The 56,811-nt window shown below is 60.2% G+C and carries 58 protein-coding genes (1 of these 58 only partly in view); 6 read left to right on the top strand and 52 right to left on the bottom strand.

Features of this window, described 5'->3' with window-relative positions; all coding sequences use genetic code 11:
* The first annotated feature begins 194 nt into the window (after positions 1 to 194).
* Entirely contained in the window at positions 195 to 644 is a 450-nt protein-coding gene (locus tag AACY08_RS03800) for a hypothetical protein (RefSeq protein ID WP_339468156.1), read from the top strand.
* A 140-nt stretch (positions 645 to 784) separates the two neighbouring features.
* Here the strand turns inward: AACY08_RS03800 and AACY08_RS03795 are convergent, their stop codons facing one another.
* Complete coding sequence (locus AACY08_RS03795) at positions 785 to 955, bottom strand: hypothetical protein (protein WP_339468154.1); 171 nt, start codon at positions 953 to 955, stop codon at positions 785 to 787.
* Positions 956 to 997: 42 nt separating this feature from the next.
* Here AACY08_RS03795 and AACY08_RS03790 point away from each other — a divergent pair, with 42 nt between their 5' ends.
* A complete protein-coding gene (locus AACY08_RS03790) occupies positions 998 to 1,891 on the top strand; it encodes a sensor histidine kinase (protein ID WP_339468293.1) in 894 nt (297 codons plus the stop codon).
* Positions 1,888 to 2,547, top strand: coding sequence for a response regulator transcription factor (locus AACY08_RS03785; RefSeq protein WP_339416585.1), 660 nt, complete (start codon positions 1,888 to 1,890; stop codon positions 2,545 to 2,547). The genes AACY08_RS03790 and AACY08_RS03785 overlap by 4 nt, the downstream gene beginning before the upstream one ends.
* Here AACY08_RS03785 and yegS read toward each other — a convergent pair.
* From yegS to AACY08_RS03530, 51 genes are all read right to left on the bottom strand, one after another.
* Positions 2,506 to 3,426, bottom strand: coding sequence for a lipid kinase YegS (gene yegS, locus AACY08_RS03780; RefSeq protein ID WP_339468152.1), 921 nt, complete (start codon positions 3,424 to 3,426; stop codon positions 2,506 to 2,508). The two genes, AACY08_RS03785 and yegS, sit on opposite strands and share 42 nt — an antisense overlap.
* Positions 3,427 to 3,566: 140 nt before the next feature.
* Positions 3,567 to 3,959 (bottom strand): DUF2802 domain-containing protein, encoded by a 393-nt coding sequence (locus AACY08_RS03775; RefSeq protein ID WP_339468150.1) that lies wholly within the window; start codon positions 3,957 to 3,959, stop codon positions 3,567 to 3,569.
* Positions 3,960 to 4,442, bottom strand: coding sequence for a chemotaxis protein CheW (locus AACY08_RS03770; RefSeq protein ID WP_339416588.1), 483 nt, complete (start codon positions 4,440 to 4,442; stop codon positions 3,960 to 3,962).
* An 80-nt stretch (positions 4,443 to 4,522) separates the two neighbouring features.
* The gene (locus AACY08_RS03765) at positions 4,523 to 5,314 is read right to left on the bottom strand and encodes a CheW domain-containing protein (RefSeq protein ID WP_339436302.1); all 792 of its coding nucleotides are present in this window, start codon (positions 5,312 to 5,314) and stop codon (positions 4,523 to 4,525) included.
* Positions 5,314 to 6,102, bottom strand: a complete 789-nt coding sequence (locus tag AACY08_RS03760) for a ParA family protein (RefSeq protein WP_339468148.1) — start codon at positions 6,100 to 6,102, stop codon at positions 5,314 to 5,316. Before AACY08_RS03760 ends, AACY08_RS03765 begins: the two co-directional genes overlap by 1 nt.
* A 51-nt stretch (positions 6,103 to 6,153) precedes the next feature.
* Entirely contained in the window at positions 6,154 to 7,041 is an 888-nt protein-coding gene (gene motD, locus AACY08_RS03755; RefSeq protein WP_339416591.1) for a flagellar motor protein MotD, read from the bottom strand.
* Positions 7,042 to 7,056: 15 nt separating this feature from the next.
* The gene (locus AACY08_RS03750) at positions 7,057 to 7,797 is read right to left on the bottom strand and encodes a flagellar motor protein (RefSeq protein ID WP_033900785.1); all 741 of its coding nucleotides are present in this window, start codon (positions 7,795 to 7,797) and stop codon (positions 7,057 to 7,059) included.
* Positions 7,797 to 8,933: a protein-glutamate methylesterase/protein-glutamine glutaminase gene (locus AACY08_RS03745; protein ID WP_339468146.1), complete on the bottom strand. Its 1,137-nt coding sequence runs from the start codon at positions 8,931 to 8,933 to the stop codon at positions 7,797 to 7,799. Before AACY08_RS03745 ends, AACY08_RS03750 begins: the two co-directional genes overlap by 1 nt.
* 47 nt (positions 8,934 to 8,980) lie before the next feature.
* Positions 8,981 to 11,206 carry a chemotaxis protein CheA gene (locus tag AACY08_RS03740; protein WP_339468144.1) on the bottom strand — a complete coding sequence of 742 codons (2,226 nt, stop codon included), beginning with the start codon at positions 11,204 to 11,206 and terminating at the stop codon, positions 8,981 to 8,983.
* Between the two features lie 11 nt (positions 11,207 to 11,217).
* The gene (locus tag AACY08_RS03735) at positions 11,218 to 12,006 is read right to left on the bottom strand and encodes a protein phosphatase CheZ (RefSeq protein WP_090399987.1); all 789 of its coding nucleotides are present in this window, start codon (positions 12,004 to 12,006) and stop codon (positions 11,218 to 11,220) included.
* A gap of 18 nt (positions 12,007 to 12,024) precedes the next feature.
* Positions 12,025 to 12,399, bottom strand: a complete 375-nt coding sequence (locus AACY08_RS03730; RefSeq protein WP_015885173.1) for a chemotaxis response regulator CheY — start codon at positions 12,397 to 12,399, stop codon at positions 12,025 to 12,027.
* A 168-nt stretch (positions 12,400 to 12,567) separates the two neighbouring features.
* On the bottom strand, positions 12,568 to 13,308 hold the full coding sequence (fliA, locus tag AACY08_RS03725; protein ID WP_049712165.1) for an RNA polymerase sigma factor FliA: 741 nt from the start codon (positions 13,306 to 13,308) through the stop codon (positions 12,568 to 12,570).
* Positions 13,305 to 14,138, bottom strand: coding sequence for a flagellar synthesis regulator FleN (gene fleN, locus AACY08_RS03720; protein WP_339416596.1), 834 nt, complete (start codon positions 14,136 to 14,138; stop codon positions 13,305 to 13,307). Before fleN ends, fliA begins: the two co-directional genes overlap by 4 nt.
* Positions 14,139 to 14,244: 106 nt before the next feature.
* Entirely contained in the window at positions 14,245 to 15,561 is a 1,317-nt protein-coding gene (gene flhF, locus AACY08_RS03715) for a flagellar biosynthesis protein FlhF (RefSeq protein WP_049712164.1), read from the bottom strand.
* Between the two features lie 12 nt (positions 15,562 to 15,573).
* On the bottom strand, positions 15,574 to 17,688 hold the full coding sequence (gene flhA, locus AACY08_RS03710) for a flagellar biosynthesis protein FlhA (protein WP_445261413.1): 2,115 nt from the start codon (positions 17,686 to 17,688) through the stop codon (positions 15,574 to 15,576).
* A 258-nt stretch (positions 17,689 to 17,946) separates the two neighbouring features.
* Positions 17,947 to 18,030 carry a cold-shock protein gene (locus tag AACY08_RS03705; protein ID WP_339427463.1) on the bottom strand — a complete coding sequence of 28 codons (84 nt, stop codon included), beginning with the start codon at positions 18,028 to 18,030 and terminating at the stop codon, positions 17,947 to 17,949.
* A 361-nt stretch (positions 18,031 to 18,391) separates the two neighbouring features.
* Complete coding sequence (gene flhB / locus AACY08_RS03700) at positions 18,392 to 19,528, bottom strand: flagellar biosynthesis protein FlhB (protein WP_339455454.1); 1,137 nt, start codon at positions 19,526 to 19,528, stop codon at positions 18,392 to 18,394.
* A 3-nt stretch (positions 19,529 to 19,531) separates the two neighbouring features.
* Positions 19,532 to 20,317, bottom strand: coding sequence for a flagellar biosynthetic protein FliR (gene fliR / locus AACY08_RS03695; protein ID WP_339468139.1), 786 nt, complete (start codon positions 20,315 to 20,317; stop codon positions 19,532 to 19,534).
* A gap of 4 nt (positions 20,318 to 20,321) precedes the next feature.
* Positions 20,322 to 20,591: a flagellar biosynthesis protein FliQ gene (gene fliQ / locus AACY08_RS03690; protein ID WP_003192936.1), complete on the bottom strand. Its 270-nt coding sequence runs from the start codon at positions 20,589 to 20,591 to the stop codon at positions 20,322 to 20,324.
* Between the two features lie 4 nt (positions 20,592 to 20,595).
* Positions 20,596 to 21,339 carry a flagellar type III secretion system pore protein FliP gene (fliP, locus tag AACY08_RS03685; protein ID WP_339455451.1) on the bottom strand — a complete coding sequence of 248 codons (744 nt, stop codon included), beginning with the start codon at positions 21,337 to 21,339 and terminating at the stop codon, positions 20,596 to 20,598.
* Positions 21,339 to 21,770: a flagellar biosynthetic protein FliO gene (gene fliO, locus AACY08_RS03680; RefSeq protein ID WP_339468137.1), complete on the bottom strand. Its 432-nt coding sequence runs from the start codon at positions 21,768 to 21,770 to the stop codon at positions 21,339 to 21,341. Before fliO ends, fliP begins: the two co-directional genes overlap by 1 nt.
* 1 nt (position 21,771) lies before the next feature.
* Positions 21,772 to 22,239: a flagellar motor switch protein FliN gene (gene fliN / locus AACY08_RS03675; RefSeq protein WP_339416606.1), complete on the bottom strand. Its 468-nt coding sequence runs from the start codon at positions 22,237 to 22,239 to the stop codon at positions 21,772 to 21,774.
* A gap of 46 nt (positions 22,240 to 22,285) precedes the next feature.
* Complete coding sequence (fliM, locus tag AACY08_RS03670; RefSeq protein ID WP_339416607.1) at positions 22,286 to 23,254, bottom strand: flagellar motor switch protein FliM; 969 nt, start codon at positions 23,252 to 23,254, stop codon at positions 22,286 to 22,288.
* 9 nt (positions 23,255 to 23,263) lie between these two features.
* The gene (gene fliL, locus AACY08_RS03665) at positions 23,264 to 23,764 is read right to left on the bottom strand and encodes a flagellar basal body-associated protein FliL (RefSeq protein ID WP_339468135.1); all 501 of its coding nucleotides are present in this window, start codon (positions 23,762 to 23,764) and stop codon (positions 23,264 to 23,266) included.
* 222 nt (positions 23,765 to 23,986) lie between these two features.
* A complete protein-coding gene (locus tag AACY08_RS03660; RefSeq protein ID WP_339468133.1) occupies positions 23,987 to 25,321 on the bottom strand; it encodes a flagellar hook-length control protein FliK in 1,335 nt (444 codons plus the stop codon).
* Between the two features lie 858 nt (positions 25,322 to 26,179).
* Entirely contained in the window at positions 26,180 to 26,524 is a 345-nt protein-coding gene (locus tag AACY08_RS03655; protein WP_339416611.1) for an Hpt domain-containing protein, read from the bottom strand.
* 30 nt (positions 26,525 to 26,554) lie between these two features.
* A complete protein-coding gene (locus tag AACY08_RS03650; protein WP_339468131.1) occupies positions 26,555 to 28,273 on the bottom strand; it encodes an ATP-binding SpoIIE family protein phosphatase in 1,719 nt (572 codons plus the stop codon).
* Positions 28,270 to 28,575, bottom strand: coding sequence for an STAS domain-containing protein (locus tag AACY08_RS03645; RefSeq protein ID WP_339468128.1), 306 nt, complete (start codon positions 28,573 to 28,575; stop codon positions 28,270 to 28,272). Before AACY08_RS03645 ends, AACY08_RS03650 begins: the two co-directional genes overlap by 4 nt.
* Positions 28,576 to 28,716: 141 nt before the next feature.
* Positions 28,717 to 29,166 (bottom strand): flagellar export protein FliJ, encoded by a 450-nt coding sequence (gene fliJ, locus AACY08_RS03640; protein ID WP_339468126.1) that lies wholly within the window; start codon positions 29,164 to 29,166, stop codon positions 28,717 to 28,719.
* 3 nt (positions 29,167 to 29,169) lie between these two features.
* Positions 29,170 to 30,528, bottom strand: coding sequence for a flagellar protein export ATPase FliI (fliI, locus tag AACY08_RS03635; RefSeq protein WP_339468124.1), 1,359 nt, complete (start codon positions 30,526 to 30,528; stop codon positions 29,170 to 29,172).
* Positions 30,518 to 31,282 carry a flagellar assembly protein FliH gene (fliH, locus tag AACY08_RS03630; protein ID WP_339468122.1) on the bottom strand — a complete coding sequence of 255 codons (765 nt, stop codon included), beginning with the start codon at positions 31,280 to 31,282 and terminating at the stop codon, positions 30,518 to 30,520. The genes fliI and fliH overlap by 11 nt, the downstream gene beginning before the upstream one ends.
* Positions 31,283 to 31,292: 10 nt before the next feature.
* Entirely contained in the window at positions 31,293 to 32,309 is a 1,017-nt protein-coding gene (gene fliG, locus AACY08_RS03625) for a flagellar motor switch protein FliG (protein WP_032887877.1), read from the bottom strand.
* The gene (fliF, locus tag AACY08_RS03620; protein WP_339468120.1) at positions 32,302 to 34,083 is read right to left on the bottom strand and encodes a flagellar basal-body MS-ring/collar protein FliF; all 1,782 of its coding nucleotides are present in this window, start codon (positions 34,081 to 34,083) and stop codon (positions 32,302 to 32,304) included. Before fliF ends, fliG begins: the two co-directional genes overlap by 8 nt.
* A 16-nt stretch (positions 34,084 to 34,099) precedes the next feature.
* Positions 34,100 to 34,429: a flagellar hook-basal body complex protein FliE gene (fliE, locus tag AACY08_RS03615; protein WP_339468118.1), complete on the bottom strand. Its 330-nt coding sequence runs from the start codon at positions 34,427 to 34,429 to the stop codon at positions 34,100 to 34,102.
* Positions 34,430 to 34,560: 131 nt separating this feature from the next.
* Positions 34,561 to 35,937, bottom strand: a complete 1,377-nt coding sequence (locus AACY08_RS03610) for a sigma-54-dependent transcriptional regulator (RefSeq protein WP_339468116.1) — start codon at positions 35,935 to 35,937, stop codon at positions 34,561 to 34,563.
* Between the two features lie 7 nt (positions 35,938 to 35,944).
* Positions 35,945 to 37,156 (bottom strand): sensor histidine kinase, encoded by a 1,212-nt coding sequence (locus tag AACY08_RS03605; protein ID WP_339468291.1) that lies wholly within the window; start codon positions 37,154 to 37,156, stop codon positions 35,945 to 35,947.
* 269 nt (positions 37,157 to 37,425) lie between these two features.
* The gene (locus AACY08_RS03600; RefSeq protein WP_339416625.1) at positions 37,426 to 38,901 is read right to left on the bottom strand and encodes a sigma-54 dependent transcriptional regulator; all 1,476 of its coding nucleotides are present in this window, start codon (positions 38,899 to 38,901) and stop codon (positions 37,426 to 37,428) included.
* 168 nt (positions 38,902 to 39,069) lie between these two features.
* Complete coding sequence (locus AACY08_RS03595) at positions 39,070 to 39,366, bottom strand: flagellar assembly protein FliT (protein ID WP_015885198.1); 297 nt, start codon at positions 39,364 to 39,366, stop codon at positions 39,070 to 39,072.
* A gap of 25 nt (positions 39,367 to 39,391) precedes the next feature.
* Entirely contained in the window at positions 39,392 to 39,796 is a 405-nt protein-coding gene (gene fliS / locus AACY08_RS03590; protein ID WP_339416628.1) for a flagellar export chaperone FliS, read from the bottom strand.
* A gap of 136 nt (positions 39,797 to 39,932) precedes the next feature.
* Entirely contained in the window at positions 39,933 to 41,336 is a 1,404-nt protein-coding gene (fliD, locus tag AACY08_RS03585) for a flagellar filament capping protein FliD (RefSeq protein ID WP_339468113.1), read from the bottom strand.
* An 80-nt stretch (positions 41,337 to 41,416) separates the two neighbouring features.
* Positions 41,417 to 41,767 carry a flagellar protein FlaG gene (locus tag AACY08_RS03580; protein ID WP_339468111.1) on the bottom strand — a complete coding sequence of 117 codons (351 nt, stop codon included), beginning with the start codon at positions 41,765 to 41,767 and terminating at the stop codon, positions 41,417 to 41,419.
* A 73-nt stretch (positions 41,768 to 41,840) separates the two neighbouring features.
* A complete protein-coding gene (locus AACY08_RS03575) occupies positions 41,841 to 43,265 on the bottom strand; it encodes a flagellin N-terminal helical domain-containing protein (protein WP_339468109.1) in 1,425 nt (474 codons plus the stop codon).
* 265 nt (positions 43,266 to 43,530) lie between these two features.
* Entirely contained in the window at positions 43,531 to 44,460 is a 930-nt protein-coding gene (locus tag AACY08_RS03570) for a ketoacyl-ACP synthase III (protein ID WP_339468106.1), read from the bottom strand.
* A 276-nt stretch (positions 44,461 to 44,736) separates the two neighbouring features.
* Positions 44,737 to 46,365 (bottom strand): flagellar hook-associated protein 3, encoded by a 1,629-nt coding sequence (locus AACY08_RS03565; RefSeq protein ID WP_339468104.1) that lies wholly within the window; start codon positions 46,363 to 46,365, stop codon positions 44,737 to 44,739.
* A gap of 14 nt (positions 46,366 to 46,379) precedes the next feature.
* On the bottom strand, positions 46,380 to 48,428 hold the full coding sequence (flgK, locus tag AACY08_RS03560; protein ID WP_339468101.1) for a flagellar hook-associated protein FlgK: 2,049 nt from the start codon (positions 48,426 to 48,428) through the stop codon (positions 46,380 to 46,382).
* Between the two features lie 10 nt (positions 48,429 to 48,438).
* Positions 48,439 to 49,704 (bottom strand): flagellar assembly peptidoglycan hydrolase FlgJ, encoded by a 1,266-nt coding sequence (gene flgJ, locus AACY08_RS03555; RefSeq protein ID WP_339468099.1) that lies wholly within the window; start codon positions 49,702 to 49,704, stop codon positions 48,439 to 48,441.
* 10 nt (positions 49,705 to 49,714) lie between these two features.
* Positions 49,715 to 50,803, bottom strand: coding sequence for a flagellar basal body P-ring protein FlgI (locus AACY08_RS03550; RefSeq protein WP_339468289.1), 1,089 nt, complete (start codon positions 50,801 to 50,803; stop codon positions 49,715 to 49,717).
* Between the two features lie 27 nt (positions 50,804 to 50,830).
* The gene (flgH, locus tag AACY08_RS03545; protein ID WP_339468097.1) at positions 50,831 to 51,526 is read right to left on the bottom strand and encodes a flagellar basal body L-ring protein FlgH; all 696 of its coding nucleotides are present in this window, start codon (positions 51,524 to 51,526) and stop codon (positions 50,831 to 50,833) included.
* A 53-nt stretch (positions 51,527 to 51,579) separates the two neighbouring features.
* Positions 51,580 to 52,365, bottom strand: a complete 786-nt coding sequence (flgG, locus tag AACY08_RS03540) for a flagellar basal-body rod protein FlgG (protein ID WP_185703632.1) — start codon at positions 52,363 to 52,365, stop codon at positions 51,580 to 51,582.
* Between the two features lie 58 nt (positions 52,366 to 52,423).
* The gene (locus AACY08_RS03535) at positions 52,424 to 53,164 is read right to left on the bottom strand and encodes a flagellar basal body rod protein FlgF (protein ID WP_065873760.1); all 741 of its coding nucleotides are present in this window, start codon (positions 53,162 to 53,164) and stop codon (positions 52,424 to 52,426) included.
* Positions 53,165 to 53,434: 270 nt separating this feature from the next.
* Complete coding sequence (locus tag AACY08_RS03530; RefSeq protein ID WP_339468095.1) at positions 53,435 to 54,997, bottom strand: sigma-54-dependent transcriptional regulator; 1,563 nt, start codon at positions 54,995 to 54,997, stop codon at positions 53,435 to 53,437.
* Between the two features lie 258 nt (positions 54,998 to 55,255).
* Here AACY08_RS03530 and phhA point away from each other — a divergent pair, with 258 nt between their 5' ends.
* The 3 genes from phhA to AACY08_RS03515 all read left to right on the top strand — a co-directional run.
* On the top strand, positions 55,256 to 56,047 hold the full coding sequence (gene phhA, locus AACY08_RS03525) for a phenylalanine 4-monooxygenase (protein WP_339468093.1): 792 nt from the start codon (positions 55,256 to 55,258) through the stop codon (positions 56,045 to 56,047).
* Between the two features lie 97 nt (positions 56,048 to 56,144).
* The gene (locus tag AACY08_RS03520; protein WP_010208721.1) at positions 56,145 to 56,501 is read left to right on the top strand and encodes a 4a-hydroxytetrahydrobiopterin dehydratase; all 357 of its coding nucleotides are present in this window, start codon (positions 56,145 to 56,147) and stop codon (positions 56,499 to 56,501) included.
* Positions 56,501 to 56,811: the start of an amino acid aminotransferase gene (locus tag AACY08_RS03515; protein ID WP_339468091.1), read on the top strand. Its footprint extends 883 nt past the window's final position; only the first 311 of its 1,194 coding nucleotides appear in the window; it begins with the start codon at positions 56,501 to 56,503; the stop codon falls past the right edge of the window. Before AACY08_RS03520 ends, AACY08_RS03515 begins: the two co-directional genes overlap by 1 nt.

Below are 56,811 nucleotides of genomic sequence, written 5' to 3'. Positions count from 1 at the left end.
CAGATGTCGGCACTCGAAGGTGTGCAATTGACCCCGCTCATGAGGGCGGCGCACAGCCGTCGCTGTCACTCTAATAAACGCCCTACTAAAATCTCAGAAGCAACCTACAGATTTCAGTCATATTTCAGCGCTACTTTTAAGCCATTCACCCGGTGCGACATCTCATCACCCGACCTTATGTTGTGGAGACTTGCATGATGAACGACGGTAGAGAGTGGCAACGTGCACTTCCCGAATTCCTGCACGAGGCGGAAAAGCTGCTGGCCAAATCGGAGGAATGCCTTAGCCACCTGCATTTGATCCGAAACGACAGTGACGCCATCGACTGCATAAAGGTCAGCCTGATCAAGCTCGCCGAAAGCGCCGACCACCTTGCACTGCAGGCGATCAGCGAGTTCTCGCGGCATATCCAGTACCTGATCGCCAATGCCGAGAGCCCCTTGCAGTTGCATGATCAAGCCTTGGACGCCTTGGAAGAGTGCTTGACATTGCTCGCCTGGCAGCTGGAGCTGATTGATGTAAGAACCGGCCAACTGGCATTGGATGAAGCGGAGCAAACGACGCTGATTGCTACCGTAACTCTGCATATTCCACAAAAGGATTTCAGCTTTAAACCTCAGCAGCGAATGCACCACATGTCTTGAGCGGATATCAGGTCGTGTATGAAACTGAAGTTACCTAAAAACGCCGCCCACCCATCAAATGGAATTGAATCCCACCCACGCAATATCAATTAGCCAGTAACGGTAATAACGATACAAATTCACGGAAATAATATAACCCCTCACTTCATAAACTCCGGGAATACCGCCTGGAACATTTGCACGTTTAATAACCCAGCCAGGCGACCAACGGCAATAGTGGTGGTATTATGCCCCGCTCGAAGTGCGCCCACTTCATCATGCTTGAAAACGATTCGATAACGCATTCCAAACAGAGCCCTGTCAGCCGCCATGACCGGTCTTCCCGCAGCGAACCCTCATTGGCTCCATCCGCTATGTACGCCAGCCTCAAGACACTCATCGCAAGGTCCGCGTCACGCAGCAATGCACGCCATTTGATCCTCGCCCTGTGCCTTGGCTCGCTGTTGCTAAGCCTCTGGACCTATACCCGTTCTGCGCCCCTGCCGCTGCTGGTGATTGTGCTCAACCTGGCCATCCTGCTCGTGGTGGGCCTGCAACAGTGGCATTCGCGCAAATCCATCAAGTTCCAGCCCCAGGAACTGGCCGACCGCCTGCTGCAAGTCCAGGAAAACGAACGCCACCGCCTCAGCCGCGAGCTGCATGACGATATCGGCCAACTGCTCACCGCCGCCAAGCTGCAAAGCGAATGGCTCAAGCGCCGCCTGCCGGACAACCTGCAAAGCCAGTGCACGGTGCTGTGCAACACGCTGAATGAAACCCTGGCCAAGGTGCGCGACGTGTCTGCCATTCTCAACCCTCGCCAGCTGGCCAACCTGGGCCTGGAAGCCAGCCTGCGCGCGCACCTGCTCAAGACCCTGGAAAACACCCAGGTGTGCTGGAGCCTGGAATGCCAGCAACGGCTGACCGGTATCCCGGAAGAAATGGCGGTGGCGGCCTTTCGCATCACCCAGGAAGCGGTGACCAACATGCTACGCCACGCCCAGGCGGGTAACCTGCTGGTCCGCATGCAACGCCTGCCCGAGGGCCTCTCGCTGAGTATCTGCGATGACGGCCAGGGTTTTTCGCCGGCCATCAACCCTGCCTTGGAAGGCCAGCGGGGCATGGCCGGCATGTCCGAGCGGGTTGATCAGCTTGGCGGTTCATTGTCCGTCAGCAGCCAGCCAGGCAAAGGGACACGGATCAACGCGCTTTTCCCCTGGGCGCCACGCGCCCTCGATCGGGCCAGTTCCCCTAAGGTTATCGAGTGACCTGCAAATTACTCCTGGTGGATGACCACGCTTTGATCCGGGCCGGCGTACGCGCGCTGGTCCAGGACATTCCCGGCTACACCGTCATCGGCGAAGCCAGCGACGGTGCACAGCTACTTGAGCAGTTCAGCGCCTTGCTACCCGATATCGTATTATTGGACCTGTCGATGAAGCACACCGGCGGCCTGGATGCCCTGCAGCAACTCAGGCGGGCCTACCCCAAGAGCCGCGTGCTGATCCTGTCGATGCACACCGACCCGGAATTGATCATGTGCGCGCTGGAATCCGGCGCCCATGGCTACCTGCTCAAGGACACCACCGCCAACGAGCTGGAACACGCGCTGCTGGCCTTGCGCAACAACGAACGTTACCTGAGCCCGGCGATTGCCCACACGGTGATCAACCAAGCGCTGGTGCGTAGCCAGGGGCCCGCCACGCCCGCCGCGCACAGCCATAACCTCACGGCGCGGCAGCTGGAAATCCTGCGCTTGATCGTGCGCGGCAAGTCCACCCGGGAAATCGCCCACGGCTTGGGCTTGAGCATCAAGACCGTGGAAGCGCACCGCTCGCAAATCATGAAACGCCTGCAGATTTTCGACGTGGCCGGCCTGGTGTTATTTGCCGTGCGCGAGCAGATCATCAGCCTGGACGACTAACGGCGAATCCACCGGCAGGTGCACGCGCAAGGCCTTGGGCAAGGCCTCGAAGTGCAGGTCGTCGCCCTTGAGCGGTTCACCGTCAAGGTTGATGTACAGGCCTTCAGCCCGTCTGATTTCAACCCATGGCAGGCGTGCCCGAACAAACATAGTGTCCAAGCCCCAACCATTGTTCATCAGCTCGCGAAGCGTGCCGACCACTTCCTGCGGCGCGGGCAGGATACTGACGTCCAGCAGGCCATCATCCGCCATTGCACCGGGGCATAGCTCATGCCCACCACCCGCCTGGCGACCGTTGCCGATACCCAAAGCGAGCAACTCGCCCTTCCAGTGAAAATCGGGACCATCCAGCTCGGCGTAGGCGGCCTTCAACTCGCTGAAACGCGACAGGCCGGTGAACAGGTAAGCGGCACCGCCGAGCACCTTCTTCAAGTCTTCGGAAGTATTGGCAGTGACCTGGCTGCCAAAACCGCCGGTGGCCATATTGAGGAAAGTTTGCTCGCCCACCTGACCGAGGTCGATGGCCCGGGGCGGCACATCCAGCAGCGCCAGGGCCTGGGCGGGTTCCAGCGGCACACCGGCAGCCTTGGCGAAATCGTTGGCGGTGCCCAAGGGCATCAGCACCAGGCTGGCGTCGGTTTTGGCCTGGGCCATGGCTTCGGCCACATCACGCAAGGTACCGTCACCGCCGCCAGCGATGATACGGGTGTAGCCGTCTGTGAGGGCTTCCTTGACCAGGCGCTGGGCGTCACCGCCCTCCCACGTCACCCGCACCGCGAGCTCGCCGCCCTGCTCGCGCCGGGCCTTCACCGCGTCGCGCACATCCTCGTTGAGGGCTTGCTTGCCGTGGAGGATCAACAGTGCCTTGGGGGTGGTCATGGGTGAGTTACTCCTGGCTTCAAAGGTGCTTGAAGGATGTGGACCTTTGGCGGGGAGAAAAAAGCCATGGAATGGGAAAATAATTGGATGACTGAGTACATATCCGTTTTTTAGGTAACGGATATGTACTCAAAACCCAATCAGCTCTTATGCAGCTTACTCATCAACTGCGCCTCAGCCTGAGTCAACCCACACGACTGCGTCAGCTCATCCACCGTAGCCCCCATCCCCACCAACTTGGCGGCCTGGGCAAACGACAGACTCGATGGATCCCGCTGCTCAATCTGCGACAGCTTATCCGGCAACGGCGCAAGAATCGCGCGCAGTTCATGCACCTCATTCCCAACCTTCACCGCACTCTGCTGGAAATGATCGACCCGCTTTACCAACTCAAGCACGCGCCGGTCACGCACAGCATCGCGCTCGGCCTGCTGCAATAACAACTCGCGTTGCTGGCGCACATAGCGCAGCAGAAATGCCAACGTCCCGGCCCACAACAGGGCCAGGACAACTACCGCTGCTTCAAGAAACAATCAGATGTTCTCCAGATCCGACCATTCTTCTTCGCTCATCATCTTGTCCAGCTCAACCAGAATCAGCAGCTCGCCGTTCTTGTTGCACACGCCCTGGATGAACTTGGCGGACTCTTCGTTACCCACGTTGGGCGCGGTTTCAACTTCGGATTGGCGCAGGTAGACCACTTCGGCCACGCTATCGACCATGATCCCGACCACTTGCTTGTCGGCCTCAATGATGACGATACGCGTATTGTCGTTGACTTCGGTGGACACCAGGCCGAAACGCTGGCGGGTGTCGATCACCGTCACCACGTTGCCGCGCAGGTTGATGATGCCCAGCACGTAGCTCGGCGCACCCGGTACCGGGGCGATCTCGGTGTAGCGCAGCACTTCCTGCACGCGCATCACGTTAATGCCATAGGACTCGTTGTCCAGTTTGAAGGTAACCCATTGCAGGATCGGATCATCCAAACCTTGTGCGGACGCTGACTTGTTCATACCACTGACCCCTTCAAATGCCGTTTTACACGGCGTGTGTGCTTCGCTGACCGCATTCACATGCGGCCCTTATTGTTCAATCAACTACGTTTAGTTATTGGCATCGACTTGGCGGCGCCACTGGCGATCAACTCGGCCAGTTCGGAAACATCAAGCAACGCGCACATGTGTTCAATCACGGTGCCCGCCAGCCAAGGCCGTTGACCCCGATGGCTGCGCCATTTGATTTCGTTCGGGTCCAGGCGCAACGAGCGGCTGACTTGATGCACGGCCAGCCCCCACTCGTAGCCCTGCACCGAGATCACGTATTGCAAGCCTTGGCGGAAGTCATCACGGTAGCGGTCAGGCATGACCCAGCGCGCGGTATCGAGGACTTTCAAGTTGCCAGCCTGGCTGGGCAGGATGCCGAGGAACCACTCCGGTTGCCCGAACAGTGGCGTCAGTTCCTGGCCTTCCAGTGAATAAATCGAGCCCAGGCACACCAGCGGCACCGCCAGGGTCAACCCGGCGACGTCGAACAGCAGGCATTCAAACGGCTCTGCAGCCCAGCTCGGGCGGCCATCACCGGTCACCGGCGGCGGCGTGATGCTCGGCGGCAGGTGCACGTCCACCACCGGCTCGACCACGACGGGTGCGACCACCACAGGCGCGACCACAACCGACGTAATCGGCACCACGACCTGCGCATCTCGGGCTTGCTCTTCCAGTACCGCCAACTGGAATTCATCCAGCACGGCTAATGGTTCAACAGCCGGCTCCAGCACCAGGATAGGTTCCGGCAGTTCTTCCGCGGTCGCATCCTGCAGCAAGGCATCCAGGTAGGATTCCAGTGCCAGTTGCGGCCGGGTCTTGAGTTTGGTGGGCCGGTTCATCACGCCACCTGCGCCACAAGCTGCTGGGACAGCAGGTGCTTGAGCAATGCGCGGTAGGCAAGTACGCCACGGCTCTTGCCGTCGAACTGCGACGGTGTGAGGCCTGCACGGCTGGCGTCACGCAGGCGCGTGTCCACCGGGATGTAGCCGTTCCAGATGGTATCCGGGTAGGCATCGCGCAATACGCGCAGGGTGCCGAGGGACGCCTGGGTACGGCGGTCGAACAAGGTCGGCACGATGCTGTACGGCAGCGCCTGCTTGCGCGAGCGGTTGATCATCGCCAGGGTGCTGACCATGCGCTCCAGGCCTTTAACCGCCAGGTGTTCGGTCTGCACCGGGATCACCAGTTGTTGGCTGGCTGCCAGGGCGTTGACCATCAACACGCCAAGCAACGGCGGGCTGTCGATGATCGCGTAATCGAAATCCTGCCACAGTTGCGCCAGGGTCTTGGCGATCACCAGGCCCAGTCCGCTCTGCCCCGGCGACTGGCGCTCCAAGGTGGCCAGGGCGGTGCTGGAGGGCAACAAGGAAATGCTTTCGCTGCTGGTAGGCAGCAGCAGTTGGCCCGGCAAATCGGCAGGCACACTGCCTTTGTGCAGGAACAGGTCGTAGTTGCTGTGTTCCAGCGCATCCGGGTCGTAGCCGAAATAGCTGGTCATGGAGCCGTGAGGGTCCAGGTCCACCACGACCACACGCTTGCCCGCCTCAGCGAGCAAACCGGCTAAGGCGATGGAGGTGGTGGTCTTGCCGACTCCACCTTTTTGATTGGCAACTGCCCAGACTCTCATTCGGTTAGTTCCTCCCGGCGGGCACAGGCGCGACCGAGACATTGCATAGGGTTATTGAGCCGGCGACGGAGAATTGACGGCACTCTGACGAACCGGCGGCTTTGCAAGTGCCGGTGCAGTTTGTGTGCCAGCCCGCCTCAACGCGGCATCCGGAGTTGCATTGGCGGTGCCGGTACCGGTCAGGCTGCGGCGCACATCCAGGTTGCGCGACACCACCAGCACCACCCGACGATTGCGTGCGCGGCCTTCTACCGTGGCGTTATTGGCCACCGGCTGGAACTCGCCGTACCCTACCGACGCCAAGCGCCCGGGGTTCACGCCCTGCATCGCGAGCATGCGCACGATGCTCGACGCCCGTGCTGCCGAAAGCTCCCAGTTGGTCGGGTACTGCGCGGTGGCGATCGGAAAATTGTCGGTAAAGCCTTCAACGTGGATCGGATTTTCGAACGGCTTCAGAATCGCCGCTACCTTATCAATGATGGTGAATGCCTGGTCGCTGGGCATCGCATCGGCGCTGGCGAACAGCAGGCTGGAATTAAGCTCGATCTCCACCCACAACTCATTGCCACGCACGGTCATCTGGTTGGAACGGATCAAGTCGCCAAACGCAGCACTGATGTCGTCGGCGATGCTTTTCAGCGGATCGCTGGTGCCACCCACGCCAGCAGCGGTTTCATCGCTGTCGTTGACCAGCGGCTTGGCCGGGGTCACGGTCTTGGGCCGTTCTTCGCCGATCGGGATCGGCTTGAGGGCGCGGTCGGCGTCGTTGAACACGCCAATCAGCGCCTGGGAAATGACTTTGTACTTGCCTTCGTTAATCGACGAGATCGAGTACATCACCACGAAAAACGCGAACAGCAAAGTGATGAAGTCCGCGTAGGACACCAGCCACCGTTCATGGTTGACGTGTTCTTCAGGCTCGCGACGGCGACGGCTCATAATCGATATCTCCCATCAATCCATGAAGCCCTGGAGCTTCAATTCGATGGAGCGCGGGTTCTCGCCCTCGGCAATCGACAGAATGCCTTCGAGCAACATTTCGCGGTAACGCGACTGGCGCATGGCAATCGACTTGAGCTTGCTGGCCACCGGCAACAGCACCAGGTTGGCACTCGCCACGCCGTAGATGGTGGCGACAAATGCCACGGCAATGCCGCTGCCCAGTTGCGATGGATCGGCGAGATTGCCCATCACGTGGATCAAGCCCATCACCGCACCGATGATGCCGATGGTCGGCGCGTAGCCGCCCATGCTTTCATAGACTTTGGCGGCGTTGATGTCACGGCTTTCCTGGGTGTAGAAATCCACTTCCAGGATGCTGCGGATCGCTTCCGGCTCGGCGCCGTCCACCAGCAACTGCAAGCCTTTGCGCGCGTAACTGTCGGGCTCGGCATCGGCCACGCCTTCCAGGCCCAGCAGGCCTTCCTTGCGTGCGGTGAGGCTCCAGTTGACCACGCGGTCGATGCCGCCTGGCAGATCCACGCGAGGTGGGAAAATGATCCATATCAGAATTTGCATGGCGCGCTTGAACGAGCTCATGGGCGACTGCAGCAACGCCGCGCCCACAGTGCCGCCGATCACGATGAGCGCCGCCGGGCCGTTGGCCAGGGCGCCGAGGTGGCCGCCCTCAAGGTAGTTGCCGCCGATGATTGCGACAAACGCCATGATGATGCCGATCAGGCTCAAGACATCCATCAGAGGCAGGCCTCCACCAGATGCTTGCCAATATCGTCCAGGCTGTAAACGGCGTCGGCCAGGTCCGCTTTGACGATGGCCATGGGCATGCCATAGATCACACAGCTGGCTTCGTCCTGCGCCCAGATGGCGCTGCCGCCCTGCTTGAGCAGGCGCGCGCCTTCACGGCCGTCGGCGCCCATGCCGGTGAGCACCACCGCCAGAACTTTGTCGCCGTAGGACTTGGCGGCCGAACCAAAGGTGATATCCACGCACGGCTTGTAGTTCAGGCGCTCATCGCCCGGCAGGATTTTGATCGCACCACGGCCATCCACCATCATCTGCTTGCCACCCGGGGCCAGCAGCGCCAGGCCAGGACGCAGGATGTCGCCATCCTCGGCTTCCTTGACGCTGATGCGGCACAACTTGTCCAGGCGCTCGGCAAAGGCCTTGGTGAAGGCGGCAGGCATGTGCTGGATCAACAGGATCGGCGCCGGGAAGTTGGCCGGCAGTTGGGTCAATACGCGTTGAAGGGCAACCGGGCCGCCCGTGGACGTACCGATAGCAACCAGCTTGTAGGCTTTACGCTTGGGTGCAGGCGAATGTGCACTTGGCGCAGACGCACGTGTCGGCACCACGGCAGGCCGTGCAACGGAGGCCGGGGCTGGGGCTGGGGCTGGGCGACTGAATGAGGAACTAGCGGGTGCAGCAGGGGCCACCACCGGTGCAGGCGCTGGCGCGCTGAACAAGCTGCGACGGTTACTGCGCGAAATGCTGTGCACCTTCTCGCACAGCATCTGCTTGACCTTCTCGGGGTTGCGCGAGATGTCTTCGAAATTCTTCGGCAGGAAGTCCACCGCGCCAGCGTCCAACGCGTCGAGGGTCACTCGGGCGCCTTCGTGGGTGAGCGAGGAGAACATCAATACCGGGGTTGGGCAGCGTTGCATGATGTGCCGAACTGCCGTGATGCCATCCATCATCGGCATCTCGTAGTCCATGGTGATCACGTCCGGTTTCAACGCAATGGCTTGATCAATCGCCTCTTTACCGTTGGTGGCCGTGCCAACCACCTGGATCGTTGGATCGGCGGAAAGAATTTCCGAGACGCGGCGACGGAAGAAACCCGAATCGTCCACCACCAGGACCTTGACTGCCATAAACACTCCGTTAGGCGGGGCGGGCTAACCGCCCTGCCCCACCAGAATCAAATACGCCGAGCGGCGTAACGCTTGAGCATGCTCGGAACATCGAGAATCAGCGCGATCCGACCGTCACCGGTGATGGTCGCACCCGACATGCCCGGGGTTCCCTGCAGCATTTTGCCCAAAGGCTTGATGACCACCTCTTCCTGGCCAACCAACTGATCGACGACAAAGCCGATACGCTGGGTGCCCACGGAGAGAATCACCACATGGCCTTCGCGCTGCTCTTCATGGGCAGCCGAAGCGACCAGCCAGCGCTTGAGGTAGAACAGTGGCAACGCCTTATCGCGCACGATCACCACTTCCTGGCCGTCCACCACGTTGGTGCGCGACAGGTCGAGGTGGAAGATCTCGTTGACGTTGACCAGCGGGAAGGCGAAGGCCTGGTTGCCCAGCATCACCATCAGGGTCGGCATGATCGCCAGGGTCAACGGCACCTTGATGACGATCTTCGAGCCCTGGCCCTTGGTCGAGTAGATGTTGATTGAGCCGTTGAGCTGGCTGATCTTGGTCTTCACCACGTCCATGCCCACACCGCGGCCAGACACATCGGAAATCTCGGTCTTGGTCGAGAAGCCCGGGGCAAAGATCAGGTTGTAGCATTCGCTATCGGTCAGGCGGTCGGCGGCGTCCTTGTCCATCACGCCACGCTTGACCGCGATATTGCGCAATATGGCCGGGTCCATGCCTTTGCCGTCATCGGTGATCGACAGCAGGATGTGGTCGCCCTCTTGCTCCGCCGCAAGGATCACCTTGCCGCCACGGGACTTGCCCGAGGCTTCGCGCTCTTCCGGGGTTTCCACGCCGTGGTCGACGGCGTTGCGCACCAAGTGGACCAGCGGGTCGGCCAGGGCCTCGACAAGGTTCTTGTCGAGGTCGGTTTCTTCACCCACCAGCTCCAGGTTGATCTCTTTCTTCAACTGGCGCGCCAAGTCGCGAACCAAACGTGGGAAGCGGCCGAAGACTTTCTTGATCGGCTGCATCCGCGTTTTCATCACGGCGGTTTGCAGGTCGGCAGTCACCACATCCAGGTTCGACACGGCCTTTTGCATGGCTTCATCGCCGCTGCTCAGGCCCAGGCGCACCAGGCGGTTACGCACCAGTACCAGTTCGCCGACCATGTTCATGATGTCGTCCAGGCGCGCGGTATCAACGCGCACGGTGGTTTCGGCTTCACTGGCAGGTTTTTCCGCAACCGGTGCGGCGGCGGCACGCGCTGGCGCCGGCGTTGCGGTCGGTGCTGGAGCAGGCTTGGCCGCTGGTGCTGGCGCAGCGGCTTTGGCAGCCACCGGTGCAGCCGTGGCGACTGCAGCGGCCGGGGCAACTTCGCTGAACTTGCCCTTGCCATGCAATTCGTCGAGCATCGACTCGAATTCGTGATCCGAAATCAGGCCATCAGCGCCGGGGGCGGCGCTGGCAGGTGCGGCGCTGGCAGCCGGTGTTGCAGCCGGCGCACCGACCGCCGGCAAGGCGTCGGCCGCAAAGGTGCCCTTGCCATGCAGTTGGTCCAGCAACGCTTCGAACTCATCGTCCGTGATGTCCGTGCTGGCGGTAGCGGCAGGCGCTTGCGGCGCAGCAGCAGCAGCAGCAGCAGCAGGCGGCACGGCGTCGGCCGCGAACTGGCCTTTGCCATGCAACTGGTCGAGCAGGGATTCGAACTCAGCGTCAGTGATGTCTTCGCTGGTTGGCGCGGCAACAGGCGCAGGCGGTGCTTCTGCCTCGGCCTTCACGGCACTGAGGGAGTTGAGCAACTGCTCGAACTCGCTGTCAGTCACGTCCGGCTCGGCCTCAGCCACTGGCTCGGGCGCCGCTTCTGCTAACGGCGCAGCCGACAGGTCGGCGGGCTCCGCATAACGTGCCAGGGCAGCCAACAGTTCCGGCGTGGCCGCGGTGATCGGGGCACGTTCGCGGACTTCGCTGAACATCCCGTTGACCGCATCCAGTGCTTCGAGAATCACGTCCATCAACTCCGAATCAACGTGACGCTCCCCCTTGCGAAGGATGTCGAACACGTTCTCGGCGATGTGGCAGCACTCCACCAGCTCATGGAGCTGGAGGAAGCCGGCGCCCCCTTTTACAGTGTGAAAACCGCGAAAAATTGCATTGAGCAGGTTCGCATCATCTGGTCGGCTTTCCAGCTCGACCAGCTGTTCGGACAGTTGCTCTAAAATTTCGCCGGCCTCTACAAGGAAATCCTGAAGGATTTCTTCATCGGCGCCGAAGCTCATGTGGGTGCTCCTTAGAAGCCTAAACTGGATAACAGGTCATCAACATCATCCTGACCCGATACAACGTCTTCACGTTTATCGGCATGAATCTGCGGACCTTCACCCTTGGCGAGATGTTTTTGTGGATCTTTTTCCGAGAGGATCGCTTCGCGGTCATGTTCGATACCGGCAAAACGGTCTACCTGGCCTGCCATAAGCACTAATTTGAGCAAGTTGCTTTCCACTTCGGTGACCAACTGGGTCACACGCTTGATCACCTGGCCGGTGAGGTCCTGGTAATCCTGGGCGAGCAGAATGTCGTTGAGGTTGCTGGAAACCGTGCGGTTTTCCTGCTCGCTGCGTGACAAGAAACCTTCGACCCGACGCGCCAGCTCACGGAACTCTTCAGCCCCGACTTCGCGACGCATGAAGCGGCCCCAGTCAACGCTGAGGGCCTGGGCTTCGGTGGCCATGCCATTGACCAGGGGCGTGGCATTTTCCACCAGGTCCATGGTGCGGTTGGCCGCCGCCTCAGTCAGCCTGACCACGTACGACAGGCGTTCGGTGGCATCGGTGATTTGCGAAATTTCTTCGGCCTGGGGCATATGCGGGTCAATCTGGAAATTGACGATCGCACTGTGCAGCTCGCGCGTGAGCTTGCCCACTTCCTGGTACAGGCCGCGGTCACGGGTCTGGTTGAGCTCATGGATCAACTGCACCGCGTCGCCGAAATGGCCTTTTTCAAGGCTGTCGACCAACTGGTGAGCATGCTTTTTCAGGGTTGACTCAAAGTCTCCCTGTGACGTTTCTTTATGCTCCATAGCTCCCCCGCGATGGCATTAGCCGTGGATGCGTTCGAAGATTTTTTCGATCTTCTCTTTCAAGGCCAATGCAGTGAATGGCTTGACCACGTAACCGTTAACCCCGGCTTGGGCGGCTTCGATGATCTGCTCACGCTTGGCTTCGGCGGTCACCATCAGCACAGGAAGGCTGCGCAGCTTTTCGTCAGCACGCACGTGGCGCAGCAAGTCGATACCGGTCATGCCCGGCATGTTCCAGTCTGTTACCAGAAAGTCGATGCTGCCGCTGTTGAGGATCGGAATGGCTGTGATGCCGTCATCCGCCTCGACCGTGTTAGTGAACCCAAGGTCACGCAACAGGTTTTTTATGATCCGCCGCATCGTTGAGAAGTCATCAACGATGAGGATTTTCATGTTCTTGTCCAATTCGACCTCCAAGCAGTCTTAAACGCGCCCAGCACCTGGACGCGCCATTTCATTCAACAGGCATTACACAAAAAGGACTGCCGGGGCCACCACGGGTCGAACCCGCGACGGTCAATCACCGTCGCGGTATCGTCTGCAGTGTCCCCACACTGCCTGTCAGCGCGCTCGCCACTCTCCCAAACGCCCCCGCAAGCGGGCTGCGCACTGGCTATGCAACTGGCTGACCCGCGATTCACTGACCCCCAGGACCTCACCGATTTCCTTGAGGTTCAGCTCTTCGTCGTAGTACAGCGCCAACACCAGCCGCTCCCGCTCCGGCAAATTGGCAATCGCTTCCGCCAGCGCCCCCTGGAAGCGTTCATCTTCCAGGTCGCGCGATGGCTCCATATGAGCGCTCGCGCCGTCCTCGTGCAGCCCTTCGTGTTCGCCGTCCTGCAACAGGTCGTCGAAACTGAACAAGCGGCTGCCCAAGGTATCGTTCAAAATCCCGTAGTAATCGTCGAGACTCAATTGGAGTTCGGCCGCAACTTCGTGATCTTTAGCGTCGCGACCGGTTTTTGCTTCAATTGCGCGAATTGCGTCACTGACCATGCGCGTATTGCGGTGTACCGAACGCGGCGCCCAGTCGCCTTTACGCACTTCATCGAGCATCGCGCCACGTATACGGATACCCGCATACGTCTCGAAACTCGCCCCCTTGCTCGCGTCGTATTTGGTCGACACTTCGAGCAAGCCGATCATGCCAGCCTGGATCAGGTCTTCGACCTGGACGCTGGCGGGCAGGCGTGCCAGCAAGTGATAGGCAATGCGCTTGACCAAGGGCGCGTAGCGCTCGATCAACTCGCCCTGGCTGTCACGGGCAGACTTCTTGTAAGCGTTGTAGCCGTTCGCTGTCATAGCACCGGTCCTGCGCTCGTCTGATGAACCAATCGCTCGACGAAAAACTCCAGATGCCCCCGAGGGTTGGCGGGCAACGGCCAGGTATCGACCTTCTGGGCAATAGCCTTGAACGCCAATGCGCATTTGGAACGAGGGAACGCTTCGTAGACTGCACGCTGCTTTTGCACAGCCTTGCGCACACACTCGTCGTAGGGAACTGCGCCAACGTATTGTAAGGCGACATCGAGGAAGCGGTCCGTGACCTTGGTCAACTTGGCGAACAGATTGCGCCCTTCCTGCGGGCTCTGGGCCATGTTGGCCAGGACGCGGAAGCGGTTCATGCCGTGGTCGCGGTTAAGCAGTTTGATCAGGGCGTAGGCGTCGGTAATCGAGGTGGGTTCATCGCAGACCACCAGCAAGACTTCCTGCGCAGCGCGCACGAAGCTGACCACTGACTCGCCGATCCCGGCGGCGGTGTCGATCACCAGCACGTCGAGGTTGTCGCCGATATCACTGAACGCCTGGATCAGGCCGGCATGCTGCGCCGGGCTCAGGTGCACCATGCTCTGGGTGCCAGAGGCCGCCGGCACGATGCGGATGCCACCGGGGCCCTGCAGCAGCACATCGCGCAGCTCACAGCGGCCCTCGATCACATCGGCAAGGGTGTGTTTAGGCGTCAACCCCAGCAGAACGTCGACGTTCGCCAGCCCCAGGTCAGCATCCAGCAGCATGACGCGACGGCCAAGCTCTGCCAGGGCCAGGGACAAATTCACTGACACGTTAGTTTTCCCGACGCCACCTTTGCCGCCGGTCACCGCGATCACCTGTACGGGATGCATGCTGCCCATTTTATTTCTTTACCTTGTCTTGCTTAGACGCAGGCTACATGGCTTGGCCGCATGAATCGTTTGCAGACCATCGATGTAGATACATTTCATTGCGTTCATCCTGACCTCAACCCACCCGTTTTGCGGGGCTGTGGTAAAGATCGGCGAACATATCGGCCATCGCTTCCTCGCTAGGCTCTTCTTGCATTTGCACGCTGACTGCACGGCTGACCAACTGATGACGGCGCGGCAGATGCAGATCATCCGGAATCCGCGGCCCGTCGGTCAGGTAGGCGACCGGCAATTCATGACTGATGGCCAGGCTCAGCACTTCACCCAGGCTCGCTGTTTCATCGAGCTTGGTGAGGATGCAACCGGCCAGGCCACAACGCTTGTAACTATGATACGCAGCGGTAAGAACCTGTTTCTGGCTGGTGGTTGCAAGCACCAGGTAATTCTTCGACTTGATGCCACGCCCGGCCAGGCTTTCCAGCTGCATGCGCAAGGCCGGGTCGCTGGCTTGCAGGCCGGCGGTATCGATCAGCACAACGCGCTTGCGCAGCAACGGGTCGAGAGCGTTGGCCAGGGACTGGCCCGGGTCAACGTGGGTCACCGGCACATTGAGGATTCGGCCCAGGGTCTTGAGCTGTTCCTGGGCGCCAATACGGTAGCTGTCCATGCTCACCAGCGCGATGTTCTGCGCGCCGTACTTGAGCACATAACGCGCCGCCAGCTTGGCGAGGGTGGTGGTCTTGCCCATGCCGGCAGGGCCGACCATGGCAATCACACCGCCCTCTTCCAGAGGTTCGATTTCCGGCGTGGTGATCATCCGCGCCAAATGGGCCAGCAACATGCGCCAGGCCTGGCGGGGTTCTTCGATTTCGGTGGTCAGGGCCAGCAGGTCACGCGACAGCGGGCCGGACAGGCCGATGCGTTGCAGGCGGCGCCACAGGTTGGCCTGTTGCGGCTTGCTGCCTTGCAACTGCGTCCAGGCCAGCGAGCCTAGCTGCACTTCGAGCAGTTCGCGCAGGCCGTTGAGTTCAAAACGCATCGAGTCGAACACACGCTGGTCGACGCCAGCTGCCGGGGCTGGCGCGGCAGGGCGCGGCGGTTCTTTGAAGGTCGGCTCAACCAACGGCTCGGAAGCCGTCAGCGGCAAGCCGGCGAACAATTGGCGATTGGTGGTGGCATCGCTGTCGCCACGCATGCTCAGTTCAGCCTGGGCCGAGACAATGCGCGACGCCGTCTTGCGCAGCTCGTCTTCGAGCTCCATGTTCGGCACGCGCGGCGCCAGTGCCGAGGGGGTGTAATCCAGGGCAGCCGTCAGCTCGACACCGCCGGCAATACGACGGTTTCCGATAATCGCGGCGTCGGCGCCCAGCTCATCACGAACCAGCTTCATGGCCTGACGCATATCGGCGGCGAAAAAACGCTTAACTTGCATAACCCACTACCCTCAGCCGTTCGGCCCTACTGTCGCGACGATAGTCACTTGCTTATTGTCAGGAATTTCCTGATAAGCCAAAACGTGCAAATTCGGTACTGCCAGGCGTCCAAACCGCGACAACATCGCCCGGACGGGGCCTGCCACCAGCAGGATCACTGGTTGGCCCTGCATTTCCTGGCGCTGTGCGGCGTCGATCAACGAACGCTGCAGCTTCTCAGCCATGCTTGGCTCCAGCAGGACGCCCTCTTCCTGGCCAAGCCCGGCCTTCTGAATACTATTGAGCAAAATCTGTTCCAACCTTGGTTCCAAGGTGATCACAGGCAGCTCGGAGTCAAGCCCTACAATGCTTTGCACGATTGCGCGGGACAATCCGACGCGCACCGCAGCCACCAGAGCGGCAGTATCTTGACTCTTGGCGGCATTGTTGGCGATGGCCTCGGCGATGCTGCGAATGTCGCGCACCGGTACTTGTTCGGCCAGCAGCGCCTGCAGCACCTTGAGCAATTGCGACAGCGAGAGGATGCCCGGCACCAGCTCTTCGGCGAGTTTTGGCGAGGCTTTGCCGAGCAAACCCATCAATTGCTGGACTTCTTCGTGGCCGATCAGCTCGTGGGAGTGCTTGTAGAGGATCTGATTGAGGTGGGTGGCGACCACGGTGCTGGCGTCGACCACGGTGTAACCGAGGGACTGCGCCTGGCTGCGCTGACTGATTTCGATCCACACCGCGTCCAGGCCAAAAGCCGGATCTTTGGCGGTGATGCCGTTGAGACTGCCGAATACCTGCCCTGGGTTGATCGCCAACTCGCGGTCCGGGTAAATCTCGGCTTCGGCCAGGATCACGCCCATCAAGGTCAGGCGGTAGGCGCTTGGGGCCAGGTCGAGGTTGTCGCGGATATGCACGGTGGGCATCAAGAAGCCCAGGTCCTGGGACAGCTTCTTGCGCACACCCTTGATCCGCGCGAGCAATTGGCCGCCCTGGTTGCGGTCTACCAGCGGAATCAGGCGGTAGCCCACTTCCAGGCCGATCATGTCGATCGGCGTCACGTCATCCCAGCCCAACTCCTTGGTTTCCTGGGCGCGGGCCGGGGATGGCAGCAGCTCCTGCTGACGCGCAACATCCTGCAAGGCCTGCGCCTTGACGGCGTTTTGCTTTTTCCAGAACAGGTACGCAGCGCCACCGGCAAGGGCGGCCATGCTCAGGAACGAGACATGAGGCATGCCCGGCACGATACCCATGATCGCCATGATGCCTGCCGCCACGGCCAACGCCTTGGGCGATGCAAACATCTGCCGGCTGATCTGCTTGCCCATTTCTTCGGAGCCCGAAGCACGGGTCACCATGATCGCTGCAGCTGTGGATAACAACAGTGATGGCAATTGCGCCACTAAACCGTCACCGATGGTCAGCAAGGCATAAACCTTGCCCGCCTCGCCAAAGGTCATGCCGTGCTGGAAGATGCCGACCGCGACGCCACCGATGAGGTTGATGAACAGGATCAGCAAGCCAGCGATGGCGTCACCGCGCACAAATTTGCTGGCACCGTCCATGGAACCGTAGAACTCGGCCTCCTGGGCCACTTCGATGCGGCGCGACTTGGCTTGGTTCTGGTCGATCAGGCCGGCGTTGAGGTCGGCGTCGATGGCCATCTGTTTGCCGGGCATCGCGTCGAGGGTAAAACGCGCGCTCACCTCGGAAATCCGCCCGGCACCCTTGGTCACCACTACGAAGTTGATGATCATCAGGATCGCAAACACCACGATACCGACCACGTAGTTACCGCCGATCACCACCTCACCGAAGGCCTGGATCACCTTACCGGCCGCCGCGTGGCCGTCTTGGCCGTTGAGCATCACCACGCGGGTGGACGCCACGTTCAGCGCCAGCCGCAGCAGCGTCGCGATCAGCAGAATGGTCGGGAATACCGCGAAATCCAGCGGCCGCAAGGCGTATACGCAAACCAGCAGCACGACGACCGACAGGGCAATGTTAAAGGTGAAGAACACGTCCAGCAGGAACGGCGGCATTGGCAACATCATCATTGCCAGCATCACCAGCAACAACAACGGCACACCCAGATTGCCCCGCGAGAGGTCAGTCAGGGTGGTACGTGCCGTGCCGAGCATTTGAGAGCGATCCACCACCGGTATTCCTCGTATCCCTTGAAGCAAAGTTTTGACGCCGGGAGGCGTCCTGAAGGCGTTATTGCAAGAAGCCTTCCAACTTTTGTTTTCCCGCTTAGATCGCTTCTGGCTTGAGCTGTGATGACCTCACAAGCAACCGAACTCCCAAGTGTGAATCGATTCAAATGAGGGGGCGCACGGGGCGCCGCACAGCTGATTGGGATGGCGGAGCGAGTGCTCGATGGCGCCGAACAACCGACGCTATTGATCAGCTTCACCTTCGTCCCGAGTGATAACCCCAAACCCCTTCTGCGCGTTAAACCATTTCACCGTACCGGTTGCCATTGCCGCTCTCCTGACATCTCGCTCAAGGACATTAGGGATAACTCTGGCTTCGCACGCAAAGACGCCATCGGGCCGGTGAATCATGCAAAATTCCACTCGCTGGCCCACCGCAAGCCAGATGCAGCGTGAACCCAAGAGATCCACTTGCACGTCGTCCCCACCTTCCAGGGCAATCCAACCTTTCCCAGTCTTGCGGTCATAAGATTTGACCGTGCCTCTGAACATCCTCCCCCCTCTCCTGCATCTCGTTTACAGCCTGCGCGCAGTGCTGGCTGTAGTAGAACTGCGGGAAGCACAAGATGGCTACTGTCAAATATGACAGGTAGACGGAAGATCATGAGGCGTGGTAAGGCGGAGATGATCAGGAGTCGCGGCGTAATTCAGGCGGGATTGGCAAGTCTTTCAGCGGGTCCGGGCGCTTGCCCTTGCCCGCACGGTATTGGCGGATCTGATAGACATAGGCCAGCACCTGAGCCACGGCGAGGTACAAGCCGGCGGGGATTTCCTGGTCGAGGTCGGTGGAGTAGAAGATCGACCGCGCCAACTCCGGCGACTCCAGCAACAGGATGTTGTTGGCCACCGCAATCTCACGAATCTTAAGGGCCGTAAAGTCACTGCCCTTGGCCAACAACATCGGCGCCCCCCCCTTCTCCGGGTCGTACTTGAGGGCCACGGCATAGTGCGTCGGGTTGGTGATGACCACGTCGGCGTCGGGCACCGCGGCCATCATCTTGCGCTGGGACATTTCCCGTTGCAGTTGGCGAATACGCTGTTTCACCTCGGGGCGGCCTTCCGAATCCTTGTGCTCGTCGCGCACTTCCTGCTTGGTCATCAGCAGTTTCTTATGGCTTTCCCACAGCTGGATCGGCGCATCCACGGCGGCAATGATGATCAGCCCGGCGGCCATCCACAGCGCGCTCCAGCCCACCACCTGCACGCTGTGAATGATCGCCGACTCCAGCGGTTCATGGGCGATGCGCAGCAGGTCGTCGATATCCGACGAGAGCACCATCAGCGCCACAAACAAGATCAGAATGAATTTGGCCAGGGCCTTGAGCAACTCCACCAGAGCCTTGGCGGAAAACATGCGCTTGAGCCCGGCACCGGGGTTCATTCGACTGAATTTGGGGGCCATGCTGCCGGCGGCGAAGAGCCAGCCGCCGAGGGCGACCGGGCCGATCAGCGCGGCCAGCAGCAAGGTGATCAGGATCGGCTGCACCGCCAGGAGCGCGATTTTCCCCGAGTGCAGCAGGTACTGGCCCATGGCGTCAGGGTTGAGCAGCACCTCGCGGGGCAAGGCGAAGTTGTGCTTCATCAACTCCATCAAGTCCAGCGCCAGGCCACCGCCGTAGATCAGCAAGGCGCCGGCGCCGGCCATCATGGTCGCAACCGTGTTGAGCTCTTTGGAGCGCGCAATCTCGCCCTTTTCCCTGGAGTCCTTTTTACGTTTCTCCGTGGGGTCTTCTGTTTTGTCCTGACCACTCTCGCTCTCGGCCATGGCTCAGCGCGCCCGTGCCAGATCACGTAAGAACTGCAGGGCGTCGGTCGCCAGCGGTTGATACTGATTGAGAATGTCAGCCAGGCCGACCCAGAAAATCCCCATGCCCAACACCAGGGTCAACGGGAAACCAATCGAAAAAATGTTCAGTTGTGGCGCCGCGCGGGTCATCACGCCAAACGCGATGTTGACCACCAGCAACGCAGTGATCGCCGGCAACACCAGCAATAGCGAGGCGCCCAACACCCAACCCAAGCGCCCCACGATTTCCCAGAAGTGATTGACCACCAGCCCCGAGCCGACCGGTAAGGTGGTGAAGCTCTCGGTCAACACCTCGAACGCCACCAAGTGCCCATTCATCGCCAGGAACAGCAGGGTCACCAGCATGGTCAGGAACTGCCCGATCACCGCCGCCGACACACCGTTGGTAGGGTCGACCATGGACGCGAAGCCCATGCCCATCTGGACCGAGATGATTTGCCCGGCAATGACAAAGGCCTGGAAAAACAGCGAGAGGGAGAACCCCAACATCGCGCCGATCAGGACCTGCTCGGCAATCAGCAGCAGTGCGCTGAGGTCGATGGCATTCACCGGCGGCATCGGTGGCAAACCCGGCACGATCACTACGGTAATCGCCACCGCAAAGTACAGGCGCACGCGCCGTGGCACCAGGGTCGTGCCGAACACCGGCATGGCCATCAACATCGCCGTTACGCGGAACAGCGGCAGGATGAAGGACGCCACCCAGGTGCTGATCTGGGTGTCGGTCAATGCCAGCAAAGACTGCATCGGGTCAGCCGATCAACTGCGGAATACTGCCGTACAACTGCAGGATGTATTCCATGAAGGTCTGTACCAGCCACGGGCCGGCAACGATCAGCGTGACCAGCATTACCAGCAGGCGCGGCAGGAAACTCAAGGTCTGTTCGTTGATCTGGGTCGCGGCCTGGAACATCGCCACCAGCAGGCCCACCAACAGGCTCGGGACGACCAGCACGGCGACCATCAAGGTGGTCAGCCACAGCGCTTCACGAAACAGGTCGACGGCAACTTCAGGTGTCATCGCGCTATACCCCGCCGAAACTGCCGGCCAGGGTGCCGATAATCAGCGCCCAGCCGTCCACCAACACAAACAGCATGATCTTGAACGGCAACGAGATGATCAGCGGCGACAGCATCATCATACCCATCGCCATCAGCACGCTCGCCACCACCAAGTCGATGATCAGGAACGGAATAAAGATCATGAAGCCGATCTGGAACGCGGTCTTCAACTCGGACGTGACAAACGCCGGCACCAGGATGGTCAGCGGCGCCTGGTCCGGGGTGGCGATGTCGGTGCGCTTGGACAGGCGCATGAACAGCTCAAGGTCGCTGGAGCGGGTCTGCGACAGCATGAAATCCTTGATCGGGACCTGGGCTTTGTCGATCGCATCCTGGGCGGTCATTTTCTCCGCCAGGTACGGTTGCAGCGCTTGTTGGTTCACCTTGTCGAACACCGGCGCCATGATGAACATCGTCAAGAACAACGCCATGCCGGTGAGGATCTGGTTCGACGGCGTCTGCTGCAGGCCCAGGGCCTGGCGCAAGATGGAGAACACGATGATGATCCGCGTGAAGCTGGTCATCAGCATGACAAACGCCGGGATAAAGCTCAGCGCGGTCATGATCAGCAGGATCTGCAGGCTGACCGAATACTCCTGCGCCCCGGCCGCATTGGTGCCCAGCGTAATGGCCGGGATCGACAGCGGGTCGGCGCCAAACGCCAATGGCGCAGCCAGCAACAGCATGAGCGTCAATAAAACGCGCATTACTTCTTATCCTTCTGATCCTTGCCCAGCAACTCCATCAGGCGCTGAGCGAATTCTGGCGTGGCGGGCTTGGACGGGTCCACGTTCACCGGCGTCTTGAGCACGTGCAGCGGAGTGATGCGTCCGGGGGTAATGCCCAGCAGGATCTGCTCCTCACCCACTTGCACCAGCACCAGCCGATCACGCGGGCCGAGGGCACGGGAGCCGATCATTTCGATCACCTGGCCGTTGCCCGGGCCCACGCGCTGTACGCGGCGCATCAGCCAGGCCAGCGCAAAAATCAAGCCGACCACCAGCAACAGGCCCAGCACCAGCTGAGTGAGCTGCCCGCCGACACTGCCCACGGGCGCAGCGGCGGTCTGGGCCGCCGGCTCAGCGGCCCAGGCGTCCAGGGGCAATGCGACTAACAGTCCCACGATCAGCCGTTTCATATCAGCGCAACTTCTTGATGCGTTCGCTCGGGCTGATCACGTCCGTCAGGCGGATGCCGAACTTTTCGTTGACCACGACCACTTCGCCGTGAGCAATCAGGGTGCCGTTCACCAGCACGTCCAACGGCTCGCCGGCCAGGCGGTCGAGCTCGATGACCGAGCCCTGGTTGAGTTGCAGCAGGTTGCGGATGTTGATTTCGGTGCTGCCGACTTCCATGGAGATCGACACCGGAATGTCGAGAATCACATCCAGGTTCGGGCCGTCGAGGGTCACCGGGTCGTTGTTCTTCGGCATGCTGCCGAACTCTTCCATTTGCAGGCGATTGCCGGCCGGTGCAGTGGCGGCGTCAGCGGCCAGCAGCGCATCGATATCGTCTTGGCCAACATCGCCGGTTTCTTCCAGGGCAGCCGCCCATTCGTCAGCCAGGGCCTGGTCTTCGGCGGAAGTGTTTTCGTGTTCGGTAGCCATTACATGTCCTCGGCGGAGCAAACTTTCATAAATTAATTAGGGCGAATCAGCGACGGTTGATCGGCTCGACCACTTGCAGTGCCAGGTTGCCCTTGTGGGAGCCGAGCTTGACCTTGAACGACGGCACGCCGCTGGCGCGCATGATCATTTCTTCCGGCAATTCGACAGGGATGATGTCCCCCGGCTGCATGTGCAAAATATCGCGCAGACGCAACTGGCGACGGGCCACGGTGGCGCTCAGCGGTACGTCGACATCCAGCAGGTCTTCGCGCAGGGCCTTGACCCAACGTTCGTCCTGGTCGTCCAGGTCGGACTGGAAGCCAGCGTCGAGCATTTCGCGCACCGGCTCGATCATCGAGTACGGCATGGTCACGTGCAGGTCGCCGCCGCCGCCATCGAGTTCGATGTGGAACGTCGACACCACAATGGCTTCACTGGGGCCGACGATGTTGGCCATGGCCGGGTTCACTTCCGAGTTGATGTACTCGAAATTGACTTCCATGACCGCCTGCCAGGCTTCCTTCAAGTCGATGAAGGCTTGCTCCAGCACCATGCGCACCACCCGCAGTTCGGTGGGGGTGAATTCACGGCCTTCGATCTTGGCGTGACGGCCGTCGCCACCGAAGAAGTTGTCCACCAGCTTGAACACCAGCTTGGCGTCAAGGATGAACAGCGCAGTGCCGCGCAGCGGCTTGATCTTGACCAGGTTGAGGCTGGTGGGCACGTACAGCGAATGCACGTACTCACCGAACTTCATCACCTGCACACCGCCCACCGCCACGTCCGCCGAACGGCGCAACATGTTGAACATGCTGATGCGGGTGTAACGGGCGAAACGTTCGTTGATCATCTCCAGGGTCGGCATGCGCCCACGGACGATGCGATCCTGGCTGGTGAGGTCATAACTTTTGACGCTGCCGGGTTCGGCAGCCATTTCGGTCTGTACCAGACCATCGTCGACACCATGCAGCAGCGCGTCGATTTCATCCTGGGACAGCAGGTCTTGCACGGCCATGTCGTGATCCTACTGCAATACGAAATTAGTGAAGAGCGCTTGTTCGATCACGACTTTGCCGAGTTCCTTCTGGGCCACTTCCTGCACACTGGCAGTGACCTTCTGGCGCAGCATTTCCTGGCCTACCGGGGTGGCAAGTGTGTCGAAGCTCTGGCCGGAGAACAGCATCACCAAGTTGTTGCGGATCACTGGCATATGCACCTTGAGGGCATCCAGGTCCGGCTGGTTACGCGCCAGCAAGGTGATGCTCACCTGCAGGTAGCGTTGACGACCGTTCTGATTGAAGTTGGCGACAAAGGCCGGAAGCATCGGCTCGAAGATTGCCGGTTGCTTGACGTTACTGGCGGTTTCAGCGGCGGCTGCCGGTTTGGCGGCACTGCTGTGCATGATGTACCAGGTGCCACCCACCGAGGCGCCGATGGCCAGGAGCAGGCCCACGACTATCAACAGGATAAGCTTGAGCTTACCTTTGCCTGCGGGTGCTTTTACTGCGTCGTCGCTCTTCGCCATGCCAATAATCCGTCACTATTCGGGGATTCATAGATCTACGGAAAGGCAAGAGCAAGTGTTATGCCAGAGTTGTCTGGTAGACAGGGACAGATGTCACGCTGGATATCCCATGTGGGAGTGGGCTTGCTCACGAATGCGGTGTGTCAGTTAATCCATCTGTCACTGATCCACCGCATTCGCGAGCAAGCCCGCTCCCACATTTAGGCCTGTGCAGAGTTCGAGTCAGGCGTAGTAATCGACAGCGCTGGAGCCGATCACCGTAGAGGTCACAGGCGCGACAGCTTCAGCCACGTCAACGTGAGCGCCGTTGTCGCCGCTGTCACCACGCCCGCTGCCGCCGCCCACTCCACGGGTCTGGGCCTGCGGCTGTTGTTGTTCCTGACCACGAGACTGGTCAGATACGTTCACATCCACCTGCCCCATCCCCTGCTGGGCAAACATCTCGCGCAACCGCCCCGACTGGCTTTCCAGCGCCTCACGCACCACCGGGTGGGCGCTCATGAAGTTGACCTGGGCCTGCTGGTCGGCGGTCATGTTGACCTTGATATCCAGACGACCGAGTTCAGCCGGCTGTAACTGGATCTCCGCCGACTTGAGGTTGGCGCTGGACAGGTACATCACGCGGTTGACGATTTCGTCGGTCCAGCCGCTCTGGTGCATGGCCAATGGCGCATTAGTCACCGGCGGCAAGGCATTGGCGGTTTTCGGCGTGGCGGCTTGAGTCAACGCGGCCAAACGGTTGGCGAAGTCATCGACACGGGTGTCGCTGCTGGCGTTCTTCAGGTCCTTGAGCCCGTCCTCGATCAGCCCACTGAACGCTTTGTCCCCGCCTTGGTCAGTGCTGTCCTTGGTAGCTTGCTGGTCGACCATTGTGGCCAGGCCAGCAGCAAAATTCTGCGCGGCGGTCGGCTGATCCTGGGTCGGGGCCGCTTTCGCCTGCGCCTGGCTGCTGGCAGACACATGACCGCCCTGCTCCATCGCCAGGCGCACGGCCGGCATGGCATCCAGGGGATCAGCTTCCGGGTCGAAGGCCGGCTTGGCCTCCTCGGTTGCTGCGATCGGTGCCGCGACTACCGGCTGAGCCTTGTCATCCTTGGCGGTGGTCAGGGGCGCGGGGGTTTCTACCGGTATTACCGGCACAGCCACCGGGGTGACGGTGGCAATCAATGCCGGGTCGACCACCGGATCAGCCGGAGGCTGCTGCACGAGGGTCGGGTCGGACGATGCGTCGTCGTCTTTGCTGGCAGAGTCGTCGGTCTTGGCCGGCGGGGTGGCAGGCAAGGGTTTGCCGCTATCGGCAACCGCTGGCGTGCTGGCGGCAGGTTTGTCGTTGCCCGCTGCAGGTTTGGCACTTGCATCCGAAGACTTGCCGGCAGTGGGTTTGGGCGAGTTATCGTCGGCCTTGACCGTGGGTTTGGCGCCTTGGCTGGCGAACACTTGAGCGAAGCCAGGGCCCGTGTCCCGTGGGGTCGCAACCGCTGCCGGTGGGTTGGCGACGGGTGCTTGAGGCTTGGCCGCGGGGGCAACCTGAAGGAGCGAATTCGGGGCGACTGGCATAGGTAAAGGTCTCCACTGCATGGGGATCGGGGATGCAGTATCAGGAGGTAGAGCAAGAGTTGGGCCAGGTTTCTTGTTGGACTGGTTTTATTGTGTACATATCCGTTTCTGCGGTTACGGCTGCTATTGGTTCCGCCCTTACGGCGGCTCACTTTGGAAAAGAGCCCCAAAGTAAGCAAAGGGCTCTTGCCCCAACACTCGGCACCTCGCCTAGGCTCGGTGTGCCCGTAATCCGACATTGATTTGGGGGGCCGCCGCCAAGCGCCATCCATGGCGCGGGGCGGCTAAACCGGCATCCCTGCCGGTTTACCCCCCAAATCCATGTCGAATTCCGGCCTGCGTGTTTAACGGGGCGCCTCAGATCAAGATCACAAGCCAGATCAAGAGCAGATCAAGAGCAGGTTGATATCTGCCTGATGAATGGAGATTTAAATTGTGGGAGCTGGCTTGCCTGCGATGCAGGCAACTCGGTACATCAGATGAACCAGGGTGATGCCATCGCAGGCAAGCCAGCTCCCACATTTGGACCGAGATTGGCAGTTAGAAAACCGGTCGGCCCTAAGGCCGCCGCGCTTTGCTTTTGATCTGGGGCGCCCCGTTAAACACGCTGGCCGAACGCAGGCTTTGGAGCGTGGGTAACCCGGCAGGACGCCGGGTTAGCCGCGCTGGGCCAAGGATGGCCCATCGCGGCGGCCCACGCTCCAAAGCCTTCGTTCGGGCACACCGAGCCTAAGCGAGGTGCCGAGTGTTGGGGCGAAGCGTTTTTGGTTACTTTTGGCGCTCTTCCAAAAGTGACCCGCTGTAAGAGCGGAACCAATAGTGGCCGTTACCTAAATAACGGATATGCACACACTCAACTCAAACCCCAAACCGCTGCCGCTCCGACTCATACAGCGGCTTAACCAAAGCAAACTCATAATCAATCTGATCCACGAGCGCCCCCAGATCCGTGGTGGATTGAACCGACTCAATTTCCAACCGCTGACACAACTGCGCCAACCGCACCGCCCCAAGGTTCCCACTGCTCCCCTTGAAGCTATGCGCAATCCGCCCCAACGCCTTCGCATCATCCCGCGCCTTGCGCAGCGCCTCGACACGCTTCTGGGAATCGTCGAGAAAGGTATCAAGCAACTTGGGATACTCGCCTTCCATGACTTCCTGCAAACCCGACAACACATCTGGGTCCAGATGTAGATCAATCACTTGCTCGCTCCTTGATCAAGAATCGGCAGATTATGCCAGAGCCTCCCAGCAAAACTCCACGCAGACACTGCGCCCGCCATCGGACCAGCGTACATCGCTGCTCAACTGCCGTACCAAGCTCAACCCCCGGCCAGACAGACGGTCGATGTCCCACGGCCGCGCCAGCACCTGTTCCACGTCAAAGCCCGCGCCGCTGTCTTCAATGCACAGACTCAGGCGACCGCCCCCCTGCGTCGGCACCACCTGCACATGCACCCGCACATAACCGCTGGTCAGCAGGTTCAGGCGGTCATTGCGCAGGTGGTAATACTCGGCAAACCCTTGGGCATCGCGCTTGAGCCGGGAGTCCAGGCCCAGCACGCCATGCTCCAGCGCGTTGGAATACAGCTCGGCCATCACGCTGTAAAGCGCCCCGCTCTGCTCGCGAAGGCCATGGATTTCCAGCAACAGTTGCAACAGGTACGGCAAAGGGTTGTAACGTTTTAACGTTTCGGCGCGGAATTCAAAACTCACCGACCAATCCAGCGGGCATGCCTGCCCGCTGTCGGCGTATAACTGTCCGGTGGCACGCGGCTGCTGGCCGGCTTGCAGGGTGATTTCCACCATGCTCACGTCATCCCGCGCTTCACCTCGAAACGCCGCCAGGGCCTGTTCGATATCTTCAAATAAACGGTCAGGCTCGCGATTGGCAGCGAACACCTGCTGCAAACGCTCTGCGCCAAACAGCTGGTCATTGGCGCCAGCAGTGTCCAACACGCCATCGGACAGCAAGAACACCCGGTCGCCCAGGGCCATGGGCCAGACTTCAGTGCGATCATCAAAGGCCTCCGCCGACAGCACCCCTAACGGCAAATGTCGGGATGCCAGTGACGTGCGCCTGCCGGTGGCGACTTCATGCACATACCCTTCGGGCATGCCGCCGTTCCACACCTCCACCACCCGCCGCTGCGTGCTCAGGCACAACAGCGTGGCGCAGCAGAACATGTCCACCGGCAGGATGCGCTTGAGCTTGGCGTTCATCTCGCCCAAAATTTGCGCCAGGCCGTAACCCTTGGCGGTCATGCCGTAGAACACTTCTGCCAGGGGCATGGCGCCCACCGCCGCCGGCAGGCCGTGGCCGGTGAAATCGCCGAGCAACACATGCATGTCGCCGGAGGGCGTGTAGGCGGCCAATAGCAAGTCGCCGTTGAACAACGCGTAGGGCGATTGCAGGTAGCGAATGTTCGGCGCGGCGTTGATACAGCCCGAATGCGCAACCTTGTCGAACACCGCCTTGGCCACCCGCTGCTCATGCAGGAGATAGTCATGATGCTTGGCGATCAGGTCTCGCTGCTGCAGGACCGTGGCCTGCAACCGCCGCAGACGGTCCATCGCATTGATCTTCGCCGCGAGAATAAGTTGGTTGTAGGGTTTGGGCAGGAAATCATCGCCGCCGGCATCCAGGCATTGGGCCAGGGCCTCGCTCTCACGCAGGGAGGTGAGGAAAATCAGTGGCACCAGCTCCTCACCCGCCAACTGCTTGATCCGGCGCGCCGCCTCAAAGCCATCCATCACCGGCATCAGCGCATCCATCAACACCAACTGCGGGCGCTCACGGATAAACACCTCGACCGCCTCCGCACCGTTGGTGGCCGTCAGCACTTGGTGGCCCTGGCGCCGTACGATGGTCGCCAGCAACAGCAGGTCGGCGGCGCTGTCTTCGGCGATCAGGATCGTCAGCGGTTCAAGGACGGGGGCCAGGGCGCTCAACTGATGTCGAACAGTTTGTCGAAGTTGGAGATAGCGAGGATCTTGCGCACATCGGAGTTGCTGTTGATTACCCGGACTTCCGAGTCGTCGCCCCCCGCGTGATCACGCAACAGCAAGAGCATGCCCAAGGCCGAGCTGTCCATGTAGGTGGTGTCCTTCAAGTCGACGACGTACAACTCAGGCACTTTGTAGAACGGCTCATAGGCCTCGCGAAAGGTTTGATGGCTGCTGTAATCGAACCGACCTTTGATCACGATCGTCAATTTCTTCCCATCCAGGGATACTTCTGACTCAACTGTCATGCGACTGCTTCCTTGTCATTGGCAATGACACAAGGTTTAGCAGGTGAACCGGCTATGGGCAACACAACAAATCAAATGTGTGTGGGCTATGCAATATTGTGGTGTGTAAATGCCCGTGGCCATCGCAGGTAAGCCCACGCCTTAATACTGTTCTTGGCGTGGAAGGCGCTGTGACAGTTCGTCCAGCAGCTTCTGCTCGCGCTTGTCTTCCAGCGCCCGCGCTTCGTCAATGTAGCGTTGCACCAGTTTGCGCAAGCCCTCGACGCGGGCAAACGCCTGCTGCCAGCTTTCGCGGGCCTTGTCGAGGTTGTTCTGGTGCCACGCCAGGCTCTGGCGTTGCTGGCCGACGGCAGTTTCCAGCTGGTTGAGAAAGCCCTGGTAGCCCATCAACCATTGGCCCGAGACACCTTGGGTGCCGCGCTCGATCCATTGCTGCTGGTACTCACCGCGAAAGCGCTCCAGGTCACCCAGTTTGCTTTGCGCCAGGCGGACTTGGCCCTGGAAATACCCCAAGCGCTGAACGGCGGTTTTTTCGGCCTTTTCGGCCATGTCCACCACCGGAGCCAGGCGCGCAGCGCGGCTGTTGGCCATGGCTTAGCCGCCCGGCGCAGGAGCGAAGATCGTCTGCAGGTGCGCTTCGCTTTCGCCCATGCTGATCTTGTCGTTGAGGCCCTGGCGCAAGTAGGTCACCAACTGCGGTTGCAGGGCGATAGCCAGGTCAGTCTCGCGATCGCCGCCGGCCACGTAGGCGCCGACGCTGATCAAATCGCGGCTCTGTTGGTAGCGCGACCACAGCTGTTTGAACTGTTGCGCGCGGGCCATGTGTTCCGGCGTGACCACCGCCGGCATCACCCGGCTGATGGACGCTTCGATGTCGATGGCCGGGTAGTGCCCCTCTTCTGCCAGGCGCCGCGACAGCACGATGTGGCCATCGAGCACGCCCCGTGCCGAGTCGGCAATCGGGTCCTGCTGGTCATCGCCTTCAGACAACACGGTGTAGAACGCGGTGATCGAGCCACCGCCGGCCTCGGCGTTACCGGCGCGCTCAACCAGCTTGGGCAGCTTGGCGAACACCGAAGGCGGATAGCCCTTGGTGGCCGGCGGTTCGCCAATGGCCAGGGCAATTTCCCGCTGGGCCTGGGCGAAACGTGTGAGCGAATCCATCAGCAACAGGACGTTCTTGCCCTTGTCGCGAAAATATTCGGCGATGCGCGTGCAGTACATGGCGGCGCGCAAACGCATCAGCGGCGCGTCATCCGCCGGCGACGCGACCACAACCGAGCGCTTGAGGCCTTCTTCGCCGAGGCTGTGCTCGATGAATTCCTTCACCTCGCGGCCCCGCTCGCCGATCAGCCCCACCACGATGATGTCGGCTTCGGTGAAGCGCGTCATCATGCCCAGCAACACCGACTTACCCACGCCGGTACCGGCGAACAGGCCCAGACGCTGGCCGCGACCGACCGTCAATAATCCGTTGATGCAGCGAATGCCCACATCCAGCGGCACGCTGATGGGGTTACGGTTGAGCGGGTTGATGGTAGGGCCGTCCATTGGCACCCAGTCTTCGGCCTTCATGCCGCCTTTGCCATCCAACGCACGACCGGCGCCGTCGAGTACGCGGCCGAGCATGCTCATGCCCATGGGCAGACGGCCGGTGTCGGCCAATGGCACCACGCGAGCGCCGGGGGCAATGCCTGCCAGGCTGCCGACGGGCATCAGGAAAATCTTGTTGCCGGAAAAGCCCATCACTTCGGCTTCGACCTGCACCGGTTGGTAGCTGTCGTCGTTGATCACCATACAGCGGCTGCCCATGGCGGCGCGCAGGCCTTCGGCCTCAAGGGTCAGGCCGACCATGCGTAGCAGGCGCCCTTCAAGGATTGGCTGGCCGGGCAACTCTGTGGCTTCGGCGTAACCGCTCAAGCGCTTGGCGAAGCTGGTGCGATCAAGGCGCATCGGGTGCGTCCAGGTCCACGCTCAGGTCAGGCTCTGCCGGGTTCAACACCTGCTCGTGGGCCTGGTCCAGCAGCTTGGCCGTGATCTGGCTGATGCGGGTTTCCACCGTGGCGTCGATCCGGCTGTGTTCGGTCTCGACACGGCAGCCACCGGGTTGCAGCGCCGCATCTTCGACGATGCGCCAGGTTTCTTCATGGCGCTCGCGCAGGGCTTTGACCTGTTCGAAATCCTGCGGGTTAATGTACAGCCGCACATTGCCGACGCCCAGGGGCAGCAGCTTAAGCGCTTCGCGCATCACGCTTTCGATATGGCTGGAGTCCAGCACCAGCTCACGCTGGATTACCTGGCGGGCAATGTGCTGCACCAGGTCGACCATGGACTTTTCGATCTGCGAATCCTGCTCGGCGATAGGCTCGAACAGGCAGCCCATCAAGCGCTCCAGGCTGGCCAGCTTGACGCTCAGCGCTACCTCGGCTTCCTGGCGTACCTTGAGCGTGGCGCTGCGAAAACCGTCTTTCTCACCGACGGCGAAGCCTTCGTTGTAGGCCTCCTGGCGGATGCTTTCCAACTCTTCCAGGGTCAGTGGCTGGACTTCATCCAGCGGCACTTCTTCCATTTCCACCGGAGCTTCTACAACCGGTTCCGGCTCAGGCTCCGGCACGTGCGGATCGAAGCTGGGCAACGACCAGATGTCGAACCCGCCGACATCCCGTGCGCGAATCAGATCGCTGGGTGCCTCATCTTTGCTCGACATGGAAAGCGCCTTAAATCATTTCTTCGCCGCCCTTCCCGCCGAGAACGATTTCTCCGGCTTCGGCCATACGGCGGGCAATGGTGAGAATTTCTTTCTGCGCGGTTTCCACGTCGCTGACGCGCACCGGGCCTTTGGCTTCCAGGTCGTCGCGCAACAGTTCCGAGGCGCGCTTGGACATGTTCTTGAAGATCTTTTCCTTGACGCCCTCGTCCGAGCCCTTGAGTGCGAGTACCAGCACGTCGGAGGAGACTTCGCGCAGCAACGCCTGGATGCCACGATCGTCGACATCGGAGAGGTTGTTGAACACGAACATGAGGTCTTCGATCTGGCCGGACAGGGTGTCGTCGATCTCGCGGATCGAGTCCATCAACTGGCCTTCGACCGAGCTGTCGAGGAAGTTCATGATGTCGGCCGCGCGCTTGATACCACCCAGGGTGGTACGCGAGGCATTCGAGTTGCCCGAGAACTGCTTCTCGAGAATCGTGTTGAGTTCTTTCAGGGCCGCCGGCTGCACGGTGTTCAGCGACGACACGCGCAGGATGATGTCCAGGCGCACTTTATGGTCGAAGTGGCCGAGGACTTCACCGGCCTGATCGGGGTCGAGGTACGCCACTACGATCGCCTGGATCTGCGGGTGCTCGAAGCGGATCACGTCGGCAACGGCGCGCGGCTCCATCCATTTCAGGCTGTCGAGGCCGCTGGTGTTGCCACCCAGCAGGATGCGGTCGATCAGGCCGTTGGCTTTGTCTTCGCCCAGGGCCGAAGTGAGCATCTTGCGGATGTAACTGTCGGAGCCGACGCCCAGGCTGGTCTGGTCGCCGACGATCTCGACGAACTCGCTCATCACCTGCTCGACTTGCTCGCGGTGCACATTGCGCATTTGCGCCATGGCCACGCCGACTCGTTGAACCTCTTTGGGGCCCATGTGGCGCAGCACTTGGGCGGCGTCGGTTTCACCGAGGGACAGCAGCAAGACTGCGGCTTTATCGACCTTGGTGAGTTTGGCAACAGCGGCTCGATCACTCATCTGCGTTAATCCACTCTTTCACGACCTGGGCCACACGGCCCGGGTCTTCTGCTACCAGACTCTTGATTGCGTTCAACTGAGCGTCATAGCCTTCGCTCGGGCTTGGCAACAGAATGCTTTGCGGGCCGCCCAGGCTGACGCGGTCGTTGGCCAGTTCGCCGTCCAGGCCGCCCATGCCACCCAACTCGACATCGCTGCCACCGAAGGGCGCCAGTTGTTTCTTGCCATTGCCGGTGATGTTGTTGAGCACCGGGCGCAGCACGCCAAACACCAGTACCAGGATAAACAACACACCCAGCACTTGCTTGACGATGTCCCAGAACCACGGCTGTGTGTAGAACGCGGCCTCGGCGATGACTTCGCCACGTTCGGCGGAGAACGGCATATTGATGACGCTGACGCTGTCACCACGGCTGGCGTCGAAACCGACCGCGTCCTGCACCAGGCGAGTGAAGCGCGCCAATTCGTCGGCGCTCCATGGGGCGCGGGTTACCGCACCGTCAGCAGCGTTGACCTTGACTTGATCATCGACCACCACCGACACCGACAGGCGATTGACGCGACCCTGTTGTTGCTTGGTGTGGCTGATGGAACGGTCAAGCTCGAAGTTCTTGGTGGACTGGTTACGCTTGTCCGCCGGGTACGGTGCGAGCATCGGCTGGCCGGTGGCCGGGTCCATGATCTGCTGGCCGTTGGCATCCAGCAATGGCTGGCCAGGCTGAATCGCACCCGCAGTAGCGGCAGCGCCACCCGTGGTTTGCGGGGCCGACGCCGGGGCCGGTGGCTGGTTGCTCAGGGCACCCGGCACGCCTTGCGGCGGGCCATTGGCGGCGGTGCGTTGTTCACTGGTCGACTGCTCGCTGCGCAACGCCGGTTGGTCCGGGTTGAACTGCTCGGAGGTCGACTCGACGGCGCTGAAGTCGATGTCGGCGGACACTTCAGCCTTGTAGCGATCATTGCCCAGCACCGGTTGCAGAATGTTGTGCACACGCTGGGTGAGCATGCTTTCCATGCGACGGCTGTAGTCGAACTGCTTACCGGCCTGGGTCAGCGCGGAGTTTTCGGCCATGTCGGACAGCAGGTTGCCCTTCTGGTCAACGACGGTGATCTGTGACTTGCTCAGCTCAGGAACACTGGTGGCTACCAGGTTGATGATCGCCAGGACCTGGCCAGGCTCAAGGGAGCGGCCAGAAAACAGCTCAACCAATACCGAAGCACTGGGTTTGCGCTCATCGCGCACAAACACCGAGCTTTTCGGAATGGCCAGGTGCACGCGTGCGCCCTTGACGTTATTCAGGCTGGAGATGGTGCGCGCCAGTTCGCCTTCCAGGCCACGACGGTAGCGAGTGGCTTCCATGAACTGGCTGGTCCCCAGGCCCTGGTCCTTGTCGAGGATTTCAAAACCGATATTGCTGTCTGACGGGGTCACGCCGGCCGCCGCGAGCTTCATGCGCGCACGGGCCACATCGTCGGCCTTGACCAGCAGGGCCCCGGAGTTGGGCTCAACGGTGTAGGCGATGTCGGCGGCGGCCAGGGTTTCCATGATCTGCTTGGAATCCATGCCCGCCAGGCTGCCATACAGCGGCCGGTAATCAGGTTGCTGCGACCACAACACCACGGCAAAACCAATTGCCACGCTGGCAGCCAGGCCGACCATCAGGCCCACCTGACGCAGCATGGTCATTTCAGAGAGGTTTTCCAGGAACGACAGGCCAAACAGGGGCGGCTTGCCGTCTGCCTTGGCGGGTGCGTTGTCCACGACTGCTTCTGCCATGACTTAAATCTCGTCCTTAAACCGGCATCTGCATGATGTCTTGGTAAGCCTGAACCAGCTTGTTACGCACTTGGGTCAGCGCCTGGAACGAAACGCTGGCCTTTTGCGAAGCGACCATCACGTCGGTGAGGTCCACGCCGCTTTTGCCGATCTCGAACGCATTCGCCAACTGGCTGGAGGCTTGCTGGGTGCCACTGACTTTGTTAATCGCCGAACCCAGCATGTCGGCGAAACTGCTTTGGCTCAATTCCGGCGCTGGCGCGACGGATTTCGGTTGAGCCATGGCGTCCATTTGCATGGAGCGCATATCCAACATCAACCGATTGAACTCAATACCCTGGCTCATGAACTTCTCTCTCCGACAACCCGCAGTTTTTTGACGCTACGCCGCAATTACTAGGGGAAGTAGCAACAAGGGTGCCAGCTCTGTATCAAGTCGTAAGAAAAGGCGACAAAGCTTGTCGGCCTCGATACAGATCAGGTGGCGAATAGGTACGCTTCCACGTCCATGCCGGCGTCGCGCATCTGCGCCAGCTTGTAACGCAGGGTGCGCGGGCTGATGCCCAGGCGCTCGGCGGCCTCTTTGCGGCGGCCGCGTTCGGAACGCAGGGTGTCGATGATCATCTGGAATTCGCGGCGACGCAGGTCGTCGCCCAGGGCACCGGCAGTTTCGATTTCAGCCACCACGGGCGCGGGCGACAAGGTCGGGAGCGGCGCCACACCGCTGCCCATGGCCAAACAGAAATCCTGGGGCTGGATCAGCCCGCCCTGCTGCAGAATCAGCGCGCGCTGGATGGCATTGTCTAATTCCCGCACGTTGCCCGGCCACGGATAGCTGATCAGGCAAGCCTGGGCCTCAGCGGACAGGCGTGCCTGAGCGTGCTTCATTTTTTTGACGTGGTTGTTCAGCAGGCGTTCGGCCAGCGGGATGATGTCCGCCGGGCGCTCGCGCAACGGGCGCCAGGCCAGGGGAAATACCGACAGACGGTAGAACAGGTCTTCACGGAAGCGCCCCGCCGCCACTTCGCCCGCCAGGTCGCGGTTGGTGGTAGCGACCACGCGGATATCCAGCTGGATCGGCTTGCGTGCGCCGACACGCTCTACTTCACGTTCCTGCAGGACCCGCAGCAACTTGGCTTGCAGGCCCAGAGGCATTTCCGAAATCTCATCGAGCAGGATGGTGCCGCCGTCGGCCTGTTCGAACTTGCCAGCCTGGGCCGCGATGGCGCCGGTGAACGAGCCTTTTTCGTGACCGAACAGAGTGGCTTCGAGCATGTTGTCGGGAATTGCCGCGCAGTTGATCGCGATAAACGGTTGCTTGGCGCGGGTCGATTGCTGATGGATGTAACGTGCCAGCACTTCTTTGCCGGTGCCGGACTCGCCGGAGATCAACACAGTGGAATCACTGCGCGCCACGCGGGCCGCCAGTTCCAGCAACTGAGCACTGGCCGGCTCGAAGGCAATCGGGCCCTCGCCTTCGCTGGCCGAGATCACGCCGAGGGCATGCCGAGCGACCAATTCGATCAGTGCTTTAGGCTCGAATGGCTTGACCAGGTAATCCGCCGCACCCTGGCGCATCGCGTCGACCGCGCGCTCCACGGCGCCATGGGCGGTCATCAGCAACACCGGCAACTGCGGCTGGCGTGCACGCAGCAGGCCGAGCAACTGGTGGCCGTCCATACCGGGCATGTTCACATCACTGACCACCAGGCTGAAGGACTCCTGCTCCACCGCCTCCAAGGCGTCCTCGGCAGAACCGACCGCTCGGTAGTCGTGGCCCGCCAGCAGCAGCGTGTCAGCCAATGCTTCACGCAGGGCGCGATCGTCTTCCACCAACAGAACCTTGATAGCCATATCCTCTCTACTCCGCGCTTGCCGCGCATGAAAACAGCGGCAAGGTCATCAATGCACAAGTGCCACGCCCCAGACGGGAATGCAGCTGCAATTCCCCCTGATGAGCACGCGCCACTGCCTTGACCACGGTCAGGCCCAGGCCCGTACCGTTGGTCTTGGTGGTGAAAAAGGGTTCGCCCAAACGCTGCAAAACGGCGGGCTCGATACCGCTACCGCTGTCACTGATGCACAGGCGCAGGGTTTGCCCACGGCTGTACAGGTGCACCTTGAGCCGCGCACCGGGACCACTGGCCTGGGTGGCGTTTTCGATCAGGTTAAGCAGCGAACCTACAAGCGTGTCGCGGTTGCACAGCAGCTCACCGAGGTGGCTGTCGCATTGCCAGCGCACCTGGACGTCTTGAATATGGGTGGCGGCCGCCGCTTGCAGGGCCTGCATCAACTCGGCCGGCGTAATGCGATCGGTCAGCGGCAATTCACCGCGGGCAAACACCAGCATGTCACGCACCTGATGCTCCAACTCATGCAGACGCTCTTTAAGGCGCCCTGCAAAGCGCTGATGGGTGGCAGCGGGCAATTGCTCATCAGTCAAATGACTGGCGTAGATCAACGCTGCCGACAGCGGCGTGCGGATCTGGTGCGCCAGAGACGCGACCATGCGCCCCAGCGAGGACAAACGCTCGTGGCGCGCCAGCTGATCTTGCAGGTGACGGGTTTCGGTCAGGTCGTTGAGCAGCACGAGTTGGCCCGGCTCCGCGTCAAGAGATCGGGTAGCAATGGACAGGCGACGGCCGTCTTTGAGGGAGATTTCGTGGCCATCGTCTTCACGCGGCGCAAAGCAGCGAGTGATGACGTGGCGCCACAATTCACCTTCCAGCGGCAGGCCAAGCATGTCGCAGGCGGCCGGGTTGGCTTCGCGCACGCGGCCGTCTTCATCGATGACGATCACGCCACCTGGCAACAGCGACAGCAAGTTTTGCAGGCGGTTGGCCAGGCGCTCTTTCTCGGCCAGCTCTTCCATGCGCTGGGCACTGACCACGGCCAGCTCGCCTTTTAGCTCGGACACCCGGGCTTCGAGCAGGCTGTAGGAATCGGTCAGCTGGCTCGACATCTGGTTGAACTGCGAGAACGCGTGCTCAAGCCCCTGACGGGACAGCGGTTCTACAGGCGGGATCAACCCCTGGGTAAAAGGGGCCGAAGATAGTTGGGCGGCGTGGGGCATCATGCTCTCTCGCTTGGCTGACCGTCAGTTAAACGGAACGTTGCGAGGGCTTTTGCAATACTTGTGCCGAAAAAAAACCAAGGTGCCCGGCCTCGCCAATACAGTTTCGTTTTGACGAGCGGCTGTTGCCGTCAGACAAGGCGCAGCGACGACTCATAGCTGGCTATGGGGATGAGCTGCAACGCAGTATGACGGCAACAGACGCCGTCAAAAACGGAACAGTATTGGCGAGGCCGGACACCCAAAATCAGCGGCTTGAAAAACAGGCGTCAATCATCTGCCTGTTCATCACCTTCTTTGCGGCTCATACCGTACTTACGCATTTTCTCCACCAGGGTGGTTCGACGGATGCGCAGGCGCTCGGCGGCACGGGCGACGATGCCGTTGGCGTCGTCCAGGGCTTGTTGAATCAAGCCTTGTTCCAGGTTGCCGAGGTAGTCCTTCAGGTCCAGGCCTTCAGGCGGCAACATGGCGGTGGAACCGAAGTCCGGGGTATGGCCGTTGATGGCTACGCGCTCTTCCAAGTCACTACGTAGGCTGTCGACCAGTTGCTCGTCTTCGTCGTCGACGTAGCGGAATTTCTTCGGCAACTCGACCACGCCGATCACGCCGTAGGGGTGCATGATCGCCATGCGCTCCACCAGGTTGGCCAGCTCGCGCACGTTACCCGGCCAGCCGTGGCGGCACAGGGACATGATTGCAGCGGAGTTGAACCGGATCGAGCCGCGCTTTTCGTGCTCCATGCGCGAGATCAGTTCGTTCATCAGCAGCGGGATGTCTTCCACGCGCTCACGCAGCGGGGCCATCTCGATCGGGAAGACGTTGAGGCGGTAGTACAGGTCTTCGCGGAAGCTGCCGACCTCGATCATGCTTTCGAGGTTCTTGTGGGTGGCCGCGATGATGCGCACGTCGACGCTCTGGGTCTTGTTGCTGCCCACACGCTCGAAGGTGCGCTCCTGCAACACGCGCAGCAGCTTGACCTGCATCGGCAGCGGCATGTCGCCGATTTCATCAAGGAACAAGGTGCCGCCGTTGGCCAGCTCGAAACGCCCGGCACGGCTGGTGATCGCCCCGGTAAAGGCGCCCTTCTCGTGGCCGAACAGTTCGCTTTCGAGCAACTCTGCCGGGATCGCCCCGCAGTTGACCGGCACAAAAGGCCCGTCGCGGCGCTTGGAGTGATAGTGCAGGTTGCGCGCGACCACTTCCTTGCCGGTGCCCGACTCGCCGAGAATCAGTACGCTGGCGTCGGTGTCGGCCACTTGCTGCATCATCTGGCGCACATGCTGGATGGCACGGCTGGTGCCGACCAGGCTGCGGAATAGGTTGGGTTCGCGATGACGACCGCGCTCGCGCGCCTGGTCATACATCTCACGATAGACCTGGGCACGGTGTAGGGAATCCAGCAGTTTGCTGTAGCTGGGCGGCATTTCCAGGGTGGAAAGCACGCGGCGGCGTTGGTCTTCTGGCAGATCGACAGAAGAAATATCGCCTATTAGCAACACAGGCAGGAACTCATCCCAGGTGGACAGTGTCTTTAACAAGCCCAAAACAGCGCCAGGAGCGTTTACCGTCCCGATCAGCACGCATATGACTTCACGGCTCGACGACAACGAGCTGACCACCTGCTGCCAGTCATGGCTGCCGCAGGGCAAATTTTCTTCACCGAGAAAATTTAAAATCACCGCCAGGTCGCGGCGGCGGACGCTATCGTCATCGATCAGCAGAATTTTGGTTTCACGCCACATGCAATAGCAACTTCCCTAGTAAAACTTCCTGCCCGGTGTGAGGGCAATCAAGACGGCTGTAGGAATTCTTACTCTATAGACGTCTGAAATCTGAAAACAGCACTAGTTAAGTCAAAAATGCTGGCACAGTCAAATATATGACGCGCCGCTCGGATTAACTAAGCGCATTCACCCGAACAGATGGTAGACCTTCGACGCATTTTTCGCTTGGTTGATCTGCGACATCTCTTCGAAAATCGCCTGGCGCTCGCCAGTCGTCACCTCAAGCAATTGCTGGTAAACCGCCAACAGGCTCTCAAGCTTCTCACGCAACGCATCCTCGTCCACTGGCGCTTCACTGAGCACCTCATCGATCACGTGACGGCAGCCCAGGTCCAGTTCGCCGATGGCGTCCCAGTTACGGTCCGCCAGCGCGCCCATCAGCGCCTCACGGGTTTCATCAATGCGTTGCAGTGCTTGGCTCATGACGTGTTCCTCAAGGCCGGTGGCCTTATTCTGCTGCTGCCTGTGGCGCCGCAATAGCGTCCCAGCCTTCTTTTACGGTGATCAGCAAACGCGCCACTTCGTCGATCATGTCGGCGTCGTTATGCAGGTTCGCTTCCATCAGTCGGTTGGTCATATATGCATACAAACTTTCCAACTGCTGGACGTAAGCCGGGTTATCACTTTTTTGCGCATCCAGGCCGTCACGCAGGCCGATCACGATATCAATCGCCTTGCCGAGCATCAAACCCTTGGCCGCGATGTCACCACGCGCCAGCGCACCTTTGGCTTGGGCCATGCGGTCAAGGCCGCCTTCCATCAGCATCTGCACCAGGCGATGCGGGCTGGCTTCGGAGATCTGAGCATGGGAATTGACCTTCTGGTATTGGCGAAGGGCTCTCATGGGATTCATGTTTCTACCTCGTGACAGGCGACAGCGAAAAGGAATTCAGTAACCAATATGTCGACTGGCCCGCAAAAAGCTTTAGGCCAGTCGTCAATGATAAAAAAAGGCCAGACAAGTGTCTGGCCCGTATCCACTGAAGGGATCAATTATTGGTTTTTGGGTTGTTCAATGCATTGAGCGTGGTCATGACGCTGGTGCTTTGCTGGCGCAATTGGGCGACCAGGGTGTCCATGGCATTGTATTTGGCGGAGAGGCTGCTGGTGAGCAGGGTCATGCGCTCATCGAGCGTGGCCTGGTCCTTGGACAGATCTTTCAACGTGTCCGACAAAGAAGCCGTGCGCGTAGCCAGTACGCCGGTGCTTGCCCTGGCGTAATCATCCGTGGCACTTTTCATGCGCGCCAGCATGCCGGTTTTGCCGGAAAACATGCTGCTGATGTCGGCTGCGTTGGTCTTGACCGCCGCGTCCCATTTTTTATCGTCCAGCGCCAGCATGCCGGTTGTCGAACTCGTACCTACGCCGAATTGAGCCAGGGACTTGAACGTACCAGTGCCGGACAGCTTGTTGAACTCGTTGCGGATAGCGTTCTGCAGCGCACGCATGCTGGAGTCGCCCGTCAGGGCCGCCGCCGTGGTGCTGCCATCGAGGTTGGTAGTGACCTTGGTCTCGGCGGTCATCGCAGTCATCAAGGCGTTGTAAGTATCGACAAAGCCCTTGACCCCGGATTTGAGGGCCGCGTTGTTAGTGCTGACCGTAATCAGCGTAGCGTTCCTCGTCGCATCTGGGGAAACGTCACCAGCCGGCACGGTAGCCGAGACCGAGACCAGCTTGATGTTCACCCCACTCAGGGCGCCTTCGATGTTATTGGATTTGGAAACGGAATTGACCCCATCAATGCTGTAAAGCGCATCTGTGGGGTCATCGACCACTGTGGCGCCGACATCCAATCCCGAAGTCCCCGACAGCGTCAGGTCCGAACCCGTCCCCATGGTGGTCGAGGTCAGGATCAACCGCGAACCATTGGCGTCGGTCTGGATGTTCGCACTCAACCCCGAAGTACCGAATTGGGTATTGATCGAATCACGCACCTGCTGCAGGGTCGCACCAGCCGGGACGCTCAGGTCGTAGCCCTTGCCCGACTGCGTGATGGTCAACGTCGTCGGCTTATCAGTGGCGTTTACCACCGCATTGGCACCCGCGGAGAACGTTGTACTGGACAACTTGGACGCCTGGGCCAGCTGAGTCACGATCAAACGGAAACTACCGTTTGACGCCGTGTTGCTCGCCGTCATGGTGGCGACCTTTTCATCCGAGGATGAGCCCGTCAAGCCGGTGAAGCTGTTGCCGGTGGACATTGTGTCCAGGGCACCACGAAACGCATCCAGCGCCGCCTGAATCTTGCCGATCGAAGACAGCGTGGTGGTCGCCTTCTGGGACGCGGTATTGATCTGCGTCTGCTTGGGCACCTTTTCGGCGTCCACCAAGGACTTCACGATCGCTTGCGTATCGATGTTCGAACCGATACCACTTACCGTTGAACCCGCCATCATCTATCTCCTGTTCGGTGGCTGCCGTTATCTTGACTTATTACGCTTCAAGACAGGACAGCAACAAGTTTCATGCCAGCTCAGACCTTGTCGTCAAACAACAGGTGGCTTGCGCTGGAAAGGTTCTGTGCCAGCTTCAGCGCCGTTTCCGACGGAATCTGGCGAATCACTTCACCGCTGTCGGTGGCGATCACCTTGACCACCACACGATGGGTGGAGTCATCAATTGAAAAATCCAGCTTGCGCTCGGACGCTTGTACGAATTCGCGAATATCGGTAACTGCTTTTTCCAGGTCCGCACGCTCAGGCTCTTTGCCTGTAGCCGGGGTTTCCTGGACTTTAGTGACGCTCTTGTCGGCGGCCACCTGCACAGGTGCGCCTTGAGGGGCAACCGGCGGATAAGACTGGTTCAGCTTTACACTTATGTCCATGTCCAATCTCCTCTAAACCGAAAAAACGGAAGGGCACTCAGCGCGCCCTTCCGTTAGTGACCAAGCGCTGGAGTTACTGAAGCAGCTTCAGTACAGCGGATGGCAGCTGGTTAGCCTGCGACAGGATCGCGGTGGAAGCCGATTGCAGGGTTTGTTGCTTGGTCAGCTCGGCGGTTTCGGAAGCGAAGTCGACGTCCTGAACGGTGGAGCGTGCAGCGGTGGAGTTCTTCTGAATGTTCTGCAGGTTGTCTGCAGTAGTAGTCAGACGGTTCTGGGTAGCACCCAGGCCCGAACGAACGCCGTCGATGGTGCCGATGGCCTTGTCGATTACCGCCAGGGCGTTTTGGGCCTTGGTGGCGTCGGTCACGTCGGTTTGAGCAACGGTGGTCTTGGTCGCAGCAGCTTCGGTAGCAGCACCGGCCGCGAACAGACCAGCAACACCAGCACCACTCAGGGAGTAGCCTTTGGCGGAGTCCAGCGACACTTGACCGGTAACGATCAGGGCGTCAGCCAGTGCAACTGCAGTACCGTAAGCGCCTGCGCCGTCTTTGGCAGCAACAGTTACCGAGCCAGGATCAGTCGAACCGCTGACCACGATGTTCTCACCGGTGTCGGACTTGACTTCCAGAGTCTTTTTGCTTTCGTCGTAGCTGACGCTGATACCCAGTTTGGCGGCGTTGGATTTCAGCTGGTCGGCCAGGCCGGCTTGGGTGGTAACGCCCTTGAAGTCAACGGAAGCGCTGCCGACGGTCAGGGTGAACGAAGCAGGAGTAGTAGTGGCAGTCGCTTCGTCTACAGAGAACTTGGCTTCGGTGCTGGCAGTTGCAGTCAGGCCACCGATGAGGCCGTTCAGGTTGCTGGCGATGGTTTTAGCCGAGTCGCCGGCACCGACAGTGTAGGTACCGGTCTGGCCGTTACCAGTGACGTTGATCGCGCCGGCAACAGTACCGGTACCTGGAGCGATGGCAACGCTTTTCAGCTGCTGGGAGCCGATGTTGTTGGCCGAAACGTTTTCCAGGCTCAGGTTGATGGTTTCGTTAGCGTTTGCGCCAACCTGAATGGCTTTGGTACCGTACGAACCGTCCAGCAACTTCTGGCCACCGAAGGTGGTAGTAGTAGAGATACGGGTCAGTTCCGAAGTCAGAGCCTGGTATTCGTCGTTGTTCGACTTACGGTCGTCAGGGCTGAGCGAGCCAGTAGCGGAAGACAGAGCCAGGGTACGCATTTTTTGCAGGATGTCGGTCGAAGCCTGCATCGCGCCTTCAGCGGTCTGAGCGATCGAGATACCGTCGTTCACGTTTTTGACTGCTTGGCCCAGGCCGTTGATTTGGCTGGTCAGACGGTTAGCGATCTGCAGGCCAGCAGCGTCGTCTTTAGCGCTGTTGATACGCAGGCCGGAAGACAGGCGCTGCATGGAAGTGGCCAGGGCGCCGCCAGCTTTGTTCAGGTTACCCTGAGTAGTGATCGAAGCAATGTTGGTGTTTACTGTTAAAGCCATGACGAAATCCTCGTTGGATGGATACTGCGGCTTCCGGCCCTGGCAACCGCCGGGTGTGGCCTGAGAACCTACGTAATAGTTATCGTCGTGGTAGCCGGATGCTTGAGGATTTTTTTGAAATTATTTACTGGCGTCGTGCCACCCCTTGTAATTCAAGGGTTTACGCAGGCTCGAAACCCAGATTTTATTGGGTTTTCTGGCGCCAAATAAAAAACGCCGATGATCTTTCGATTATCGGCGTTTTTTTATTGAAGCTATTTAAGCATCACGGGCGATAGAGAATCGCCGAACCCCACGACAGGCCCACACCAAAACCACTGATGGCCACACGCTTCCAGGTGGCGTCCATCACGTGTTTTTCCAGCAGCAACGGAATGCTCGATGAAACGGTGTTGCCGGTCTCGACCATGTCCTTGATGAACTTGTCCACTGGAGCGTCTTCAAAACGGCGCGCCACGGCGTCGACAATGGCCGCACTGCCCTGGTGAATGCAGAAGGCATCAATCTCATCAGCCTTGAGGTCCGACTCGTTGAGCAGCTCGTGCAAATGCGCCGGCACTTTAAGCAGCGCGAAGTTGAACACCTGGCGGCCATTCATAAAGAACACGCCGTCGCTGACCTTAAGGTGCGGTGCGCCGGAACCGTCGGTGCCGAACTTGGACTTGCCGAGCAACCACGGCGCGTCTTCGCCCATCCAGGTGGCGGTGGCGGCGTCGCCGAACAGCATGGTGGTGTTGCGGTCTTCCGGGTCGACGATCTTCGAGTACGGGTCGGCGGTGACCAGCAGGCCGTTTTTCAGGCCGGCGGCTTCCATGAAGCCCTTCATCGCATAGATGCCGTAGACGTAGCCCGAGCAGCCCAGGGAAATATCGAACGCCGCAACGTGAGTCGGCAGGCCGAGTTTGTCCTGGACGATGGCGGCGGTGTGGGGCAAGCCCTCTTCATCACCGTTCTGGGTCACGACAATCAGTGCGTCGATGGACTCGCGCTTCAAATCCGGGTTGTTGGCAAACAAAGCGTTGACCGCTTCGACACACAGGTCAGACGTTTCCTGCGCGGCATCCTTGCGCGGCAAAAACGCCGAACCGATCTTGCCAATGATGAACTCTTCATCCTTGGCGAATTTGGCACCCTGGGCGTAGTTATCGATCCCGTCTGCCGGCACGTAACTGGCGATGCTTTTTATGCCAATCATTGTGGCTTCCCAATACTAAATAGCTGGAGAACACCCCTGGGACTGCGCCCGGAGTGCTGACAATAAAGGGGATAACCCCATAAAAATCTCGCTGAAAGCCGCCTCGCAAGGACCCTGTGACGACTTATCCTTTTCACACGATACAGTGAAGATGCGCTTTATGACTCACAGGTCACTCAATTTTGTGTGCTTTGTGCAAAACCTTCAAACAATTAAACCCCATAAACAACAACGGCCCGTCCTGTTTCCAGAGCGGGCCGCTTGACGTCACGCCACTTACATCTTGTTGAAGAGGCTCAACTGCGAGACTTTTACAAACGCCAGCTGCGAGGCTTCCAGCATGGTCTGCTGCAGGGTCAGGTTGATCGCGGCTTCGCCCATGTCGATATTGGCCAGTGCACTCATGGTGGTGGTATTGGCCAGGCCGATACTGGCGTTTGCGTCAGCTTGCACATCGAGCGCGTTTTCGCGCGCACCAATGGAGCCAATCACATTGCCCAGCTGGGTGGTCGAGTTGGTCAGGTTACTGACCGCAGCGTTCAGCGCGTCCTGAAGCTTGACCCGCGCGCCCGGGATGCCATCGGCCGGCTTTTCCAGGGCTTGGCGCAGCTGGCTCAAGGTGTCGAGGGCGTTCTGGGTTTTCTGGGTGCTGGCACCGGCGGCAAACTGGTCGCCGGTCTGCGGCGTACCGCTCAACCCAAAGGTCACACCGGCCGCAGTGATGGTATTCGGCGTCGTGGCTGTGTCGATAACGCCCGAATCGATCTCTTTGCTGTCGGCGGTATACGGCTGGGCAAATACCTTGAAGGCCGTCGGGTCGGTGTCACTGAACTTGATCAGCACCCCGCTATTGCCGGGAAAGGTGCTGGAATAGTCCGCCGCGCTGCTGACGTTGCCGTTGGTCAGTTGTGCGGTCGACTGGTTGCTCGCGGTACGCGAGACATTGAACGCATCCGGCTTGGCAGCCAGGCTGAACTCGCGGCCCTTGACCAACGCATCGGCATTCGGCCCGGTGGCGGTGTCGGTAAGGTCGATGGTGATGTCGAACTTAACCCCGCGTAGGTTCACGCTGCCGCTGCCTTCCTTGGTGGAATCGAACGTGCCATTACCCGCAATCTCTGAGGTAATGTCATTGTTGTCCTTGTCCGTCACCTTGTACTGGGTGCTACTGGTGAAGGTCAGCTTGTAAGGTTGGCCGTCGGCAAACTGCTTGGTGTAGTCGATACCCGAAGTCACCAGGCCGGCCGAAATCGCAACCTTTTTATCATCGACCAAAGGCGGAGAAATCGCTGGCGGAAGAGGCGCAGCCGCAGGTGCAATGTAGGTGGACTGGGTGCGACTGCTGTTGGCCGCCCCTCCCAGAATGGTTTTGCCGGTATCGCCAGTGCGCACCGTGAGCGTCTCGGAAACCTGCAGGCTCAGTTCGTTTTCGTCGCCCTGGTAGCTGTAGGTGCCATCGCTGTTGCGCGAATACGGGGGGGTTTGGGTCTTGGAGCCGGAGAACAAGTAATTGCCTGCCGCATCCTTGCTGTTGAGCAAACCCAGTACCTGCTCTTCCAGGGCCCCCACTTCGACCGAGATTGACTTGCGATCAGCATCGCTGGTCACACCGCCAGCCCGCAGGGCCAGCTGCTTGCCAGCCTGCATCGCCTTGTCGAGCGCATCCAGGATGCTCTGCTCGTTGGTCAGCGAACTTTTCAGGGAGCTGATATTACCGCTGGACTGCGCCAGCATATCTTTCTGCTGCTGCAACATCAGCAAACGCTGCGCGGCCACCGGATCATCGCCAGCGGTCTGTACACGCACGCCGGAACTCGCCTGCTCCTGGGCCTTGACCACGCTGGAGTAGTTGTTTTGATACTTGCTCGCACTGGTGTCGAAATACTGCTGTGTAGAAATGCGCATCGTCCCAGACTCCCTTAAAGACTATTAATCAGCGTGCTGAAGGTTTCTTGCGCAGCCTTGATGATCTGCGACGACGCTGTGTAGTACTGCTGGAACTTGATCATGTCGCCCGCCTCTTCGTCCAGGTTGACCTGGGACACGGAGTTGCGCGCATTTTTGTTAGCCGTCAGCAACGCATTGGTGGCCGTGGTGTCAGTGGTGGCCGCAGCGGCCTTGGCGCCAACGGTGGACACCAACTTGCTGTTGGCCCCGACCAGGCTCGTGCCGCCGGTGCCATCTGTCGCCACGCCCACGGTGGCCTTGGTTTGCAGATTCAGCAGTTGCTGGGCATTGCGGTTGTCGGATACGCCCGTGGCGTTAAACGAAAAGGTGGTGCTATCCCCATCGGTCGGCGAGCCCGCAACCGTGGTGTCAAAACCAAAACTCTTGGCCGGCACCACCAGGGCACCGCTGGCATCACGCATCGGCACGTTGACGGTGATTTTATTGGCCTGCCCCGGAATGATGGTCCCCGAGCCGATAGGATCGCCCTTGGCGTCGTTAAGGGTATAGCTCTGAGTGCCATCAGCCGCCGGCTTGCCGAACACCATCTTCACCGGCATCGAATTTTCAATGCCAACGCGCAGTTGCGCGGTAGTAGCGCCACCCTGGATATCCAGGGGCAGGGTCAGGGTCGGCGGTGTGAAGCTACCGGTACCCTGGTTGGTTTTGCTGGCCTCCCCGTTCAGCGGCGCGGCAAACGCAATCTTGCTCGGGTCGTTGAGGACAGTACCGATATCCTGGGCGCCACTGGCGGTCGGGCTGACTTTAAAGCTGTCACCCGCCTGCATCGGTCCGTTCTTGAGTTCCAGGGTGAAACCATCGATCACCGAGGGCGGTGTAGCCGTGATATCAAACGTGCCCATGGCTTTGCCATCAGAGCGCTCGACGGTGACTTTGTTGAGATCGACAGGGTCGCTGAAGGTGACCTTGTAATCGAAGTTGGTCAGCTTGCTGGTGTCCTTGATCGTAACACCCAGGCTACCAACGCCCTGATTACCTTGAGCGGAAAGGCTACGCAGCGCGACAGACGCAGCGCTGTTGATGTCTTTGAACATCGACGAGCCGAATTCGCCGTTCAGGTCGATACCCTGGCCCAGTTGACTGTTGATCGTATCGGCAGTGACGATAGCAATGCGACCCAGGTCATTGATGGCCGGCATCAACACATCGCTGCGATAGCGCAACAAGCCACCGATGCTGCCACCACTGATCACGTTGCCCAGGTCCATCGTCGTCCCGCCAGCCGCATTCATCTGAATCGTGTACTGGCTGGTGTCGCTCTTGCTCGGTACGGCAGAAAGGGTGTTGGACCGATCACCCAGCACCAGGGACTGGCCGGTACCGGTACTGACGCTGAACACACCGTTCTTCTCGCTGGCGTTCACGCCGATCAACTCATTGAGCGAACGTACGGCTTCGGCGCGCGCGTCCAGCAGGTTGGCCGGGGTGGTGTTCGAAGACCCCTGCACCTGGGTGATCTGCTTGTTGAGCGAAGCAATCGACGAGGTCAGCTGGTTGACCTGATCGGTCAAGGAGGTCAGCTGGCTGTTAATGGTTTCTTTCTGCTGGCTCAACTGGCTGGAGATCGAGTTGAAGCGGTTGCTCAATGTCTGGGCGCTGGTCAGCAGTATCTGGCGAGCCGAGGTATCACTCGGGTTAGCCGAGGCGGTCTGAACAGCGGCAAAGAACGAACTGAGCACGGACGACATGCCCGTAGTCTTGTCCGACAACGTCTTGTCCACGGCGCTCACTTGATCCAGGTAAGCCTTGGCATCGCTGTTGAGCGAGGTGCTGTTCTGGTACGCCGTGTCCAGGTATTCGTTGTACACCCGGCGCACGTCGGCCAAGGTGGTACCGCTGCCGATAAACACGCCGCCGTACTGGTTCGACGCATTCGCGCTCTGGGTAGTCTGCTGACGCGAATAGCCCGCCGTGTTGGCGTTGGCAATGTTGTTACTCAAGACCGACAACGATCCTTGAGCAGCGTTAAGCCCCGACATCCCGATATTGAGCAAACTCATGGTTCAGACCTTATAAATGTGTGGTTGCGCCAGCGGCAGCGTAGTTCTGGTAACTGTCCATCGTTTTAGCGATCTGCGAAATCTTGCTGGCGTAGGCCGGGTCGGTTGCGTAACCGGCTTTTTGCAACTCGCGTACAAACTGTTCCGGGTTGTCGGCCGACTTCACAACTTCTTTATAGCGATCATTGCTTTGCAGCAATGTCACCAAGTCATGGAAGCTGTCCTGGTAAGAGTTGTAGGAACGGAACTGCGCCGTTTCCTTGACCATTGCCCCGTCACGGAACTCGCTGGTGATCGCACGCGCTTTCTCGCCCTGCCAACTCTGGCCGGCCTTGATGCCAAACAGGTTGTGGCTGCTGGTGCCATCCTGGGCGCGCATCACCGATTTACCCCAACCAGTTTCCAGGGCGGCCTGGGCCACCAGGTACTTCGGATCGACACCAATGCGCGCGGCGGCCGCCTTGGCCATTGGCAACATGGTTGCGACAAATTCATCCTGCGAACTGAAGGCCTTCTTCGCCGGCGCCAACGGTGGCTGGGCCACGGCACGGCCGTAGACCTGCATGCGGTCGCCGGGCACCGCGAAAGTGCGCGCCGTGCTGTTGACCACGTTGTCATCGGCCGCGCTGTTACGCAGTGGCGCAGACTTGGCGACGGTGGTTGCATCGGTACTCGGCACGATGCCGGCCAGCAGGCGATCAGTCAGCCTGCTCGGCAAGGCAATCCGGCGCTGGTTCATCAATTCCATGTCATTGCTGTGCGATGCAGCAGCCCCAGCCTGTGGCTCTGCCACGCGGTAAGCCCACAGCGGACGCTGGCCATTGGAACGGCCCAACGGACCTTCGGCCTGGGTGCCGGCGGCAATTTCCGTCGGCACGTTGACCTTCTTGGCAGCCTCAGCCGCCGCCGGGCCTTGCAGGGTGGCGGCCTGAGCCTCCACCGGCTTGTTCTTCTGCATCTGACGCATCAGCACATCGGCCAGGCCGATACCCCCGCCTTCGCGGGACATCGAGACCGCCAGTTGCTGGTCGTACATTTCCTGATATTGCTTGGCGGCCGGCGTGTTCAGCGGGTTGTCTTTACCCAACGCCTCGGTGGCCGAACGCATGGACTTGAGCATCTCGCTCAAAAACAGCGACTCGAACTCCTGCGCGACCTTGCGCATGTTGCCTTCGCTGTTCTTGTCGTCGCCGACCTTGAGCTGGTTAAGCCGGTTCAAGTCGGAGTAAGACCCCGAGTCCGCCGTGCTGCTGATACCGCTCTTGCGCATGTCCATGACCATGGCCTCAGATCACGATCAGGTCGGCTTGCAAGGCGCCGGCCTGTTTCAGTGCTTCGAGAATCGCCATCAAGTCGCCGGGCGCCGCGCCCACCTGGTTCACTGCACGGACAATCTCATCCAGGGTGGTGCCGGGACCGAACTTGAACATCGGCTTGGCTTCTTGCTGGGCGTTGACGCGTGAGCGTGGCACCACCGCCGTCTGGCCGTTGGACAAAGGCCCAGGCTGGCTGACGATCGGGTCTTCGGTGATGGTCACGGTCAGGCTGCCGTGGGTCACCGCTGCCGGCGATACCTTGACGTTCTGGCCGATCACAATGGTACCGGTACGCGAGTTGATGATGACTTTGGCGACAGCCTGGCCCGGGTCGACTTCAAGGTTTTCCAGGATCGACAGGTAGTCGACGCGCTGGCTGGGGTCCAGCGGGGCGGTCACACGGATCGAGCCGCCGTCGATCGCCTGGGCCACGCCAGGGCCGAGCATGTCGTTGATCTTATCGACCACGCGCTTGGCGGTGGTGAAGTCGGAGCGGTTGAGGTTCAGGGTCAGGCTGTTGCCCTGGTTGAAGCCGCTCGGCACAGTGCGTTCAACACTGGCACCGCCTGGGATACGACCCGCCGATGGCACGTTGACGGTGATCTTCGAACCGTCGCGACCTTCAGCATCAAACCCGCCCACCACCAGGTTGCCCTGGGCGATGGCGTAGACGTTGCCGTCGATACCCTTGAGCGGTGTCATCAACAAGGTGCCGCCACGCAGGCTTTTCGAGTTACCGATCGACGCCACAGTGATGTCCACCAGTTGGCCGGGCTTGGAGAACGCCGGCAACTCAGCACTGATCGACACCGCCGCGACGTTTTTCAGCTGCACGTTGCCCGAACCGGCCGGCACCTTGATGCCGAACTGCGAGAGCATGTTGTTGAAGGTCTGCAGGGTGAACGGGGTCTGGGTGGTCTGGTCACCCGTACCACTGAGCCCCACCACCAAGCCGTAGCCGATCAACTGGTTGGAACGCACACCGGAAATGCTCGCGATGTCCTTCAGGCGTTCGGCCTGGGCGACAGCGCTTAAGCAAAGCAGGAGCGCGGCCGCCATCAGCTGTTTGAAGTTCAAAGTGGCCACCTAGAAAGGGAACAGCGGGCTAAGGAAGAAACGGTCGAACCAGCCCGGCTGACTCGCATCAGCAAACGAACCCGTACCCGAGTAGGTAATGCGTGCATCGGCAATCCGCGTCGAAGGCACGGTGTTGTCGGTGGTGATGTCATCGGCGCGAACCATGCCTGCAATGCGCACCAGTTCGTCACCGGTATTGAGCGTCATCCACTTTTCACCGCGTACGGCGAGGATGCCGTTGGGCAATACATCGGCCACGGTCACGGTGACCGAACCGGTCAGGCTGTTGCCCTGCCCTGCCGAACTCTTGCCGTTGGTGGAGCGGTCACCGCTGTAGCCGGCGCTGAGGCTCAGGTCGCCATCACCCAATGGGTTGTTGACGTTGGGCACGGCGCCGAACAACGACGTCAGGCCGATGCCAGCCTTACTGGTTTTGCCGACTTGAGAGTTGGCGTTTTTGCTGGCCTGGGTGCGCTCGTTGAGGGTGATGGTGATGATGTCACCGACCCGGAACGCCTTGCGGTCGCTGTACAGGTTCTGTTCGAAGCCAGCCTGATAAATCGAGCCATTGTTGGCAGCCGCCGGCAACGGCGTGCGTGGCAACACCGGCGCGTAATACGGGTCATTGGGCTTTGGCGTCGGAGCGACACAGCCCGCGAGCACGGCAATCCCACTCAATGCCAGAACAGAAACATAGCGATTCATGACCCTTACCTCACGGTGTTGCAGGCGACCTCAGGGGCGCCCCATAGACTTGATTACAGATTCTGCGTTACGAACGAAAGCATCTGGTCGGCGGTGGAGATCACCTTGGAGTTCATCTCGTAGGCGCGCTGGGTGGTGATCATGTTGACCATCTCCTCAACGGTGCTCACGTTGGACGTTTCCAGGGTGCTTTGCAGCGTGGTGCCAAAACCGTTCAGGCCAGGGGTGCCGATTTGCGGTGCGCCGCTGGAGGCGGTTTCCAGGAACAGGTTGTTACCCATGGCCTGCAGGCCGGCCGGGTTGATGAAGTCGGCGGTTTGCAGGTTACCGATCACTTGCGAAGCCGGGTTACCGGCGACGGTGATGGACACGGTGCCGTCGTTGCCGACAGTGAACGTCTTGGCATCAGCCGGTACGACAACGGCTGGCTCCAGGGAGAAACCGTTGGCCGTCACGATCTGGCCGTTGGAATCCAGGTGGAAAGTACCGTCACGGGTGTAGGAAGTGGTGCCGTCCGGTTGCAGGATCTGGAAGAAACCACGGCCGTTGATGGCCATGTCCAGCGGCTGGCCGGTCTGCTGCAGGTTGCCGGCGCTGAAGTTCTTCTGGGTGCCGACGATCTGCACACCGGTACCCAGTTGCAGGCCCGACGGCAGTTCGCTGTCCTGGGTCGATTGGGCGCCTGGCTGTTTCTTGATCTGATAGAGCAAGTCCTGGAACTCGGCACGGTCACGTTTGAAACCCGTGGTCGACACGTTGGCCAAGTTGTTGGAAATGGTGGTCAGGTTGGTGTCCTGGGCGGACAGACCTGTTTTGGCAACCCATAGAGCCGGAAGCATGCTGTTCTCCTTCGTGCGCCTGTTTGTTGGCGCCGCGTTGCAAATTAGTTAAGGGCTATCAGCTCATCTGCATGACGCGAGTCATGGCCTGATCGTCTTCTTTAGCGCTGTTCATCATCTTGATGTGCAGCTCGAACTGCTTAGAAAGCGCCAGCACCGCTGTCATTTCTTCTACGGCATTGACGTTGCTCGCCTGCAGAAAGCCCGAGGTCAGCGTGACCCTAGCGTCGGCTTGAGCCGGCTGGCCATCCTTGGTGTGGATGGTGCCGTCCAGGCCTTTGCTCATGTTCTTCAGGTCCGGCTGGACCAGCTTGATGCGGTCCACTTCAGCCATCACACGCGGGCCTTCACCCATGGCGCGGATGCTGATGGTGCCGTCGGCACCCACTTCGATTTTCTGCTGGGGCGGCACGGCAATCGGGCCACCGTTGCCCATGATCGGCATGCCGTTGCCGGCCCGCAGCACGCCCAATGCATCGACGTTCATGCTGGCGCTGCGCACGTAGGCCTCGCCGCCATCCGGGGTTTGCACGGCCATCCAGCCATCGCCGCTGACGGCAACGTCCAGGTCACGGCCGGTCTCAATCATCGCGCCAGGGGAGAAGTCGGTGCCTGGGCGCTCGGTCAAGGCAAACGCCCGCGCCGGAAAGCTGTCACCGAACACCGGCATCGAACGCGCCTGCTCCAGGTCGCGCTGGAAACCATTGGTGGAAATGTTCGCCAGGTTGTTGGCATGGGCCTTCTGCGCCAGAGCATTCTGGCTGGCGCCGGTCATTGCCACATAAAGGTACTTGTCCACGCTCTTTCCTCTTTCTGACGGACGCTTGCCGCCCACCGCTGTACTGATAAGGCTTAAGCAATTTGCGAACCAACTTTTGAAAAGAAGGAGAAGTGCAGGCGGGACGGGGGTTTGGCGGGAGATGGGTGGATTAGGCTGCCGGCTGAGAGTCGAAAAAACGGCGGACTACTGCCGCGTGCGGCAAACACCCGTATTACAGGCGACAAAAATTCAAATGATGCGGGAGCGAGCAAGCCCGCTCCCAAAGTTTGCCCCTGTTTAGTCAGTGGGTTATTTGTCGGTCTTGAGGACTTCGTAATCGCGCAATTTATTGGCGATGGTGGTGTGCGACACCCCCAACCGCTTGCCCAGCTGCCGACTGCTCGGGTGCTCGGCGTACAAACTTTCCAGCACCGCCTTCTCGAAGCGCCCGACAATGTCCTCCAAGCCGCCCTCCAAGGAAAAATCGCCAAGGGGCTGACGCACGCCATAGTCCGGCAGCCGAATATGCTCGGCCTTGACCATCCCGCCATCGCACAACGACACCGCCTGGAATAGCACGTTTTCCAACTGCCGTACGTTGCCTGGCCAGTGGTAGTGGCTCAGACGATCCATCGCAGCCGTCGCGAGCTTCGGCAGCGGGCAGCCGATCTGCCGGCTCGCCTGATCAAGGAAGTGATCCACCAGCGGCGCCAGGCCGTCGAGGCATTCGCGCAGCGGCGGGATGTGCAGGGACAGCACATTTAGACGGTGGTAAAGGTCCTGGCGGAATTCGCCACGGGCGCACAGTTCAGACAAGTCCACCTGGGTGGCGCAGATCACCCGCACATCCAGGTACACCTCTTCATCGCTGCCTACGCGGCGGAAGCAACCGTCCTGCAAAAAGCGCAGCAACTTCACCTGCAAGCGCGCGCTCATTTCCCCCACGCCGTCGAGAAACAGCGTGCCGCCCGCCGTCAACTCCAGCAGCCCCAGCTTGCCTTCGGCGCGCGCGCCTTCGAACGCGCCGGGGCCGTAGCCGAACAGCTCGGTCTCGGCCATCGACTCCGGCAAACCGGCGCAGTTAAGCGCCATCAACGGCGATTGACCACGCGGGCTGGCCAGATGACAGGCACGGGCCAGCAGTTCTTTGCCGGTGCCGGTTTCGCCTTCTATTAATAGAGGCGCATCCAGCGGCGCCATGCGTCGCGCTTCGCGAACCACGGCGGCCATGACCTTGGAACTCTGGAAAATGCTGTCAAAGCCGCGCAGCTCCTGCTTGCGCACGTTGTAGATGCGTTCACCGACGCGGTCGGCGCGGTGCAACGTCAGCACGGCGCCGGCCATGGCCTCGCTGTCATCATGTTCGGACGATTGCAGTGGCGCGATGTCCGCCAGGAACACGTCACCCTTGACCTTGACCCGCAGGCCGTTGATCCGCGATTTGCTCGCACGCACCAGCTCCGGCAAGTCGAAGTCCTCGGCATACCGTGACAGCGGAATGCCCGGCACTTCATCCACCCGCACCCCGAGCAACTGGGCCGCCGCGCGGTTGGCGGCGACGATGGAACCGCCCATGTCGATCGACAGCACCGGAAACTCCAGGGCGCCGAGCAGCGCATTGAGTTCCATGTGCCGGCGCTCGCTGGGCATCAGCCCTACCCTTTTCACCCCAAACACTCCGGCAATCGCCTCGAACTGCGGGCGCAGCGCCTGGAACTGCATGTTCACCAGGTTCGGGCAGTACAGGTAAATGGCATTGCCATGCTCACCGCCGACCTCGCCCTTGGCGACGTTGACGCCGTACTCCACCAACAGGTTGAGGATGTCCCGCAGGATGCCGATACGGTTCTGGCAGTGCACTTTGATACGCATGAAAAGGCCCGAAAGTTGGGTAAGCGCCGCGTCTTTTTTGTCGCTGGGCGCAGATAGTCGTCAAGATTATGTGACAGCTTTGGGGGTTTTCCCAGCCCAACCCAGCAGCAAACGCGGCATCCGTAACGAATACTTTACGAAAACTGGTAAGTTTTCCTACTCAGAGGCGTTTTAAACAGATGGAATCCCGGCGCGCACGGGTTATCAATAGGCTCAACGCAGGACATAACAAGAACGAATGCCTAGCAGGAGAGCCGTATGAAACAGACGCAGTACGTGGCCCGCGAGCCCGATGCGCAAGGTGTTATCCATTACCCGCCAGAAGAACACGCGGTGTGGAACACCCTGATCACTCGTCAATTGAAAGTGATTGAAGGGCGCGCCTGCCAGGAATACCTGGACGGCATCGAAAAGCTCGGCCTGCCCCTGGACCGAATCCCGCAATTGGGCGAGATCAACAAGGTGCTGGCCGAAACCACCGGCTGGCAAGTCGCCCGCGTGCCGGCGTTGATTCCCTTCCAGACGTTCTTCGAATTGCTCGCCAACAAGCAGTTTCCGGTGGCGACTTTTATTCGCACCCGCGAAGAACTCGACTACCTGCAAGAGCCGGACATTTTCCACGAGATCTTTGGCCATTGCCCGCTGCTGACCAACCCCTGGTTTGCCGAATTCACCCATACCTACGGCAAGCTCGGCCTGGCGGCCACCAAGGAGCAACGGGTGTACCTGGCGCGCTTGTACTGGATGACCATCGAGTTTGGCCTGGTGGATACGCCCGAAGGTCGGCGCATCTACGGTGGCGGTATTCTGTCGTCGCCCAAGGAGACCGTGTACAGCCTGTCGTCCGAGCCTGAACACCAGGTGTTCGATCCGCTGGAAGCCATGCGCACGCCGTATCGCATCGATATCCTGCAACCGCTGTACTTCGTGCTGCCAGAGCTCAAGCGCCTGTTCGACGTGGCGCAGGAAGACATCATGGGCATGGTGGAACGCGGGATGCAGCTGGGATTGCATGCACCAAAGTTTCCGCCCAAACCCAAAGCTGCATGATCCTTACATCTTGAGGCCAGGTGAGTCTGTTCCCTGGCCCCGCGTTGCTTTAGGGTGACGCTACTGACCTTCAAACATTCGAATTCAGGACACCTCCATGACCACCTTGAACCAAGCCCACTGCGAAGCCTGCCGCGCCGATGCCCCGCAAGTCAGCGATGAAGAACTGCCGGTGCTGCTCAAGCAGATCCCCGACTGGAACATCGAAGTCCGCGACGGCGTGATGCAGCTGGAAAAGGTTTTCCTGTTCAAGAACTTCAAATTCGCCCTGGCGTTCACCAACGCCATGGGTGAAATCTCCGAAGCCGAAGGTCATCACCCAGGCCTGCTCACTGAGTGGGGCAAAGTCACCGTGACTTGGTGGAGCCACTCCATCAAGGGCCTGCACCGCAACGACTTCATCATGGCCGCACGCACCGACGAAGTGGCCAAGGACGCCGAGGGCCGCAAGTAATGCACTTCGATGCCATAGGCCGCGTGCCCGGCGACCCGATCCTCGGGCTGATGGACCTGTATGCCCAGGACACCAACCCGAACAAATTCGACCTGGGCGTGGGCGTCTACAAGGATGACCAGGGGCTCACGCCCATTCCGCACGCAGTGAAACTGGCCGAGCAGCGCCTGGTAGACACCCAAACCACCAAGACCTACATCGGCGGCCACGGTAATACTGCCTTCGGCTCGCTGATAAGCGAACTGGTGCTCGGTGCCGATTCGGCGCTGATCCGCGAACGCCGCGCCGGCGCCACCCAGACTCCAGGCGG

The organism is Pseudomonas sp. EL_65y_Pfl1_R83 (genome assembly GCF_963970695.1).
Classification (GTDB): Bacteria; Pseudomonadota; Gammaproteobacteria; order Pseudomonadales; family Pseudomonadaceae; genus Aquipseudomonas; species Aquipseudomonas tritici.
Note: the sequence above shows the minus strand (reverse complement) of the source record. Positions and strands in the feature narration are given on the sequence as shown.

Coding starts and splice junctions, on each gene's coding strand:
- AACY08_RS03800 (WP_339468156.1), top strand. CDS start 195: ATGATGAACGACGGTAGAGAGTGGCAACGTGCACTTCCCGAATTCCTG.
- AACY08_RS03795 (WP_339468154.1), bottom strand. CDS start 955: ATGGCGGCTGACAGGGCTCTGTTTGGAATGCGTTATCGAATCGTTTTC.
- AACY08_RS03790 (WP_339468293.1), top strand. CDS start 998: ATGTACGCCAGCCTCAAGACACTCATCGCAAGGTCCGCGTCACGCAGC.
- yegS (WP_339468152.1), bottom strand. CDS start 3,426: ATGACCACCCCCAAGGCACTGTTGATCCTCCACGGCAAGCAAGCCCTC.
- AACY08_RS03770 (WP_339416588.1), bottom strand. CDS start 4,442: ATGAACAAGTCAGCGTCCGCACAAGGTTTGGATGATCCGATCCTGCAA.
- AACY08_RS03765 (WP_339436302.1), bottom strand. CDS start 5,314: ATGAACCGGCCCACCAAACTCAAGACCCGGCCGCAACTGGCACTGGAA.
- AACY08_RS03760 (WP_339468148.1), bottom strand. CDS start 6,102: ATGAGAGTCTGGGCAGTTGCCAATCAAAAAGGTGGAGTCGGCAAGACC.
- motD (WP_339416591.1), bottom strand. CDS start 7,041: ATGAGCCGTCGCCGTCGCGAGCCTGAAGAACACGTCAACCATGAACGG.
- AACY08_RS03750 (WP_033900785.1), bottom strand. CDS start 7,797: ATGGATGTCTTGAGCCTGATCGGCATCATCATGGCGTTTGTCGCAATC.
- AACY08_RS03745 (WP_339468146.1), bottom strand. CDS start 8,933: ATGGCAGTCAAGGTCCTGGTGGTGGACGATTCGGGTTTCTTCCGTCGC.
- AACY08_RS03740 (WP_339468144.1), bottom strand. CDS start 11,206: ATGAGCTTCGGCGCCGATGAAGAAATCCTTCAGGATTTCCTTGTAGAG.
- AACY08_RS03735 (WP_090399987.1), bottom strand. CDS start 12,006: ATGGAGCATAAAGAAACGTCACAGGGAGACTTTGAGTCAACCCTGAAA.
- AACY08_RS03730 (WP_015885173.1), bottom strand. CDS start 12,399: ATGAAAATCCTCATCGTTGATGACTTCTCAACGATGCGGCGGATCATA.
- fliA (WP_049712165.1), bottom strand. CDS start 13,308: ATGACAGCGAACGGCTACAACGCTTACAAGAAGTCTGCCCGTGACAGC.
- fleN (WP_339416596.1), bottom strand. CDS start 14,138: ATGGGCAGCATGCATCCCGTACAGGTGATCGCGGTGACCGGCGGCAAA.
- flhF (WP_049712164.1), bottom strand. CDS start 15,561: ATGCAAGTTAAGCGTTTTTTCGCCGCCGATATGCGTCAGGCCATGAAG.
- flhA (WP_445261413.1), bottom strand. CDS start 17,688: ATGCTCGGCACGGCACGTACCACCCTGACTGACCTCTCGCGGGGCAAT.
- AACY08_RS03705 (WP_339427463.1), bottom strand. CDS start 18,030: ATGGCAACCGGTACGGTGAAATGGTTTAACGCGCAGAAGGGGTTTGGG.
- flhB (WP_339455454.1), bottom strand. CDS start 19,528: ATGGCCGAGAGCGAGAGTGGTCAGGACAAAACAGAAGACCCCACGGAG.
- fliR (WP_339468139.1), bottom strand. CDS start 20,317: ATGCAGTCTTTGCTGGCATTGACCGACACCCAGATCAGCACCTGGGTG.
- fliQ (WP_003192936.1), bottom strand. CDS start 20,591: ATGACACCTGAAGTTGCCGTCGACCTGTTTCGTGAAGCGCTGTGGCTG.
- fliP (WP_339455451.1), bottom strand. CDS start 21,339: ATGCGCGTTTTATTGACGCTCATGCTGTTGCTGGCTGCGCCATTGGCG.
- fliO (WP_339468137.1), bottom strand. CDS start 21,770: ATGAAACGGCTGATCGTGGGACTGTTAGTCGCATTGCCCCTGGACGCC.
- fliN (WP_339416606.1), bottom strand. CDS start 22,239: ATGGCTACCGAACACGAAAACACTTCCGCCGAAGACCAGGCCCTGGCT.
- fliM (WP_339416607.1), bottom strand. CDS start 23,254: ATGGCCGTGCAAGACCTGCTGTCCCAGGATGAAATCGACGCGCTGCTG.
- fliL (WP_339468135.1), bottom strand. CDS start 23,764: ATGGCGAAGAGCGACGACGCAGTAAAAGCACCCGCAGGCAAAGGTAAG.
- AACY08_RS03660 (WP_339468133.1), bottom strand. CDS start 25,321: ATGCCAGTCGCCCCGAATTCGCTCCTTCAGGTTGCCCCCGCGGCCAAG.
- AACY08_RS03645 (WP_339468128.1), bottom strand. CDS start 28,575: ATGACAGTTGAGTCAGAAGTATCCCTGGATGGGAAGAAATTGACGATC.
- fliJ (WP_339468126.1), bottom strand. CDS start 29,166: ATGGCCAACAGCCGCGCTGCGCGCCTGGCTCCGGTGGTGGACATGGCC.
- fliI (WP_339468124.1), bottom strand. CDS start 30,528: ATGCGCCTTGATCGCACCAGCTTCGCCAAGCGCTTGAGCGGTTACGCC.
- fliH (WP_339468122.1), bottom strand. CDS start 31,282: ATGTCGAGCAAAGATGAGGCACCCAGCGATCTGATTCGCGCACGGGAT.
- fliG (WP_032887877.1), bottom strand. CDS start 32,309: ATGAGTGATCGAGCCGCTGTTGCCAAACTCACCAAGGTCGATAAAGCC.
- fliF (WP_339468120.1), bottom strand. CDS start 34,083: ATGGCAGAAGCAGTCGTGGACAACGCACCCGCCAAGGCAGACGGCAAG.
- fliE (WP_339468118.1), bottom strand. CDS start 34,429: ATGAGCCAGGGTATTGAGTTCAATCGGTTGATGTTGGATATGCGCTCC.
- AACY08_RS03610 (WP_339468116.1), bottom strand. CDS start 35,937: ATGGCTATCAAGGTTCTGTTGGTGGAAGACGATCGCGCCCTGCGTGAA.
- AACY08_RS03605 (WP_339468291.1), bottom strand. CDS start 37,156: ATGCCCCACGCCGCCCAACTATCTTCGGCCCCTTTTACCCAGGGGTTG.
- AACY08_RS03600 (WP_339416625.1), bottom strand. CDS start 38,901: ATGTGGCGTGAAACCAAAATTCTGCTGATCGATGACGATAGCGTCCGC.
- AACY08_RS03595 (WP_015885198.1), bottom strand. CDS start 39,366: ATGAGCCAAGCACTGCAACGCATTGATGAAACCCGTGAGGCGCTGATG.
- fliS (WP_339416628.1), bottom strand. CDS start 39,796: ATGAATCCCATGAGAGCCCTTCGCCAATACCAGAAGGTCAATTCCCAT.
- fliD (WP_339468113.1), bottom strand. CDS start 41,336: ATGGCGGGTTCAACGGTAAGTGGTATCGGTTCGAACATCGATACGCAA.
- AACY08_RS03580 (WP_339468111.1), bottom strand. CDS start 41,767: ATGGACATAAGTGTAAAGCTGAACCAGTCTTATCCGCCGGTTGCCCCT.
- AACY08_RS03575 (WP_339468109.1), bottom strand. CDS start 43,265: ATGGCTTTAACAGTAAACACCAACATTGCTTCGATCACTACTCAGGGT.
- AACY08_RS03570 (WP_339468106.1), bottom strand. CDS start 44,460: ATGATTGGCATAAAAAGCATCGCCAGTTACGTGCCGGCAGACGGGATC.
- AACY08_RS03565 (WP_339468104.1), bottom strand. CDS start 46,365: ATGCGCATTTCTACACAGCAGTATTTCGACACCAGTGCGAGCAAGTAT.
- flgK (WP_339468101.1), bottom strand. CDS start 48,428: ATGAGTTTGCTCAATATCGGGATGTCGGGGCTTAACGCTGCTCAAGGA.
- flgJ (WP_339468099.1), bottom strand. CDS start 49,704: ATGGACATGCGCAAGAGCGGTATCAGCAGCACGGCGGACTCGGGGTCT.
- AACY08_RS03550 (WP_339468289.1), bottom strand. CDS start 50,803: ATGGCGGCCGCGCTCCTGCTTTGCTTAAGCGCTGTCGCCCAGGCCGAA.
- flgH (WP_339468097.1), bottom strand. CDS start 51,526: ATGAATCGCTATGTTTCTGTTCTGGCATTGAGTGGGATTGCCGTGCTC.
- flgG (WP_185703632.1), bottom strand. CDS start 52,365: ATGCTTCCGGCTCTATGGGTTGCCAAAACAGGTCTGTCCGCCCAGGAC.
- AACY08_RS03530 (WP_339468095.1), bottom strand. CDS start 54,997: ATGCGTATCAAAGTGCACTGCCAGAACCGTATCGGCATCCTGCGGGAC.
- phhA (WP_339468093.1), top strand. CDS start 55,256: ATGAAACAGACGCAGTACGTGGCCCGCGAGCCCGATGCGCAAGGTGTT.
- AACY08_RS03520 (WP_010208721.1), top strand. CDS start 56,145: ATGACCACCTTGAACCAAGCCCACTGCGAAGCCTGCCGCGCCGATGCC.